The 57,671-nt window shown below is 33.1% G+C and carries 54 protein-coding genes and 3 pseudogenes (2 of these 57 running past the window's edge); 52 read left to right on the top strand and 5 right to left on the bottom strand.

Annotated elements, in window-relative coordinates:
• Window positions 1-593, bottom strand: partial view of a methyltransferase domain-containing protein gene (locus Q8X41_RS04490; RefSeq protein ID WP_397539061.1) — the 5' portion only. The gene continues 262 nt to the left of window position 1, outside the view; the window shows 593 of its 855 coding nt (coding positions 1-593); it begins with the start codon at window positions 591-593; its stop codon lies off the left edge, out of view.
• 643 nt (window positions 594-1,236) lie between these two features.
• Here Q8X41_RS04490 and Q8X41_RS04485 point away from each other — a divergent pair.
• The 27 genes and pseudogenes from Q8X41_RS04485 (at window position 1,237) to Q8X41_RS04355 (ending at window position 28,693) form a co-directional block, all read left to right on the top strand.
• Entirely contained in the window at window positions 1,237-1,815 is a 579-nt protein-coding gene (locus Q8X41_RS04485; RefSeq protein WP_397539060.1) for a MarR family winged helix-turn-helix transcriptional regulator, read from the top strand.
• A 48-nt stretch (window positions 1,816-1,863) separates the two neighbouring features.
• A complete protein-coding gene (locus Q8X41_RS04480) occupies window positions 1,864-2,061 on the top strand; it encodes a hypothetical protein (protein ID WP_397539059.1) in 198 nt (65 codons plus the stop codon).
• A 192-nt stretch (window positions 2,062-2,253) separates the two neighbouring features.
• Window positions 2,254-2,814 carry a serine hydrolase domain-containing protein gene (locus tag Q8X41_RS04475; protein ID WP_397539058.1) on the top strand — a complete coding sequence of 187 codons (561 nt, stop codon included), beginning with the start codon at window positions 2,254-2,256 and terminating at the stop codon, window positions 2,812-2,814.
• Between the two features lie 572 nt (window positions 2,815-3,386).
• Window positions 3,387-4,586: an MFS transporter gene (locus Q8X41_RS04470; protein ID WP_397539057.1), complete on the top strand. Its 1,200-nt coding sequence runs from the start codon at window positions 3,387-3,389 to the stop codon at window positions 4,584-4,586.
• 76 nt (window positions 4,587-4,662) lie between these two features.
• Window positions 4,663-4,863, top strand: a complete 201-nt coding sequence (locus Q8X41_RS04465; protein ID WP_397539056.1) for a hypothetical protein — start codon at window positions 4,663-4,665, stop codon at window positions 4,861-4,863.
• A gap of 223 nt (window positions 4,864-5,086) precedes the next feature.
• The gene (locus tag Q8X41_RS04460) at window positions 5,087-5,584 is read left to right on the top strand and encodes a CcdC protein domain-containing protein (protein ID WP_397539055.1); all 498 of its coding nucleotides are present in this window, start codon (window positions 5,087-5,089) and stop codon (window positions 5,582-5,584) included.
• Between the two features lie 602 nt (window positions 5,585-6,186).
• A complete protein-coding gene (locus tag Q8X41_RS04455) occupies window positions 6,187-7,044 on the top strand; it encodes a GRP family sugar transporter (RefSeq protein WP_397539054.1) in 858 nt (285 codons plus the stop codon).
• A gap of 15 nt (window positions 7,045-7,059) precedes the next feature.
• On the top strand, window positions 7,060-7,845 hold the full coding sequence (gene gdh, locus Q8X41_RS04450; protein ID WP_397539053.1) for a glucose 1-dehydrogenase: 786 nt from the start codon (window positions 7,060-7,062) through the stop codon (window positions 7,843-7,845).
• Between the two features lie 442 nt (window positions 7,846-8,287).
• Window positions 8,288-9,250 carry a tRNA dihydrouridine synthase gene (locus Q8X41_RS04445; RefSeq protein ID WP_397539052.1) on the top strand — a complete coding sequence of 321 codons (963 nt, stop codon included), beginning with the start codon at window positions 8,288-8,290 and terminating at the stop codon, window positions 9,248-9,250.
• Between the two features lie 393 nt (window positions 9,251-9,643).
• Window positions 9,644-10,027, top strand: coding sequence for a potassium channel family protein (locus Q8X41_RS04440; protein WP_397539051.1), 384 nt, complete (start codon window positions 9,644-9,646; stop codon window positions 10,025-10,027).
• Between the two features lie 404 nt (window positions 10,028-10,431).
• Window positions 10,432-11,082: a 2OG-Fe(II) oxygenase gene (locus Q8X41_RS04435; protein WP_397539050.1), complete on the top strand. Its 651-nt coding sequence runs from the start codon at window positions 10,432-10,434 to the stop codon at window positions 11,080-11,082.
• A 329-nt stretch (window positions 11,083-11,411) separates the two neighbouring features.
• Entirely contained in the window at window positions 11,412-12,374 is a 963-nt protein-coding gene (locus tag Q8X41_RS04430) for a helix-turn-helix transcriptional regulator (protein ID WP_397539049.1), read from the top strand.
• Between the two features lie 110 nt (window positions 12,375-12,484).
• The gene (locus tag Q8X41_RS04425) at window positions 12,485-13,111 is read left to right on the top strand and encodes a type 1 glutamine amidotransferase family protein (protein WP_397539048.1); all 627 of its coding nucleotides are present in this window, start codon (window positions 12,485-12,487) and stop codon (window positions 13,109-13,111) included.
• Between the two features lie 48 nt (window positions 13,112-13,159).
• The gene (locus tag Q8X41_RS04420; RefSeq protein WP_397539047.1) at window positions 13,160-13,684 is read left to right on the top strand and encodes a VOC family protein; all 525 of its coding nucleotides are present in this window, start codon (window positions 13,160-13,162) and stop codon (window positions 13,682-13,684) included.
• Window positions 13,685-14,334: 650 nt separating this feature from the next.
• Complete coding sequence (locus Q8X41_RS04415; protein ID WP_397540200.1) at window positions 14,335-14,658, top strand: ArsR/SmtB family transcription factor; 324 nt, start codon at window positions 14,335-14,337, stop codon at window positions 14,656-14,658.
• A 213-nt stretch (window positions 14,659-14,871) separates the two neighbouring features.
• The gene (locus Q8X41_RS04410) at window positions 14,872-16,311 is read left to right on the top strand and encodes a phenylacetate--CoA ligase family protein (protein ID WP_397539046.1); all 1,440 of its coding nucleotides are present in this window, start codon (window positions 14,872-14,874) and stop codon (window positions 16,309-16,311) included.
• Entirely contained in the window at window positions 16,308-16,796 is a 489-nt protein-coding gene (locus Q8X41_RS04405; protein ID WP_397539045.1) for a hypothetical protein, read from the top strand. The genes Q8X41_RS04410 and Q8X41_RS04405 overlap by 4 nt, the downstream gene beginning before the upstream one ends.
• Before the next feature lie 14 nt (window positions 16,797-16,810).
• Window positions 16,811-18,025: an MFS transporter gene (locus Q8X41_RS04400; RefSeq protein ID WP_397539044.1), complete on the top strand. Its 1,215-nt coding sequence runs from the start codon at window positions 16,811-16,813 to the stop codon at window positions 18,023-18,025.
• A gap of 346 nt (window positions 18,026-18,371) precedes the next feature.
• The gene (locus tag Q8X41_RS04395; RefSeq protein WP_397539043.1) at window positions 18,372-19,259 is read left to right on the top strand and encodes a PhzF family phenazine biosynthesis protein; all 888 of its coding nucleotides are present in this window, start codon (window positions 18,372-18,374) and stop codon (window positions 19,257-19,259) included.
• Between the two features lie 58 nt (window positions 19,260-19,317).
• Window positions 19,318-19,443, top strand: a pseudogene (locus Q8X41_RS04390) (DUF2179 domain-containing protein); the annotation flags it as partial.
• A 260-nt stretch (window positions 19,444-19,703) separates the two neighbouring features.
• Window positions 19,704-19,976 carry a DsrE family protein gene (locus tag Q8X41_RS04385; protein ID WP_397539042.1) on the top strand — a complete coding sequence of 91 codons (273 nt, stop codon included), beginning with the start codon at window positions 19,704-19,706 and terminating at the stop codon, window positions 19,974-19,976.
• 40 nt (window positions 19,977-20,016) lie between these two features.
• Window positions 20,017-21,297: an MFS transporter gene (locus Q8X41_RS04380; RefSeq protein ID WP_397539041.1), complete on the top strand. Its 1,281-nt coding sequence runs from the start codon at window positions 20,017-20,019 to the stop codon at window positions 21,295-21,297.
• A 692-nt stretch (window positions 21,298-21,989) separates the two neighbouring features.
• On the top strand, window positions 21,990-22,658 hold the full coding sequence (locus Q8X41_RS04375) for a response regulator transcription factor (protein WP_397539040.1): 669 nt from the start codon (window positions 21,990-21,992) through the stop codon (window positions 22,656-22,658).
• Window positions 22,648-23,691, top strand: a complete 1,044-nt coding sequence (locus Q8X41_RS04370; RefSeq protein ID WP_397539039.1) for a sensor histidine kinase — start codon at window positions 22,648-22,650, stop codon at window positions 23,689-23,691. The genes Q8X41_RS04375 and Q8X41_RS04370 overlap by 11 nt, the downstream gene beginning before the upstream one ends.
• A gap of 49 nt (window positions 23,692-23,740) precedes the next feature.
• Window positions 23,741-25,267, top strand: coding sequence for a multicopper oxidase family protein (locus Q8X41_RS04365; RefSeq protein ID WP_397539038.1), 1,527 nt, complete (start codon window positions 23,741-23,743; stop codon window positions 25,265-25,267).
• 709 nt (window positions 25,268-25,976) lie between these two features.
• Window positions 25,977-26,183 carry a copper chaperone CopZ gene (gene copZ, locus Q8X41_RS04360; protein WP_397539037.1) on the top strand — a complete coding sequence of 69 codons (207 nt, stop codon included), beginning with the start codon at window positions 25,977-25,979 and terminating at the stop codon, window positions 26,181-26,183.
• A gap of 92 nt (window positions 26,184-26,275) precedes the next feature.
• The gene (locus tag Q8X41_RS04355; RefSeq protein WP_397539036.1) at window positions 26,276-28,693 is read left to right on the top strand and encodes a heavy metal translocating P-type ATPase; all 2,418 of its coding nucleotides are present in this window, start codon (window positions 26,276-26,278) and stop codon (window positions 28,691-28,693) included.
• Between the two features lie 219 nt (window positions 28,694-28,912).
• Here Q8X41_RS04355 and Q8X41_RS04350 read toward each other — a convergent pair whose 3' ends face one another.
• Complete coding sequence (locus Q8X41_RS04350; protein ID WP_397539035.1) at window positions 28,913-29,824, bottom strand: DMT family transporter; 912 nt, start codon at window positions 29,822-29,824, stop codon at window positions 28,913-28,915.
• Window positions 29,825-30,345: 521 nt separating this feature from the next.
• Between Q8X41_RS04350 and Q8X41_RS04345 the strand changes: the two genes are divergently transcribed.
• The 5 genes from Q8X41_RS04345 to Q8X41_RS04325 all read left to right on the top strand — a co-directional run bounded on the left by Q8X41_RS04345 (window position 30,346) and on the right by Q8X41_RS04325 (window position 35,615).
• Window positions 30,346-31,113, top strand: a complete 768-nt coding sequence (locus Q8X41_RS04345; RefSeq protein ID WP_397539034.1) for an ABC transporter ATP-binding protein — start codon at window positions 30,346-30,348, stop codon at window positions 31,111-31,113.
• Window positions 31,100-33,034 (top strand): FtsX-like permease family protein, encoded by a 1,935-nt coding sequence (locus Q8X41_RS04340; protein WP_397539033.1) that lies wholly within the window; start codon window positions 31,100-31,102, stop codon window positions 33,032-33,034. Before Q8X41_RS04345 ends, Q8X41_RS04340 begins: the two co-directional genes overlap by 14 nt.
• Before the next feature lie 15 nt (window positions 33,035-33,049).
• Window positions 33,050-33,406 (top strand): YxeA family protein, encoded by a 357-nt coding sequence (locus tag Q8X41_RS04335; RefSeq protein ID WP_397539032.1) that lies wholly within the window; start codon window positions 33,050-33,052, stop codon window positions 33,404-33,406.
• Between the two features lie 82 nt (window positions 33,407-33,488).
• Entirely contained in the window at window positions 33,489-34,199 is a 711-nt protein-coding gene (locus tag Q8X41_RS04330) for a response regulator transcription factor (protein WP_397539031.1), read from the top strand.
• A 3-nt stretch (window positions 34,200-34,202) separates the two neighbouring features.
• Window positions 34,203-35,615: a sensor histidine kinase gene (locus Q8X41_RS04325; protein WP_397539030.1), complete on the top strand. Its 1,413-nt coding sequence runs from the start codon at window positions 34,203-34,205 to the stop codon at window positions 35,613-35,615.
• 401 nt (window positions 35,616-36,016) lie between these two features.
• Here the strand turns inward: Q8X41_RS04325 and Q8X41_RS04320 are convergent, their stop codons facing one another.
• Window positions 36,017-36,436 (bottom strand): MarR family winged helix-turn-helix transcriptional regulator, encoded by a 420-nt coding sequence (locus Q8X41_RS04320; RefSeq protein ID WP_397539029.1) that lies wholly within the window; start codon window positions 36,434-36,436, stop codon window positions 36,017-36,019.
• A gap of 104 nt (window positions 36,437-36,540) precedes the next feature.
• Here Q8X41_RS04320 and Q8X41_RS04315 point away from each other — a divergent pair, with 104 nt between their 5' ends.
• The 8 genes and pseudogenes from Q8X41_RS04315 to Q8X41_RS04280 all read left to right on the top strand — a co-directional run bounded on the left by Q8X41_RS04315 (window position 36,541) and on the right by Q8X41_RS04280 (window position 45,733).
• Window positions 36,541-37,527, top strand: coding sequence for a YhdH/YhfP family quinone oxidoreductase (locus tag Q8X41_RS04315; RefSeq protein ID WP_397539028.1), 987 nt, complete (start codon window positions 36,541-36,543; stop codon window positions 37,525-37,527).
• 247 nt (window positions 37,528-37,774) lie between these two features.
• Complete coding sequence (locus tag Q8X41_RS04310) at window positions 37,775-39,223, top strand: DEAD/DEAH box helicase (RefSeq protein ID WP_397539027.1); 1,449 nt, start codon at window positions 37,775-37,777, stop codon at window positions 39,221-39,223.
• 232 nt (window positions 39,224-39,455) lie between these two features.
• On the top strand, window positions 39,456-39,992 hold the full coding sequence (locus Q8X41_RS04305; RefSeq protein WP_397539026.1) for a dihydrofolate reductase family protein: 537 nt from the start codon (window positions 39,456-39,458) through the stop codon (window positions 39,990-39,992).
• Window positions 39,993-40,364: 372 nt separating this feature from the next.
• Window positions 40,365-41,036: a TerC family protein gene (locus Q8X41_RS04300; RefSeq protein ID WP_397540199.1), complete on the top strand. Its 672-nt coding sequence runs from the start codon at window positions 40,365-40,367 to the stop codon at window positions 41,034-41,036.
• A gap of 1,047 nt (window positions 41,037-42,083) precedes the next feature.
• Window positions 42,084-42,881, top strand: coding sequence for a hypothetical protein (locus tag Q8X41_RS04295; protein WP_397539025.1), 798 nt, complete (start codon window positions 42,084-42,086; stop codon window positions 42,879-42,881).
• A gap of 476 nt (window positions 42,882-43,357) precedes the next feature.
• Window positions 43,358-43,537 (top strand): annotated as a pseudogene (locus Q8X41_RS04290) (DUF255 domain-containing protein); the annotation flags it as partial.
• Window positions 43,538-44,342: 805 nt separating this feature from the next.
• Window positions 44,343-45,101, top strand: a complete 759-nt coding sequence (locus Q8X41_RS04285) for a YqcI/YcgG family protein (protein ID WP_397539024.1) — start codon at window positions 44,343-44,345, stop codon at window positions 45,099-45,101.
• On the top strand, window positions 45,098-45,733 hold the full coding sequence (locus Q8X41_RS04280; protein WP_397539023.1) for a LysE family translocator: 636 nt from the start codon (window positions 45,098-45,100) through the stop codon (window positions 45,731-45,733). The genes Q8X41_RS04285 and Q8X41_RS04280 overlap by 4 nt, the downstream gene beginning before the upstream one ends.
• A 170-nt stretch (window positions 45,734-45,903) precedes the next feature.
• Here Q8X41_RS04280 and Q8X41_RS04275 read toward each other — a convergent pair whose 3' ends face one another.
• Entirely contained in the window at window positions 45,904-46,668 is a 765-nt protein-coding gene (locus Q8X41_RS04275; RefSeq protein WP_397539022.1) for a GNAT family N-acetyltransferase, read from the bottom strand.
• Window positions 46,669-46,710: 42 nt separating this feature from the next.
• Complete coding sequence (locus Q8X41_RS04270; protein ID WP_397539021.1) at window positions 46,711-47,922, bottom strand: MFS transporter; 1,212 nt, start codon at window positions 47,920-47,922, stop codon at window positions 46,711-46,713.
• A gap of 85 nt (window positions 47,923-48,007) precedes the next feature.
• On the opposite strand from Q8X41_RS04270, the gene Q8X41_RS04265 reads away from it, so the two are divergent.
• The 12 genes and pseudogenes from Q8X41_RS04265 to Q8X41_RS04210 all read left to right on the top strand — a co-directional run.
• Window positions 48,008-48,919, top strand: a complete 912-nt coding sequence (locus Q8X41_RS04265) for an ornithine carbamoyltransferase (protein WP_397539020.1) — start codon at window positions 48,008-48,010, stop codon at window positions 48,917-48,919.
• 16 nt (window positions 48,920-48,935) lie between these two features.
• On the top strand, window positions 48,936-50,138 hold the full coding sequence (locus Q8X41_RS04260; RefSeq protein WP_397539019.1) for an ATP-grasp domain-containing protein: 1,203 nt from the start codon (window positions 48,936-48,938) through the stop codon (window positions 50,136-50,138).
• Complete coding sequence (locus Q8X41_RS04255) at window positions 50,126-50,617, top strand: hypothetical protein (RefSeq protein ID WP_397539018.1); 492 nt, start codon at window positions 50,126-50,128, stop codon at window positions 50,615-50,617. Before Q8X41_RS04260 ends, Q8X41_RS04255 begins: the two co-directional genes overlap by 13 nt.
• Window positions 50,610-51,188 (top strand): thiamine pyrophosphate-dependent enzyme, encoded by a 579-nt coding sequence (locus Q8X41_RS04250; protein ID WP_397539017.1) that lies wholly within the window; start codon window positions 50,610-50,612, stop codon window positions 51,186-51,188. Before Q8X41_RS04255 ends, Q8X41_RS04250 begins: the two co-directional genes overlap by 8 nt.
• Window positions 51,175-52,236 (top strand): hypothetical protein, encoded by a 1,062-nt coding sequence (locus Q8X41_RS04245; protein WP_397539016.1) that lies wholly within the window; start codon window positions 51,175-51,177, stop codon window positions 52,234-52,236. Before Q8X41_RS04250 ends, Q8X41_RS04245 begins: the two co-directional genes overlap by 14 nt.
• Before the next feature lie 14 nt (window positions 52,237-52,250).
• The gene (locus Q8X41_RS04240; RefSeq protein WP_397539015.1) at window positions 52,251-53,498 is read left to right on the top strand and encodes an ATP-grasp domain-containing protein; all 1,248 of its coding nucleotides are present in this window, start codon (window positions 52,251-52,253) and stop codon (window positions 53,496-53,498) included.
• Between the two features lie 147 nt (window positions 53,499-53,645).
• Window positions 53,646-53,990 (top strand): M20/M25/M40 family metallo-hydrolase, encoded by a 345-nt coding sequence (locus Q8X41_RS04235; RefSeq protein ID WP_397539014.1) that lies wholly within the window; start codon window positions 53,646-53,648, stop codon window positions 53,988-53,990.
• Window positions 53,991-54,222: 232 nt separating this feature from the next.
• Window positions 54,223-54,537, top strand: coding sequence for an LLM class flavin-dependent oxidoreductase (locus tag Q8X41_RS04230; RefSeq protein WP_397540198.1), 315 nt, complete (start codon window positions 54,223-54,225; stop codon window positions 54,535-54,537).
• A 162-nt stretch (window positions 54,538-54,699) separates the two neighbouring features.
• Window positions 54,700-55,029 (top strand): hypothetical protein, encoded by a 330-nt coding sequence (locus tag Q8X41_RS04225; RefSeq protein ID WP_397539013.1) that lies wholly within the window; start codon window positions 54,700-54,702, stop codon window positions 55,027-55,029.
• Window positions 55,030-55,063: 34 nt separating this feature from the next.
• Window positions 55,064-55,948 (top strand): isocitrate lyase/phosphoenolpyruvate mutase family protein, encoded by an 885-nt coding sequence (locus Q8X41_RS04220; RefSeq protein ID WP_397539012.1) that lies wholly within the window; start codon window positions 55,064-55,066, stop codon window positions 55,946-55,948.
• Window positions 55,949-56,298: 350 nt separating this feature from the next.
• Window positions 56,299-56,457: pseudogene (locus tag Q8X41_RS04215) on the top strand (DUF255 domain-containing protein); the annotation flags it as partial.
• A gap of 35 nt (window positions 56,458-56,492) precedes the next feature.
• Window positions 56,493-57,671, top strand: the 5' portion of a protein-coding gene (locus tag Q8X41_RS04210; protein ID WP_397539011.1) for a thioredoxin domain-containing protein. It continues 603 nt past the right edge of the window; the window shows 1,179 of its 1,782 coding nt (coding positions 1-1,179); the start codon lies at window positions 56,493-56,495; its stop codon lies off the right edge, out of view.

The raw sequence follows: 57,671 nt of genomic DNA, 5'->3' as shown, positions 1-57,671 counted from the left end.
TGAATATAATCTCTGCGTCTTAAATTGATGTTATATCCCATTTGATGTAGTTCCATGTAGTGAGGCTTTTCTGGACCTGTTGTCATTCCTGCAATAACTAGACGGTTTGCTGACTCATTCATTTTTAATAATGCTTTCCCTATATCATACATACGGTAGTAACAATTGAATCCAAACACTACATCATATTTTTTACTCGCTTTTTCGCTTTCCCACTTATCGTAAATCAGTTCTATGTTATCCAAACCTTTAACAACAGCCTGTGACTCCAAAAATTGCACAATACTTTTAGAACTGTCTATACATGTAAGCTTCTGAACCTTATCAGCGATTGAAAAGGTATAATTACCCCATCCAGGGCCGATTTCCAATACATGATCATCACTATTTAAAAGAGGGAGGAGTTCTCGTTGCACGTCTTGTGCATAAGGATCTGATATATACCGTGTTTTTCTCTCCAACATAGAAGACCAGAAGGCTTCCTCTGCCACATCATCTACTAATCTCTTCGGTATATTTCCATTATGATCGATCATGGATTCTTTCCATAGCTCAATATAGTCATAACCTTTATTTAATCCAACCTTCATCATTCTGTTCTCTCCCGAACTATAAAATAGTATTTTTTCAACATAATAGACATTATTAAAACTGCTTTAATTTAAATACAAGCACAGATAAAAGATTTAAGAGTCCTTGTTTACGTAATATGTGTTACAAGGTAAGTATATTATTATAATAAAAGAACTCAGACACTATAAAAATGTCAGAGCTATTTTAATTAATTTGTAGTATTTAATTCAACGTATCTTTGGCTTTTGGTGTGCAGTTATCAGGATGTAACTGAATTTTTAGTTTTTTGGTAATAATGATTGCACTAAAGAATGATAAGAGTACGAATACGAAAATAACAACCACACCAATTTCGAAGTTCACATCAATTTGTAGAAAGAGATGGTTTCAAGTCATACTTCATTATTTCAATAACTTTCAAGAAAGTGGTTATTTATGTATTAGAAAATAATTATAGCACATAACTCATAGACATTTGACATTGTATCTATGTTAATGCATAAAATAACAATTTACCGAATTAACTAATTAAGGCAGTCTTTTTCTTATTGAACTAAAGGAACGATTATCTCAAGATAAATTAAATTAGACAGTATATTGACTAAAATAGAAAACGTGATATTATAAATTTAGACAGTATATTGACTAAAGTGGAGGCTGAATATGGATATTTACAGAGAACTTTTTTTAATGCAGCAAACTTACGGTACCTTATTTTCTTTAGCAAATAAAATTCAGGTAAAAGGTGACAACTTTCTTGAACTTTTAACATCCAGACAGTATATGGCAATGGTGGCAATCGCGCATTTAGATGAAGATGAAACTACTTTGAATAATATTGCTAGAAAATTAGGTACCACAAAACAGAGTGTGAAGCAGTTGATTACAATTATGGAAAACAAGGGTTATGTTAACGTGGTTCCTAGTACGAAAGATAAACGTGCGATTAACGTAAAAATTACTGAAACCGGAAAAGAGGTATTACTTGTTGTTGCAGAAAAAGGAATCTTCTTTTTGGAAGAACTTTTTAACAAGTTATCTACTGAAGAATTGGAAACAATGTGGGGCCTTTTAAAGAAACTATATAGTTTTGACGGTCAAGAGCACGACGGATTTGAAGAAGAGGGTAACATAAAAATAGATGAAGATAACAATGAATTACAAGCGAGAGTAATGAAGGAGTTTGAGAGACGAAGAATTCAAGCAGTTAATAGGGAAAATAAATCGGATGGGCAAATTTAAATTAGAGAATATATATACATTATTTGAAATGTAGGGGGAGCGATCATTATGTTTGAGATCAGTGATGAAACATTACGATTAATTAAAAGGACTTGCAAAGGAAAAAAACATATAAAATTAACTGTTGGTTATTTAACAGACAATAATTCTGAAATAAAAATTTATAATGAAAACGGTGAAGTTGATTCATCAAAAAAATATCATTATGAAATTGGGTCTATTACAAAGACTTTTACTTTATCTTAGTATTATCCTACATTACTTCGCCTTGCTACTCACTCTTCTGGATATTCAGCAAGATTGCCATTAAACAAACGGGAATATTTTAACCTAATTTTAGGTTTGATTTCTGGTGGTGGTGATTTGAATAAGAATAATCCATTAAATATGGATCTTAACAAAATGAAAATGTTAATTAAAAACAATAAATTAAAATAAATGGATTACTCATGGAAATATTCAAATTTCGGTATATCACTTATTGGGTATGGGGTGGGGACTGTATCAGGTAGGGGATATTGGGACACAATGAATGACTTTCTTCATAATGAGCTTGGGCTAAGCGATACTTATTTAGGCACATCGAATAATAATTTACATGGTTATGACAGAAAAAACACTGATAGCGGAAACTGGGGATGGAATAAAGAAAATCTTATATCACCTGCAGGTGCAATAAGTACGACTGCTGATGACTTACTTAAATATGCGAAAATGAATATAGACGAAGATAAACCATACTTGTCTCTTTGTCATAAAAAACATGGAAATGGCACAAAGAAGTATGATATGGGTCTTGGATGGATGCTTTTAAAGAAAAATAATAATGTTATTTTGCATGGTGGTGGAACAGGATGCTTTAGTTCATTTTTAGGGATTGATAAAGAAAAGAAAGTTGCCGCAGTAGTATTAGCAAATTATCAATTAGGTAGAAATGATGATGAAAATATAGGGATTTCCTTATTAGAGAGTCTTCAAAAAATGGCAAGCCATTCTTAGAAAAAACGAAATAGAATTAGGATACATAGTAATATAAAGAAAACAGATTGATGGTTACTGTAGAATGCATTGATTTCATCAGACACAGTTAAGTGATGAAAAATAAATGATGTATTTTGCACAGAGAATAATAATTATAAGAATAATGCTAGCACTAATCGAGAGCCTGGTGAAACAATTCTCTTAAGTTTAAGTTTTATAGCATCCTCAATCTCTTTTGCAGGTTTGGGATGTTTTTTAATTTTTGAATTCAAGTATAAATAAATCTCCAGGTGCAAGCACTGAGTCAAAAATAAATGTAATCATACAAAATTAGGTCTTACCAAAATTTCCAAGAATAATAGTATACTTAGACTTGGAGGGATAATTATGTTGAACAACTGTAATGACTTTATTATTAGGCGTTTTTGCACTAATTATTGAATTTATCACTGGTTCGATGCCGTAAAAAGTTATCTTGACACTCCTTCTATTACTATCTACAGTATTCTACTTTAAATGAGCACGCAGGGGTTTAATTTTCTTAATAATTAGTAAAATCACATTATTTTGATTTATTTTAGGGGGATATTATGATTCAAGGTTCTTGGAGAGCATTGGTATGGATTGGATTATCAGAATTATTTGCTTTAAGCTTATGGTATAGTGCATCAGTGATTGCACCCGAACTCATTTCAATTTGGAACCTTAGCTCTAATTCGGAAGCTTGGCTTTCTGCTTCTGTTCCTATTGGATTTGTAATAGGTGCATTAGTTAGTTCATATTTTGGGGTTGCTGACCATTTTAATCCCCGAAAGGTTTTAGCAATTTCAGCATTTCTAGGTGCACTATTGAATGCCTTACTAATTCTAGTCGAATCTGGCTTTTTCGGTATTCTACTTAGGATCTTAACTGGAATAACCCTCGCCGGTGTATACCCAATAGCTGTAAAAATTTTATCACAATGGTTTCCTAAAAAACGTGGGTTAGCAATTGGAATCTTAATAGCAGCATTAACATTAGGATCATCATTACCACATTTTGTTGTTATGTTCTTTTCCTCGTTAAGTTGGAAATTTGTGATCATTTGTAGTTCAGTATTGGCTCTATTATCGGCTATTATAGTCACTTATATTTTAGAAGATGCTCCAGCAACATCACAAAATTTACCTTTCTCGTTCAAATTAATAAAAAAAGTAGTTATGAATAAACCAGTAATGCTTGCGAACTACGGCTATTTTGGCCATATGTGGGAATTGTACGGGATGTGGACATGGCTTCCTGCTTTTTTGACAGCTAGTTTCTTAATCCATTCATTAGAAACTCCTCAATGGTTCATTGCATTATCCTCATTTATTTCAATAGGAATTGCAGGGGGGATTGGTTGTGTGGTAGGTGGACTAATCTCAGATAAAATCGGAAGAGCCAATTTAACGATTATTTCTATGTTTATCAGTGCGATTTGTTCTATATTAATAGGTTTTACATTTGGACAATCTTTTTGGTTAACACTAATAATTTCTATAATTTGGGGGATGTCTGTCATATCCGATTCCGCTCAATTTTCTGCAGCTGTATCAGAAATAGCAGAAGTTGAATATGTAGGTACAGCCCTTACTTTTCAAATGTGTATTGGTTTCCTAGTTACTATATTTTCTATAAATCTCATCCCTATTATTCAGAGAATCATTGGTTGGGAGTGGGTTTTTACAATATTAGCAATTGGACCTGTACTTGGAATTGGCTTTATGATCAAATATAGACGTTACGAAATCAATAATGAGAAAGTGTAATAAAAAATAATAATGCCCTTTCTCGTTGGTTTGGTAAAAAGCTAATTTATAAGTGACACAGAAAGGAACATTTGGTATGAAAAAGTCACGAGACGCTAAGGATTTAATAGCTAGTTTAATACCTTTAGGAATGATTTTTGGTTGTGCTATCGGTGTGATTTTGGGCATGTTTTTCAAATCAAGCTATCTATTATTTTTTGTGAGTATGGGATCTGGAGTAGGCTCTTTATTTGGAGCTATCGCTTTTGGAATTTACAGTAAGAAAGAAAAATCATAGTTTAATTGACACTTTTGAAAGTAGGAAAAATAGCTATTTTATTTATAATTCTATATTTTGTTGTCGGTTATTTCCTTGCAATTCTAGCTTATTCGAAGTCCGTGTCTCTTGTAAATAAAGTGTTTGAATATAGTGTTAAGAAGAATTATATTTTTCAATTAAAACGAATACTACTACACACACACTTCTATACATTAAATATACTATGTATAGAGGTGACATTATGGATTCTTCTTCATTTTACGTTATTGTAATCATAGTTGCTGTGTTAGTCTTATGGCGTAGAACTAGGGCAATGTATCGCCCTGTTAAAGGAAATGGAACCCGCCTTCTCTTACCTATATTATTTCTGTTAGTTCCGTGCATGCCCATCATCTTAAATCCCAAAGCAAATGTTGATGGCTGGGAATTGATTTGTGCAGCTATCTTTGGGTTCCTTTTGTCAATTCCACTTATTTGGACCACTAACTATGAATTCCGGTCCGATCAGCATATTTATGCTGTAAGAAACAAGAGCTTTATGATTACCTTTCTTATGATATTTATTATCCGGTTTTTACTTCGTGATTATTTAAAATGGCTCGGTCCAGATGCAGAAGCAGCACTATTTATAACTGTAGCGCTGGGTTATATCTTACCTTGGAGAATTATCTCTTTCATCAAATTTCGTCAACTATACAAAAGTCGAATCCAAACTAACGATAACATTGACTTGCGATAACATTAATTAAGTAAATAGAAAGTCCCTTCAGTACATCTGGTTCGTCTATGTATGTAATCCCTCTTTCACTCACTGATTTCACATAAGAATTAGCAAATAATTAATAGTATTTTTACTAGAGTTAGGAATCCCTCATATTGAAGAACTCGATATGGGGGAGCGAAAATAGAATATATATAATATCGTCACCATCAATTCCAATTCCTTGTTCTTTTCAAGCCCCAAAACTAATCCCTTTATTTGTTGCAATAATGTAAAATTTTTGCGATTTCATTGCTCTATTAATTGCAATGTCTTTAATCTCTCCTTATATTCTTGAAACTTTTGATACCTCTCTATAAATCTCCCTTCACCCAGTTTGTAAGTCTCTCATGTATTTAATGAAACATAATCACTAAATTACATAAGTGATTAAATCGATAAAATTTAATGTTAACAAAGTGATATCTGCTCAGACTTGCCGTTGCTATGTTTTTAGTTTGGCTAAAAATCATAAAAAAGTGGATTTAGTTAGATACCAAAAAAGGTTTAAGTCTTTTTTGAAAGTATAAAAAATAAAACTGAATCCAAACTAAAAGCATCTTAAATAGGAAGGTCAAAAAATGGATATCTTGATAGCGGTTTTACCTGCTCTATTCTGGGGCAGTATTGTATTGTTTAATGTAAAACTTGGTGGTGGACCTTATAGTCAAATGCTCGGGACTACCTTTGGCGCTTTAATTTTTTCTATAGGTATTTTTATTTTTGTACAACCTGTTTTAACACCTATAGTTATAAGCATCGGAATTATTTCAGGTCTATTTTGGGCAGTAGGGCAAGTAAACCAATTGAAAAGTGTTGATTTAATGGGTGTTTCCAAAACAATGCCTATTTCAACAGGAATGCAATTAGTTTCAACTACTTTATTTGGAGTAATTGTATTTCATGAATGGTCGACAACAACGTCTGTCATATTAGGTGTTCTTGCACTAATATGCATCATTGTTGGAATCGTTCTTACATCTATCCAAAGTAAAGAAGAGAGAAATGAAGATCAATCAGGAGAGTTCAAGAAGGGAATTTGGATTTTATTAGTTTCAACTCTGGGTTACTTAGTGTATGTAGTAATAATACGCCTATTCAATATAGATGGATGGGCTGCCTTACTGCCCCAAGCAATTGGGATGGTGCTAGGTGGAATTTTATTGACATTTAGACATAAGCCCTTTAATAAATATGCAATTCGAAATATTATACCAGGTTTAATATGGGCAGCGGGAAATATGTTTTTATTTATTTCACAGCCACGCGTAGGGGTAGCCACAAGCTTTTCGCTTTCTCAAATGGGGATAATCATTTCAACTTTAGGCGGAATTTTTATATTGGGTGAAAAGAAAACAAGACAGCAGTTCATTGCGATTATCATTGGAATTATTTTTATTGTCGCAGCTGGAATTATGTTAGGGATTGCAAAAGGATAAAAGGAGACATAAGTTATGTATAATGATTTAAAAGGAAAAGTGGTTGTTATTACTGGTGCTGCAACTGGTCTTGGAAGAGCGATGGCAATTCGCTTTGGAGAAGAAAAAGCAAAAGTTGTGATTAACCATTATTCAAATGAAGCAGAAGCAAATGAAGTAGTAGAATCAGTTAAAAAAGCGGGTGGAGAAGCCATTGCTGTCCAAGGAGATGTCAGAGTGGAATCTGATGTGATTAATCTGATTCAATCAGCTATTAAAGAGTTTGGAACACTAGATGTCATGATAAATAATGCTGGTATTGAAAACCCGGTAGCTTCTCATGAAATGCCATTAAGTGATTGGAATAGAGTAATTGACACGAATTTAACAGGTGCTTTCCTAGGTAGTCGAGAAGCAATCAAATATTTTGTTGAACATGATATTAAAGGTTGCGTTATTAACATGTCTAGTGTTCACGAGATGATTCCGTGGCCATTATTTGTGCACTATGCAGCAAGTAAAGGCGGTATTAAGTTAATGACAGAAACATTAGCGCTAGAATATGCACCACGGGGAATTCGCGTAAACAATATTGGTCCTGGTGCTATCAATACGCCAATTAATGCTGAAAAATTTGCGGATCCAGAAAAACGTGCAGATGTTGAAAGTATGGTTCCGATGGGGAATATTGGAGAACCAGAAGAAATTTCTGCTGTAGCAGCTTGGCTTGCTTCATCACAAGCTAGCTATGTAACGGGAATTACACTGTTTGCGGATGGGGGAATGACTTTATATCCATCATTCCAAGCGGGCCGCGGCTAGTGGTACTTGATTAAGTTAAGGACTTGCTATAGAAACATGAATCACTTAGGTTGTGTATGTTGTTAGGAATAATGAGAATTTTTATATGACATCCTTTTTTATAACAAAGATGCTTATGCTATTATCGGACATAAGCATCTTTTATTGAAGTTAAGATTATAGAGTTTTTTCGTCTAATTATCATCACAGTTATATCCTTTATATTACATAGAATTCAAAATTAAAATCTATACCATCTGCTTTTTTTGTTTATAAAAATACCATTCAGGACAGATTTCCGTTAAAATAAACATTGCCGATTCATAAATTATAAATGTCCAAATGTACTTGTGTTTGATAATAAGTTATAAAGCCATGATAAGTGTAAAAGAAGCGGGATATTTGGCTTATACTTTGACCGAGAGTTTGAAGTTGTATCCATAAGAGAGGAATTGAGTTTGAAATGATAGATAATTTTTGGCGTGATTTACCACGACCATTTTTTGTACTTGCACCAATGGAAGATGTTACAGATGTTGTTTTTCGTCACGTAGTAAGTGAAGCCGGTCGACCGGATGTGTTTTTTACAGAGTTTACAAACTCGGATAGCTACTGTCATCCAGAGGGCATGAAAAGTGTGCGTGGCCGTTTGACTTTTACAGAAGATGAACAGCCAATGGTGGCACATATTTGGGGGGATAATCCCGAATATTTCCGTCAAATGAGTATTGGCATGGCAGAGCTCGGATTTAAAGGCATCGATATTAATATGGGTTGCCCTGTACCGAATGTGGCATCAAGAGGGAAAGGTAGTGGCCTTATTCTGCGTCCAGATGTTGCGGCAGAACTTATTCAAGCAGCAAAAGCGGGCGGACTGCCTGTCAGCGTGAAAACACGACTTGGCTTTAAGGAGGTAAATGAGTGGGAGGAATGGTTAACGCATATTTTAAAACAGGATATAGCGAACCTTTCTATTCATTTACGTACAAGAAAGGAAATGAGCCAAGTAGATGCGCATTGGGAGCTAATTCCGGAAATCAAAAAATTACGTGACCGTATCGCACCAAATACGCTACTAACAATCAATGGAGACATCCCTGACCGTCAAACTGGTCTACAGCTTGCTGAACAATATGGTATTGATGGCGTTATGATCGGGCGAGGTATTTTTAAAAATCCTTTTGCTTTTGAAAAAGAGCCAAAAGAGCATAGCAGTAAAGAATACCTTGATCTTCTAAGACTGCAGCTTGATCTTCAAGATCAATATGCGGAAGAACTTCCACGTTCAATTACAGGGCTTCATCGCTTTTTCAAAATTTATGTCAAAGGATTCCCTGGAGCTGCTGAATTAAGAAATCAATTGATGAACACGAAATCAACAGATGAAGTGCGTGCATTGCTTGATAACTTTGGAAAAGAATGCTGATGGGACTAGGACAGTAAAATGATGTAAACTATCAAAAACTAATTTTAAGAGAAATGGGAGGAATCCTGTTTCTCTTTTTTTGTAGAGGTTAGGGTTAGAAAAATATTAAGTCTAATCCAAATTCATATATCGAAAAAAGCTATTCTTTCTAGATAGATTGTGAAAGAATAGCTTTTTAATGACAATGGAATGAGTTACAAGTGAAGCGAATTAAAGTAGCTCCTTTTTTAATAAGCAGTAAAGTGATAGACTTACCATTGACTATTCCATAAAATAAGAGCTCTTTTCTATAAGATTGTTGTTTTTATAAAGGGTATTGTTAAATCAACTTATCAAATTCTTAAATACAACAAAGTTTACGAAAACAGCTTTAAATAAAGAAAGGAGCGTCAAATGATTGCATTTTTACTTACTTTAAGCCGAATGTTAAAAGCTTTTTTTATGGCGTGGAAAGATAAAGAATTCCAAGTGTTATTTGTATTAACAGCTTTAACGCTTACAATTGGAACTACTTTTTATAGTACGATAGAAGGAATGCGTGTTATAGATGCTTTATACTTTAGTGTTGTCACATTAACAACAGTTGGGTACGGAGATTTTAGTCCACAAACGGACTTTGGGAAGATTTTTACTATCTTTTATATTTTTATAGGAATTGGTTTAATAGCTGGTTTCATTCGTAAGATTGCACTAACTATTGCAGCATCAAATATCGTATCATCGGAAAGAAAGAATAAAAAAAACCATGATAATTCAGGAAATCAAAAAATTATGTGACCGTATCGCACCAAATACGCTAACAACAATCAATGGAGACATTCCTGACTGTAAAAACTGGGGAACAGATTGCTGAAGTTATGAAAAAGTTAGAGAAAAATGAATACATAAATGTAATAACCCCAACAGCACCTTTGTGTTGCCTCATACACTTACCTCATTGTGAGCGGTTGCTTGGTTGGAGTTATCGTAATTATATTAAAAGAACGAATTTCGATTGGTGGAATTCGTTCTTTTTTGCTAGAATATATCGCTCAGCTCATTATAGATAGAAGCTTATAAATGTGAAATGAGATGAAGAATAAAAAAATTTTTTTGCTCAGTGAAAAATTGAAAGGAAATAGTGACCTGTTTGTCGAAATAAATGAATATTTCGACAAAAAACAGGGGTTGGTGAATAGAAAATGATTTTTAAAGATGCACGTATAAAAGAAGCAACTATTTTTAGCCATATTGGAAATAAAATAAAAACAGAAGACAAAGAGATTAATATCATTGCTAGATTAGAAGAACCACTTGTCGTAGTTTTAGGCTCGGTATTGGATGATGAGGAATGCGATGTACTAATTCAGTTGGCAAAAGACCGCCTTCAGCGTTCAAAAATCGGAGGAACCCGAGAAGTCAGTGATATACGAACAAGCAGCGGTGCGTTTTTAACAGACATCAACAATGATATTCTTGTGAGGGTGGAAAAAAGGGTATCTGCCATTATGGGGATTCCTATAGAGCACGGGGAAGGTCTTCATATTCTGAACTACCAACCGGGTCAAGAGTACAAAGAACATTTAGATTATTTCGCTTCTACAAGCAAAGCGGCGAGTAACAATCGAATCGCAACGCTTGTGATTTACTTAAATGATGTGGAAGAGGGCGGGAGCACCTATTTCCCAAAACTAAACTTTTCTGCTAGTCCGCAAAAGGGCATGGCGGTGTACTTTGAATATTTTTATAACGATCAAATGTTAAACGAATTAACGTTGCACGGAGGAGCTCCAGTTGTAAAGGGAGAAAAGTGGATAGCTACTCAATGGATGCGAAGGCAGAATATAAACTAAATCGACCAATTAAACGAGTCGTTCGTCGAATCCTTTCAAATCAATAGTTACTTTGAAGTATAGAAAGCTACCACATACACTCCTCACATGTGGAGTGCTTAATATTGATGATCCTGAAAGAATAATTGAGATGTGACAGTTTCGCTCAAGGAAGTTGAAAAGATGGGCAGAAGAGTCACGTTAAATGCTATGTGATTGAAAGGCTGAAAGATTGATGAATAGAGGGATGCAGACGATTCGCAAAGCTAATAATTTAGTGCTATCCTTGAGAAGATAAAAAAAGATATTTATAAAATATTGAGATTTAATAAAAGATGAGGGTTCGTGTTATGTCAAAAAACGATAATATGCTGGCAATTCTATGGATGCTGAATTCAGGCATAAAAATGACTGCGAAACAAATATCTGAAAAGCTAGAAATAAATATAAGGACAGTTTATCGGTATATTGATGCACTATGTGCCAGTGGAGTGCCTATAATATCCGACACAGGTCATAATGGCGGGTATAGCTTGCTGAATAATTTTATCAGAGCACCTCTGCTATTTGATATTGAAGAAAAAAAGGCACTGCTTCATGCTGCAGTTTTTGCAAAAGAAGCCGGATACCCTTTGAGTGAGGCATTAGGCACTGCGACGTCAAAATTGAAAATGTATTCGAATCAGGAGCAGGAAAGTATACTTAGCCGTCATTTAGCCGGATTTGAAGTTATAAACCGCATGGGATACCCTTCAGTTCAGCCTGTATTAGCGGAATTGGAGCAGGCTGTAGCAAACGAATTCTCTGTAGAAATTGATTATCGCACAAGCCATGAAGAACAATCCAATAGGATGATAGACCCCTATGGAATGGTTTACTGGAACAATAAATGGTATACTGTTGCATTTTGCCACCTGAGGAGTGAGATGCTCAGCTTTCGTGCAGACCGGATTCTACAAATCAAGCGTACTCAAAAAATATTTAAGCGATCCGAAGCATTTTCAGCCCGTGAATTTTTTATGCAAAATCTGTTACCTGATTTAGTGGGCAAGGATGGGTTAATTTCTTTAATTATCAGAGGCAGGTCAGAGGCATTGGATGACTTATGCCTGCATTGGTTTTTGGGGCATCATCTGAAAGAGCGGACATCAAATCAAGCAATCTTTTTACTTGAGGAAAGATCAATTCATACATATGTCCCTAATTTTCTCCTACCATACGGGAAATCTATTCAAGTAATCGAACCACAGATTTTGAAAGAAAGACTTGTTGCTGTTGTGTCGGAGTTAATGGAATATTATAAAATAAAGTAACTTCACTGACAGCAGATGTCAGTGAAGTTGTTTTATTATGATGACAATCATTGATTACTGATGGATAGTTGGTATCACTTGATGAATTGTAAAATAAGGAGAACTTGTAAATGAATAATAAGGTATATCTTTATGTGTTTGACACAATGGCAGACTGGGAAATAGGTTACTTAACTGCCGAACTGAACTCGGGAAGATATTATAAAAAAGGGTTGGCACCATCAAAAATAGTTACCGTGGGAATTGAAAAGACTCCTGTAACTACAATGGGGGGAATGAAAATACTGCCTGACATCAAACTGGATGAGTGCAGCATTGAATGCACAGATACATTGATCTTACCCGGTGGAGATACATGGACAGAAACAATTCACCAACCCATCTTAAAAATCGTTGAGAGGTGTTTAAAGGAAGGTATATTGGTTGCAGCGATTTGTGGTGCTACAATGTGGCTTGCCCAGACAGGATTGCTGAATTCACGTTGGCATACAAGTAATGATCTGGAATACCTTAAAATGATCTGTCCCACTTACACGGGCGAAAAGTATTACAAAATGGAGTCTGCTGTAACTGATGGAAAACTGATCACTGCATCCGGAATAGCTCCGTTGGAATTTTCTGTACAAGTCTTGAAAGCTCTGGGTGTGTTTTCTTCAAAAACATTAGATGCCTGGTACGGTCTTAATAAGACTCATGAATCCAAATATTTCTATGAGTTGATGAATTCAATCCAATAAAGGTATAAGCATAAAATTGATATTATGATTATTTAAAGGAGGAGTAAAATGACTGAAAGCATCAAATATACGGCAGTGTCAGGTAAATATACAAAGAATGGAACACCCAACGGCTTTACATCTATTACCCCATTTATAACAGTGAAGAATCCTTCTGAAGCAATAGAGTTCTATAAAATTGTTTTCAATGCAAGGGTTAAGGATATTACAGAATATCCAGATGAAAATGGTAATAAAATAATTGTTCATGCGGAATTAGATTTTGGAAATGGTTTTTTGCAGCTGGGAGCAGCGAATCCGGCATATAAATTGACCTTGCCGCCAGATGAAGACAATGCGTGTTATTCTTTAGGAATTTACGTAATTAATGTTGATCAGGTATTTGAAAACGCGGTAGCAAGAGGAGCAAAAGTAAGGGAACCGGTTTCAAGCTTTGTTTCAGGTGATCGATTCGGAAGTATATTGGATCCTTTTGGAGTAAGATGGTCTATTATGACTAGGATTGAAGATTTGTCAGAAGAAGAAAGTAGTCGGAGGGTTGCTGAATGGGCCAAAAGATTTAGTGGAGAATAAATGCAATAACCGTTTTATAAAAAGTGTTAAAATTGACAATTTGCCGAAATGGTGTAATTGAAATGCTTGTGCCAAGTAGTTGGAAATAGAAAATTCGAAATTTTTAAGTTGGAAAAGAAATCTTTCGAAAATATACCGTGTCGCCAAAGGCCTAACAGCTTCATACGGCATCATTATCACCGCCGCAAGGCATGTTGAGTGTAGGAACAATAGAAGCTGATGAAACTATTCAACTGTATTACACATACAAATCTATTTCCGAAATTTTACACATCAATTTTACAAATGATTACAAGTTCTTTTCGGTCCTGACCTAGGTATCCTTATATAAATTTAGAATCAATAATGATAGTAATGAAGCTCATAAGCCTTATTATTTAAGGTTTATGAGCTTTTTCTATAGAAGCACTAGAGGGTCATAGTTTTCAAGGAATATTCACAAAGTATGAGAAACATACAGGGATTATTAAAAGGCTTAGTCTTTTTGTTCACCACATTCATAATGAGTTCATTCAGAAGGGGTATCCATATCGGAATAATCATTTCATTTTAACGATATTTATAAAGTAAATAAAATACAAATTCTTTACTAATATATATATAATGTATATTGACCTAATAAATGGAAGGTAGTAAGATTATATTTGTTGATGCTAGATATAAAAATATGTCATAATAATTTTATGAATATTATAGAAAAAAGCACAGATGAAGTTATAATTAAAATTCTAAAAGCATTGGCAGATCCTACTCGTTTAAAAATGATAAGGGCTTTATATTTAAATAAAAATGAGATGAGTTGTGGGGAGGTTGGTGAAATGGTATCAATATCTAAGCCAAATACTTCTTATCATTTTCGAATTTTTGACGAAGCAGGATTAATTAAGGCGCGTAAGATAGGACAAATTAGGTATATTTCACTTAATATAGAAACTTTTGATTCATATTTACCGGGTTTTTTAGATTCTTTGTAATTATTAAGTGTATTCCTTTAAATAATTGGTTAATTATTTATTTAACTATTTAAGTGATTTTTTATTTAAATAGTTACAATAAGGGTTTTTTCTCTGATTATAAACAGTTATTTAACCTATTTTATAATCAGTTTTTTTTTAGGCAGATAGTTAAATAGTTATTTAACTATTTAATATAGTTTTTAACCTAATAAATTTTACGGAGGGATTGTTTTGGATTTTATTAATAGTTCTCTTATAGAAAATGATTTTAGAGTATATGCTTATTCACATTTGGATGAGTTTCGAAGAGTTAGTAAAAAAGAAATTGATATTTATACATTGAAAAGAAACAAATTACTTAAATTGGTAAAGAATGCTTTAAAAGCACCAATGTATCAAGAAATTTATTCTGCAGATTTAAAAAAAGAAATTATTGAATGTAATGATCCTGTTTATTTTGAAAATTCTATATTCCCTAAACTATCAATTATAGATAAGAAGATAATACTGGATTATGGGATAAAGGGGTCTACTATTCCTATAAATGAATTCTATCATTATTATGAGTCTTCAGGTACAACAGGTAATCCAGTACCAGCCCCAAAAACCAAAGTAGATTATATTTGGAATACAACAAATATAGGAGAAATGTGGTCAGGATTTCTTAAAAAGGGTGATGTTGCTATTATTCTAATCAATAATCCTTTCGGTCCTGCTCCATATCAAATGGAAAAAATAATGGAGTACATAGGGATAATGTCTTATCGCCCATATGTAGATAATTTAACGGGCAGACATGACAGGATTTTGAGGTTAATGGAGGAAACAAAAACAAACGTTTATATTGGTCCACCATCAGGCTTAATGGAGTTATTTGAATATGCAAATAGGAATAATTTACCGAAACCAAGACTAGACAAATTTTTATTGCTTGGTGAACAATCGGGAATGAGTTTTTTGAATAGACTAGAACAATTAACAGGTGGCTGGGGATCAGTAGGGTCTTATGGTTCTTCTGAAACATCAACTATTACAGCAACATGTAAAGATAAAAAGTTACATGTTTTTGAAAATAGTCAGTATCTTGAATTACTTAAAGAAAATAATATTGTAAAACCTAAGGATGGGGGAAGCGGAGAACTAATTGTAACAACATTAGATTTTTTATCAAAACCGCTTATTAGATATAATACAGGGGATCTTGTTGATTTTGATTTTTCCAAATGTCCTTGTGGTTGTGAACTGCCAACTTTACAAACGTTAGGAAGATCAATCGATGTAATTAATTTTGGAAGAAAAGGTATCAATCAAGAGATGATTGAAGAAATACTTTGGTCCGATGATTTTATTGATCCAATTATATTTAATTATATAGTTCTTCTTAAAGATGATGATATTTTTATTTTCATAACAACAAGTGAATCTCCTTCTGAAGAATGGAGTAATAGATTAAATAATCGATTAAAGACTTTAATGAGAAGTGAAAATATCCTTGTTAAAGTTGTTGGAAAATTGCCTCCGTTAAATTCATTAGGAGGATATATCAGATGGAAGTTATCACGTGTATTAGATTTAAATGAGCAAAAGAATTGGTTAAAATTACCTGAACCTCTTAAGGAAATGGTTTATGCCTCTTTTGAACAGTTAAATAAGGAGCTGATTAAATTATGATTACTTTAACAGATAAAGAACAGGCTAATTTAATGTTGAACGTTTATTTTAAAACACAAGCAGCTATTGAAAAATATTTAGGTCCAGATAGATTAGAGGAATGGACTGTATATGTTGCTAAACAGTTCTCTGACAATATTAGAGAAACATCTAATTCTATGGAAGAGATTGAAGAAAAGGTAGTTAGAGAGTTGGCTGAGGTTCTGACTGTTTATGGTTCTGATTACGAGTATATAAAAGAAGATGGCCACATTTCTTTAGATGTAAAACGATGCGGGATTTTTAATTATAGAGGGAAGGCTCAGGAAAAGGGTGTTGAACTTACTCTTAAATTACCATGTGAATTTTGTACAGATTTTAGAAATAAGGTAGCGGAACAACTAAATGTGGAAGGTTTATCTTATTCATTACATGAATGTGGCTGCAAATGGACAAAAACTTTAAGTAGTAAAAATGAGAATGATCAACCATTATTTTATAAATAAAGGGGATAAAAAAATTGAAGTCTAAAAAGGCCAGTACATTTATTCTAACTAATTCATTAATTATAGGAATCTTTTTACTTGGTACAGATAATCTTGTTATTGGTCCTTTAGTTAACCAAATCTCAAAAGATATTAACTCATCACCCAATAATGTTACATTGGGAATTACTTTATATTCACTTGCTTATGGGTTCTTTGCTTTATTTTTAGCACCAATTTCAGATATTTATGGGCGAAAAATAATTATTGTAATTTCATCTTTATTTTTTGGAATAACTTGCTTTGGTATTTCAATGTTTCATGATAATACATCATTCCTGTTATTTAGATTCTTAAGTGGGGTAGCGGCAGCTGTCCTGGGTCCAAATCTATGGGCATATGTTAATGAAATTTTTGAAAAGGGAAAAAGAGAACTTGTTACAAGTTGGATGATGAGTGCTTTTAACTTAGCGACGGTGCTTGGTGTGCCAATTGGATTATTTGTTTCAGGAATCTTTGGTTGGTCAGATATGTTTATTATTATTGGTATTTTATCAATAGTAATATCGTTATTATTCGGAAGATATGGTGAAAAAAATACATCAAGCAATACAACTTTTACATTTAGAACTCATTTTGCAAATATAAAAGGAGCATTTAAATTAAATTGGAAATTGTCATTAAGTATACTTTTTGCTTCAGCTGCATACCTTATGGTTTATCCGTGTATTAATCTATGGTTAGATAAAAAAGGTGGTTGGACAATTTCAGAACAAACAGTTGTATTTTTTGTAATAGGTTTAACCGGATTTATAGGTAACATAATAAGCGGTTTTGTCTTACAAAAAAGTTCTCCAAGTAAAATTTCAAGAATATTCTGGGTTATGCAGAGCTGCATAATTATTATCCTATTTTTAACAACCTATTTAATAGGTAATGCCTATTTATTCATAGGTTTAACAGCAATTTGGACATTTCTTACTGGGGTTGGAAATACAGCGTTTATCACGAATGTTGCTTCTAGAGCCGGAAATATACGAGGAAGTGTTATGGCTTTAAATAATAGTTCTATATTTCTCGGATTTACTTTAGGTTCCTTTTTGGGAGGAGAAATCTGGGGACTAACAGAGAATATCGGGTTTAATCTACTATTAGCAATAGCAAGCTCATTATTTGCTGTTTACTTTCTTTTTATTAAAGAAAAGAAAATTTCATTATCATCTGAAATGGTTAATGAAAAAGGTGCTTAATTAAAGAGAAAAAATGTTAGTAAAAAGCGATTCACAAATGAATCGCTTTTTTTGTAAATATCGGTTATCGGAAAATACATCTACCATTGAGTTCATTTAGTGTCTTAGTTGTTTAATGCAATAACCTGTATAATAAAAGATAGTTCAGTAATCGGAATCAATTAAATAAAAAAGTTTCATCATAGTAAAGTTATTAAAAAATATGAGCCGATACTTCAAAATGAATAGTGTCGGCTCGTTTTATTTACGATACAATAAAAGTAAGGATTTTCATTCAATATTAGAATTGAATTATCTAATTGTTATTTTTATGGACTGATTTTTACGATTGAAGGAGGTAAGTATTTTGGCAAAAGTAAGTATAAAGCACATTGATGCGTTTAGTTCCATTCCAGAGAAAGGGAATCCAGCTGGTGTCGTATTGAATGGGGAAGATTATACAGAAAAACAAATGCTCGCTATTGCTACAGCAGTTGGATTTAATGAAACAGCTTTTGTTGTTCCTTCGAATGTTGCTGATTTTCGCATTCGTTACTTTACTCCTGGACATGAAATGAATTTATGTGGTCATGCAACTATGGGAACAGTTTATGCTCTAAGAATGAATGGATTATTAGAAAAATTAGCTTTTACAATTGAAACAAATGCAGGAGTATTGCCGATACAGATTCGTGAAGAAAATAATCAATTACTTATAACTATGCAACATGCGGAACCAAAGTTTCAATCATTTAACGGTTCAAAGGCTGATTTAGCAGCTTCCATTGGATTACGAGAAGAAGATTTACATTCAGAATATCCAATTGTCTATGGAAGTACCGGCATTTGGACCTTAATTATCCCAATTAAAGAGTTATCAAGCTTCTCAAAAATGACACCAAACACCGAAGAATTTCCGAAGGCTTTATTAGAGATGCCAAAAGCTTCTATACACCCCATCTGTTTTGAAGTGCGCGATCATGAAAATGATATGCATGCTCGTCATTTTTCATCTCCTTATTCGGGAACTATTGAAGATGCAATTACAGGAACAGCTTCAGGCGTGATGGGAGCGTATTATAAAAGGTATGTAAATAAAGATATTAGTTTACCTACGACACTTATTGTTGAGCAAGGACATGAAATCAATAAAGATGGACGAGTATATGTACATGTAAAAGAAGAAGAGCAACTAGACATCTCTATTTCAGGAACTGCTGTATTTGTTAAGAATATTGAGGTTGAAATAGAATAATTCTTTCCTCCTTTAACTTTAGGTGTAAATAAATTAATGAATGCAATTTCTAAGACGGGTAAGTAAGCAAGAAGTAATAAAGTTGAAACGGATTGTACAATCTACTGATTCGAATGATTTCATCGATGTACACGATTTTCGAGATGTGTTCGGAGAAGGATTTATTGATATTTCTAAAGCTTAATAAGAGGTTGTCTTATAAGAGTTAGAATTTCTTTTAATAAAGATCAATCTTAATACAACTATAAGAATCCATTTTGATCAATCTTTTTTCAAAATGGATTCTTTTTAATCATTGAATTTTACGTGTTATTAAGACGTTCTTGATCATAATTTATTCTTAAACTACGCGCTATTTGGATTTCAAATGGAAATAAATTAGGGGGGTAAAATAATCCGAGTTCCCATTAATACGAAGTAATCACTTTTTTCTGATGCAGGTATGTGGAAGAACAAGTAATAAATACGGCATTAAAGAGAGAACACAAAGTTAAAATTTTTTTAATGGGTGAGGCAGTTGAATGTGAAAATATTGAACATTCAAGGTTTAAAGTTAAGGAAGAAATGAATAAATTTCAGGAACTAACGGGGGAGCTTTTGGCTTGTGGAACATGCTTAAAATCGAGATTACTAGATGAGACATCTTCTTGTCCTATTTCTACAATGGATGATTGTGTGAAAGTTGTAGAATGGTCAGACAAAATGGTTACGTTTTAATAATCGAGATAAATAAATTAATAGAAGAAGGTGTTTATAAGTGTCTGATAAAGTAAACGATTCAATTGAGAGTTATATAGATTCACCGGAAAAGCTCAGGAGCTTATATAGACGCGTGTTGCTCGTTGTAAGTCTATCACAAATTTTTGGTGGGGCTGGTCTTGCAGCAGGCATTACTGTAGGTGCTCTTTTAGCACAGCAAATGCTTGGAACGGATGCTTATGCAGGAGTTCCGTCAGCTTTATTTACCCTAGGATCAGCTGGTGCAGCTTTAATTATAGGAAAAATTTCACAACGTTACGGACGTCGTACAGGTTTATCAACAGGTTTTATTGTAGGTGGACTTGGAGCAATTGGTGTTGTGATTGCTGCCATACTGAATAATGTATTTCTTTTATTTGCTTCCCTTCTAATTTATGGTGCAGGAACTGCGACAAATTTACAAGCTCGTTATGCAGGGACTGATTTAGCGAACAATAAACAACGTGCAACTGCAATTAGTACTACAATGGTTATGACAACATTTGGTGCTGTCGCAGGTCCGAATCTTGTAGAAATCATGGGTAAATTCGCTGTTTCCATAGGTATTCCAGCTTTAGCGGGACCATTTATTTTATCGGCAACAGCATTTATTTTAGCAGGTCTTGTGCTTTTTATTTTGTTGCGTCCAGATCCATTAGATATTGCAAAAAGAATAGCAGCATATAATCAGGAAAACGATCATGGAAATAAATCGGGTTCTGTGGATTCTGTTGGTATAACAATAAACAAAAGAGGTCTTACAGTAGGTGCAACAGTTATGGTGCTGACTCAAACTGTAATGGTTGCAATTATGACCATGACACCGGTACATATGAAACATCATGGTCATGGTCTAGCCGAAGTAGGTATTGTTATTGGTTTTCATATAGGGGCAATGTATCTTCCATCACTTATCACAGGTATCCTTGTAGATAAAGTGGGAAGAACAGCCATGAGTATAGCATCGGGTATTACATTGTTATTCGCTGGTTTATTAGCAGCATTCGCACCAAGTGATTCAATGATTTTGTTAGTAATTGCTCTTATTTTACTTGGATTGGGATGGAACTTCGGCTTAATTAGTGGTACTGCTCAAATAGTTGATTCTACAGAACCATCAACACGTGCAAAAACACAAGGAACAATTGATGTGTTTATTGCTTTAGCAGGAGCTTCTGGCGGTGCTCTTTCGGGGATGGTAGTTGCTAATACAAGTTTTGCTACTTTGTCTTTTAGTGGAGGACTTTTATCTTTAGTCCTCATACCTGTTGTGATTTGGGCCCATAAAGGTAGATCATAATTGTTGGAATTGTAATAGGTTTAATCATATTCTTAAAACCGAAAATAAGATTGTTCTGGAAAATTATCTCTTCTTTTATAGCTCTTTTTTGTGTATGTTTATTAAGTTTACTTTTAATTTCACTATGAATAACATCGATGTAGTCATAAAATAATTGCATTTGATAGGACTAATTTAAGTAATAACGAGGGTTGTAAGTACATGTTTAAAATACTAAATTACATACAAAATAAGATTCTGTATAAAGTATCATGTAGCTTTTAAACTCGATCCATTATTCATGGGTCGAGTTTTTTTATTATTTTCCTATTAAACAACTTGCTAAATTGTTCTTATTTATTAAAATCCTCAACGATCTCTACATTTCTAGAAATCATTTTACCGATAGAGTGAGATTCATCCTGTACAAAAAGTAGAGGTTTTTGTCATACCTTCATTAACTAGTTGAACAATTTCATCATGAATTTTTGAAGTTCGAGTTGAAAAAATGTATATTTCAGTTTGTCAAATATCTAATAATACAACAGTTAATTTATTTAGAGGACTAGCCTAGAACAAAAAAACAATTAGACGGTGTCTGCAAAAATGTTAAAGTTGTCAGTGGGTTCCGGCATAGCGACAAATATTGAAGTAAATAGAGTATATTTTAAATATAGGTGTTGAGATCCATAGAAAGTAGGTGGAAATTAAGCATGAAAGTATTAATCGTAGATGATGAAGAAAAAATTACAAATGTATTGGTATCTTATTTTGAAAAGAATGGAGATACCACTTATGTTGCACATACGGGCGAATCAGCAATTCAAATAGCGGATAAAGTACCTTTAGATATGATTATTTTGGATTTAATGTTACCAGATATGGCAGGGGAGGATATATGCCAATACGTAAAGTTGAATTATGAAATTCCAGTAATAATGCTAACAGCAAAAATCTCGATTGATGATAAATTAAAGGGATTTGAGATAGGTGCAGATGATTATGTAGTAAAACCATTTCACCCTAAGGAAATATTAGTGAGAGCTGAAAGGCTATTACCTAATTCACACAAAAAGCAAATAATTCAATTTGGACAGTTAAAAATTCACAAGAATGAAAGACGAATATTATTAAATCAAGAAAGTATTCAGTTAACACAGCATGAGTTTAGTATCTTACTGCTATTAGTCGAAAATCCTAAAAAAGTCTTTAGCCGAGATGACATTATTAAAAAAGTGTTTGGATTTCATACAGATATTAATCCTCGTGTTGTTGATCAACATATTAAAAATATCCGAAAAAAAATAAAGAATGAATATATTCAAACCGTTTTTGGCCTTGGATATAAGATGGATGAAAAGGTTGTGGAAAATGAAATTTAACATAAAAGTTGCATTCATCATAGCGATTTTCACTTTAAGCATGCTTTTAATTATCACGGGTATTTTGCTTTATAAAGGTCATGAACATTTAATGATGCTTCATCTTACTGATTCTCAAGAAGTCATACACCATTTTGATATGGCATTAAGGGAAACTGCATTTTGGTCTATAGCATTATTACTTATTGTCATCCTCATTTCTAGTTTATTAATTGCACGGGCATTAGCAAAGCCCATTCAAGAAATGAATAATTTCGCATTATTTCTTGTTCAAGGAAAACGTAACTTAAGAATAAAATACACAGTCGATGATCAAATTGGCCAATTAGGTCAATCATTATTAAAACTTGATGAAACATTAAGAACCTATGAAATTCGAAGAAAAGAAATGACACAGGATCTTGCCCATGAAATTCGAAACCCATTGGCATCGATTAAAAGTTATTTAAGTGCTTTTGAGGATGGTGTTTGGACAGCTACTCCAGATCGTTTGCATGCTTGTGTTGAGGAAATAGACCGACTAATAGCCCTCGTAGGTGAATTAGATACCTTAAATGATATTAATAATCCTACATTTAAAGTGGTGAAAAAAGAACAGGCAATAGCAAATCTAATTGAGAAATCTGTTATAGGGATAGCCAGTGAATTACTTGAAAAAAAAATTCAGCTAGAATTGGATTTAGATAAAACAATCTGTACTAAAGTTGACGAGCTCAGGTTAAATCAAATTCTTCATAATATCATAAAAAACGCTATGTACCATGTTCAAAAAGAAGGTCTTATCTCCATAAAATTATTAACAGAAGACAACTATTTTAAGATTCTAATACACGATAATGGAGTAGGAATGGATAAAGAAACAAGTCAAAAGATATTTGATCGAAATTATCGGGGGGAAAATCGCTATGCTGGCAGTGGAATTGGGATGACAATAACCAAAAAACTTGTTGAGGCACATGAAGGTACAATTTCAGTAAAAAGTCATATAAATGAAGGGACAACCTTTTATATAAAAATGCCTCTTTCTACATAATTTCTACACAACTGTTTTGTATGATAGGTGCGAAAGGACGTGTTGAAATATGAAGAAAGTGGCGCTTGCGAGCATTATTGTTAGTCTAGGGTTACTAGGAGCTTGTAGTCAAAGTAATGGAGATTCATTATCTAATAAGGAAATGAAGGGGATGGATCATTCATCTATGAACATGGGTGGCATGAATCATTCATCTAAGACTATGAGCGGAATGGATCACTCATCTATGAATATGGGCCACCAATCAATGACGGAATTAAAAAGTAGTCTTGGCAAAAATGAGTTAACTTTTCCAAAATTATTAAATCCAGATCAAAAAGATAACAATTCCATTTCCTATACAATTCGAGCTCAACAAGGTACTTCAGAAATATTTGATGGCATTAAAACAAATACGTATGGTTATAATGGGAATTTTCTAGGACCTGTGATTCGAGTGGAAAAAGGAATGAATGTCACAATTCATTTAGTAAACGATTTAAAAGAAGATACAACTTTTCATTGGCATGGACTTGAAATTCCGGGTAACGAAGACGGCGGCCCGCATAAAGTGTTAAAGCCAGGAGGAACAGAGACCATTCATTTTACAGTCAATCAAGATGCAGCAACACTTTGGTTCCACCCACATCCAATGCATGAAACTGGAAAACAAGTATTCATGGGCTTATCGGGATTACTTTATATTGATGATAAGAATAGCGAGACCTTGGATATTCCAAAAACTTATGGACAAGACGATCTGCCAATTATTCTTCAAGATAAAACATTTACAAAAGATAAACAACTGGATTATAACAAAGTATTGAATCAAGATGGAACGACAGGTGATACTCTTTTAATTAATGGGGTTGTAAATCCAAAATTAACAGTTGACCGTAAAAAAGTTCGTTTACGCATTTTAAACGGTTCTAATATGAGAACGTATACGCTGCATTTTAATAATGGTATGGAATTCCAACAAATTGCAAGTGATGGTGGTTTTTTAAATGAGCCGACTAAGACAAAAGAGATTGAACTTGCACCTGCAGAAAGAGCTGAAGTAATTGTAGACTTAGCAGATGTGAAGGAAAATGAAGTATCACTAGTAAATGAAGAGAACAAAACAATTTTGCCGATTCATTTAAAAGGAACAAGCGAAACATCCAACAAAACGATTTCACAATTAAATCACCTTAGAATTTCCGATGAAGTAAAGAATAAAAAAGTCACAAAAACCATCAAATTGGCCGGCATGGGGAAAAATGTGACCATCAATGATCAAAAGTTTGACCCGAATCGAATAGATTTTACACAAAAACAAAATGAAACAGAAATTTGGGAAATAGAAAATGTAAATGACGCTATGGGGGGAATGAACCATCCATTCCATATTCATGGCGCTCAATTCCAAGTGATATCAATTGATGGTAAAGAACCACCAGCTAATTTATCTGGTCTAAAGGATACAATATCATTAAAACCAGGACAAAAAGCAAAAATTGCTGTTAAGTTTACGCAAAAAGGAATTTATATGTTCCATTGTCATATTCTTGAACATGAAGATAATGGCATGATGGGACAAATTAAGGTGGACTAAATAAAACAAACAATATAGATTAAGGTAATAAGCCATTTTGAATTATTTATTTCAAAATGGCTTAATCTTATTTCCAAGAGATATTCTATGATGAATAACCTCTTTTTCTTTTTCTAATAAGTTTGGTTTCTAAAGCATAAGGGTATTTTACTTTTTAATCTATAATTCTTTACATAGGGTAGGGGGGTATGGTAATATTAAAATTGAAAGGAGGATATATCTGGAATCAGAAATGGAAAATGAAATAATTTCTGATGAAAATTTAAGTTTAAGTTTAAGAACTCAATCCTTATTCTGAGCTTATAAAGAAAATTGAAGGATAGGTTCGTGAAATAAAGAGATTAATTGAAAGAGATTCTTAGTGTGATGATGTTATCAACCAAATTCTGCAACTCAATTTGCGTTGAATAATGTTGAAAAAATCTTACTTGAAACAAAGAATGTGTTCGTTAAGAAGCGGAAGATGGCGACTCCTGCGGGAAAGCGAGACAGGTGAGACCCCGCAGGAGCGTAAGCGAACGAGGAGGCTCACCGCTCGCCCGCGGAAAGCGCCATCTGGAGCGGCATATTAAGCAAATATTATAGTTGAAGTATAATCTGAATTATATGATTGTATATTAAGATAACATTCGCGTTTATCAGTTAGAAAAGCATTTATGAAATTGATTCAAGCATTCAAAAATTAATGAAAAATAAAGGAGAAGATATTATGGAAAACATTACGTTAAGCGTAAAAGGTATGTCATGTGGTCATTGTGTAAATTCTGTCGAAGGTAGTGTAGAAAGTTTAGAAGGTGTTGAACAAGTTAAGGTGCATTTAGATACGGGTAAAGTTGATGTTTCATTTAATCAAGAAAAAGTAACAATTGATAAAATTAAAGAAACAATCGATGATCAAGGTTACGAAGTCGAATAATATAGTGAAATGATAAGTGAAGAGTGCTGAGAAAGCACTCTCCTTTTATAAAATATATATACCCCCTAATCGTATAGAAGAGGTGACATTAAATGAGCAGCGAAACAAAAGAAACAAGTTTACAAATTACCGGAATGACATGTGCTGCCTGTGCTACAAGAATTGAAAAAGGGCTGAAGAAAATGGAAGGTGTTGAAGAAGCAAGTGTTAACTTAGCTTTAGAAAAGTCATCCATAAAATATAACCCTGAAAAATTAAGTGAACTAGACTTTGAAAAGAAAATTCAAGATCTTGGATACGGAGTAGCAAAGGACAAAAAAGAATTTGCTATAACGGGAATGACATGTGCTGCCTGTGCTACAAGAATTGAAAAAGGACTAAATAAATTGGAAGGAGTATCTAGTGCTTCTGTCAATTTGGCTCTTGAAAATGCTACAGTGGAATACAATCCTTCTGAACTATCTGTCTCAGATATAATATCTCATGTAGAAAAGTTAGGCTATGGAGCAATCTCCAAAAATAGTGAAGAAGATGTAGTAGATCATCGTCAGCAAGCCATAGAAAAACAACAAAGAAAATTTATCTTTTCGGCTTTACTATCTCTTCCTCTACTATGGACAATGGTTGGGCATTTTTCGTTTACGTCCTTTATCTATACTCCTGAATTTCTAATGAATCCATGGGTACAGTTGATATTCGCAACCCCCGTCCAATTCATTATTGGAAAACAGTTTTATGTAAGTGCCTACAAAGCAATACGTAATAAAAGTGCTAACATGGATGTCTTAGTTGTACTTGGTACATCAGCTGCTTACTTTTATAGTCTATATCAAGCAATTATTACAATTGGGCAACATAATATGGCACAGCTTTACTTTGAAACAAGTGCTGTATTAATAACTCTTATTTTGCTCGGTAAACTTTTTGAGGCGAAAGCAAAGGGACGTTCCTCTGAGGCAATCAAAAAGCTTATGGGGCTACAGGCTAAAACAGCACTAGTATTAAGAGATGGAATCGAAAAGGAAATTCCACTTGAAGAAGTAGTTATTGGAGATACGATTTTAGTAAAACCAGGTGAAAAGATACCTGTTGATGGTGAAGTTATTGAGGGAAATACAGCTGTAGACGAATCAATGTTAACTGGTGAAAGTATTCCAGTAGATAAAGCAACTGGTGATTCACTATTTGGGTCTACTATTAATAAAAATGGTTTCATTAAAATGACAGCAACGAAAGTCGGAAGAGATACAGCACTATCTCAAATAATAAAAGTCGTGGAGGATGCGCAAGGTTCAAAAGCACCCATCCAAAGATTAGCAGATAAAATTTCGGGGATTTTTGTACCGATCGTCATAGGTATTGCGATTGTTACATTTTTAGTGTGGATTATTTGGGTAGATCCAGGAGAGTTTAAACCAGCATTGGAGGCTTTAATTGCAGTTTTAGTAATTGCTTGTCCATGTGCATTAGGTCTTGCAACGCCTACTTCGATTATGGCTGGGTCTGGTCGAGCAGCAGAATTGGGTGTCCTATTCAAAGGAGGAGAACACCTAGAAACTACTCACCATATTGATACCGTGGTAGTTGATAAAACAGGAACTGTAACAAACGGTAAACCAGAATTAACTGATGTATTTGTAGCTAATGGTATTGATGAAGATGAATTCTTAACTTTAGTCGGATCCGCAGAAAAACCATCTGAACATCCACTGGCAGAAGCAATTGTAGAAGGAATTCAACATCAAGGAATACAATTGCAACTTGGTCAAAACTTTGAAGCAATTCCTGGTCATGGTGTCAAAATAGTTGTTAACCAAAAAGAAATCCTTGTAGGAACTCGTAAGTTGATGGAAGAAAACAACGTTGATATTTCTATGGTTCAAACTAAAATGGAGGAATTAGAAGCTGAAGGAAAAACAGCCATGTTAGTAGGTGTAAATGGTGAATATTGGGGATTAATTGCAGTGGCAGATACAATTAAAGATACTTCTCAAAAGGCTATAAAACGATTGCAAAAGATGGGTATTGAAGTAATCATGATAACTGGTGATAACAAACGTACAGCAGAAACAATTGGTCAGCAAGTCAGTGTGGATCATATTATTGCAGAAGTACTTCCAGAAGGTAAAGCAGAGGAAGTAAAGAAACTTCAATCTCTTGGCAAAAAAGTAGCTATGGTAGGAGACGGTATCAATGATGCACCGGCATTAGCAGTCGCAGATATTGGTATGGCAATCGGAACAGGGACAGATATAGCAATGGAAGCTGCAGATATTACTCTAATTCGAGGCGATTTAAATAGTATTGCAGATGCAATAATTATGAGTCGAAAAACTATGAGAAATATTAAGCAAAATCTATTTTGGGCATTTGCCTATAATACACTTGGTATCCCAATTGCTGCTGCTGGACTCCTTGCACCTTGGGTGGCTGGTGCTGCTATGGCGTTTAGTTCCGTATCAGTTGTATTAAACGCTTTAAGATTGCAAAGAATCCGTTTAGAAAAATAGAGTAATTGATTGGAACTGAGTTCAAATCTAATTTAAATAAAATATCTAAACTCTATGTAAACAATTAAAGCAAAGGCATAGCCTTTGCTTTTTTGTTTTTATTTACATTCTAATGATTAGTACCAAGCTTTGTTTTCTTTTAAAAAGTGCTAACAACAGAATCTTTGACTTCTTGCAATATTAATAAAAGTAAAGTTGCCCAGCCAAAAGGCTGACCTTTTAGTGATATCTTAACTTTCTAAATAAGAATATTTTCAATTCTTTTGTTGCAAAGTATGAGAATAAATAACAACTTGTTACCACGATGGCACTACCGATTCCTTGTATCCAAGTCATTTGTTCACCTAAGAATAAACAAGCTAAAATCGCTGTAAATATTGGATTGAAATTTAGAAAAACGCCTGAAGTCGTAGAACCTAATTTTTGAACACAAATATTCCAAAGTATCATACAAACTACAGTTGAGATTACGCCTGTATAAAGAATAGCCCCTAAGAAAGAAGTATTTATATTTGAAACAGTAAAATTAGGAATGCTCATAGGTAGGAGAACAATCAATCCAAAAATGGCAGAGGACAAAGTAGATATCAAGACTGAAGTTTTGGTCATAGCCCATTTGGTGCATATCGTAAATAGGCCCCATACACATACAGCAGCGATCATCCATAAATCTCCTGCATTAAAATTCATTGAAAGCAAGTAGTGTATTTGCCCTTTTGAAAGTACAAGAAGGACACCAAATAGAGAAAAAATCATTGAAACAAATTGCAACAAATTAATTTTTTCTTTCAAAAATATAAATGAACAAACAGCGATGGAAATCATATTTAACGATGATATTAATCCAATATTTGTCGCGGTTGACTGCTTTAATGCTAAAAATTGCAAAAGGTTAAATAGAACAACACCTGTTAATCCCATTAAAAACAAAGGAAGCAGAGCACTTCGAGGTGGCAATATCTTTTTTTCCTTCCACCATACAAGAGGTACGAGGCAAACGACTGCAATCATATACCTTAGCGTCGTCAGGGTGATCGGTGAAGCATGTTCAACTAGAGATTTACTCACAACAAAATTTATTGCCCAAAATAAACAAGTTAAAAGCAACAAGACATAATACTTAATCAACATTTCTTCCATCCTCCCCTTCAAATATCATCGTTCTAAGTTCTATCCCTTTTCGTCTTATTTCAGTGATGTAAAACTTTTGTTTTAAATAATTTTAACATTTCTATCCGAAAACGGTATTTTTTTCTGTTTAATTGGATAAATTCAAAATAATATTAAGTTATTATATAGAATTACAAAATAAGATTTAGTTTTCGTTATTTTTTGGGGGGACATATGAAGAACTGTAAAGTATGAGGGTTAAGGACATTTGTTTACTATCTAATGGGTATAGAGAACCTAAACCTACAAAGCAAAAATCGAAAATAAAAAATAGATCAGTTCCTTATTTGGATACTGGTCTATTTTTTATTTTTGTCAATTAATTCTACTTTGAATAAGAAGCCTTCAGGTGTTATCTCTATGAGAGATAACACTAGAAATTCGGGGATTTGCTGTTTTTAAGGTTTATTTAAGGTTTAAATTAAAATGGTGTAAGGTTCAGGGGTTATTATCATCTTTGTAGTTTACAAGGAGGATCACTAATGAAAACAATCTTACAAGCCAAAAATGTTCAAAAGGTATTTGGAGATAAAGAAAATCGCTATATAGCACTTGAAGATATTAATTTAGAAATTCGAGAAGGTGAATTTGTTGGAATCATGGGGCCATCTGGTGCTGGTAAATCAACACTTCTCAATATTTTTTCGACAATCGATACACCTTCATCAGGAAAAGTTATTATTGATGGCCAAAACATTGTATCTATGAAGGAAGAGCAACTATCAGACTTTAGAAGAAATAAACTGGGCTTCATCTTTCAGGATTATAACTTACTTGACACATTAACTGTAAAGGAAAATATTTTACTGCCACTTGCTTTATCAAAAGTAGCAGTAAGTGAAATCAATCAGCGAGTTAATGAGATTGCTGATACGTTTGGAATCCGTGGAATTTTAAATAAATATCCCTATAATATCTCTGGTGGTCAAAAGCAACGAACAGCAGCATCTCGAGCGATTGTTACGAATCCAAGTTTGATTCTAGCCGATGAGCCTACTGGTGCGCTCGATTCAAAATCAGCAACAAGTTTACTTCAAAATTTAAGTACATTAAATGAGAAAAACAAATCAACGATTATGATGGTAACTCATGATGCATTTGCTGCCAGCTTTTGTAAACGAGTGATATTTATTAAGGATGGAAAACTCTTTACTGAGATTTATAAAGGAGAGCAATCCCGAAAAGAATTCTTCCAAAGAATTTTAAATATCCTCGCTTCACTTGGAGGTGAACAGGATGACCTTATTTAGTATCGCCAGAAAAAATATAAAAAACAACTTTACGAATTATTTCTTATATTTTGCTTCGATGATCTTTAGTATCGTTATCTACTTCACTTTTGTTTCATTAAAGTATGATGAAACGATTCAAGCGACTTCTGATAGTTCACCAAAAATCAGCTCAGCATTTAGTGGAGCAGCAATGGTATTAATGATTTTCGTAGCTATCTTTATATGGTACTCTAACGCTTTTTTTACTAGGAAACGCAAACAAGAAGTAGGACTGTATTCTTTACTAGGTGTGGGTAAAAAACAAATCGGTCGCATGCTATTTTATGAAAACTTTATTATGGGGATTTTGGCACTTATCGTCGGGATTGTGCTTGGAGCACTATTATCTTCGTTCTTTGTAGAGCTATTAATGAAAATCATGGGTTATGAAGTCATTCCAAATTTCACTATTTCTTATGATAGCATCATCAATACTGTCATCGTGTTCTTGATTATTACAATGCTTACTTCCTTCCAAGGATATCGCTTAATTTATCGTTTTAAATTAATAGAACTATTCAAAGCAGATAAAGAAGGGGAACAAGAACCAAAAGCATCAATCTTCATTGCATTACTATCCATCATTTTAATCGGTTTTGGTTATTGGCTTGCCTTACAAAACATAGCCACTTCAGATGCATGGAAAACATTAGGCTTCATGGTAACACCTTTAGTTATCATTGGTACGGTTATTTTAGGAACGTATTTGTTATTCAGTACTTTAACGGTTTATTTACTAAAAATAGCACAAAAAAATAAAAAAAATTACTGGAAAGGCATAAACTTAATCGGAACTTCCCAGCTTCTATATCGAATTAAAGGGAATGCTCGTACATTAACGATTATTGCCATTCTTATTGCCACAACTTTATCTGCGGTAGGGACAGCATACAGTTTTTATTACAATAATCGAAGCAATGCGGAAAAAGTAAATCCAAATAGCATGATGTTTATCGATAATGATGCGAACGTAACAAAACAAATAAAGAAGATCATTACTAACGATAAAAATCATAAAATCGAATATCATGAAACCATTTCAACACTTCGAGTAAATACAGACATAACAAATCTAGAAGCGCCATTCTCAAATAATATAATGCAATATACCGTTATTTCTAACAGCAACTTTAATAAATTAGCAAGGGATCAAAAAAGAAATGACTTAATGACATTACATGGGAATGAAGGAGCTGCTTTAGAACCGTTTTATATGGAAGGAATATCCCCAAAATATGTTGGTGAAACCATTACGTTTAATTTGGAAAGACATAATGTGGAAATGACTTTTAAACATGTAAAAAAATACAGTGTTTTAAATAGTTCTACTGCTTATTCTGTCCTTGTTGTCAGTGATGAATTATTCGCGAAAATGGAAAAAGAAGCAAAGTTAGAAAATATGGAAGTATATCATATTTCTAATCAAGATGAAGCGAAACAATTATCAAGTAGCCTTGAAAAGGTTGTAACGGATAAAGCTCAATTTTCAAGCTTTTATTCTGATTATACAGCTGGATTAGAATCATCAGGTTTAATGATTTTCATGGGGGGATTTTTAGGTCTTGTCTTCCTTGCAGCAACAGGTAGTATTATCTACTTTAAACAATTAACAGAAGCAAACTCAGACAAAGGGCGTTACGAGATACTTTACAAAATTGGTGTTAACAAAAAAGAGATTAAGAAATCGATCGCTAAACAAGTCATGTTTATCTTCGCTTTGCCTTTGGTAGCTGGTATCGTCCATTGTTCCATAGCATTAACCGCTTTATCAAAATTAATGCTGTCAAACTTAGTAGTTCCAGTAGCTATTTGCACGGGAATTTATACATGTATTTATATTGTTTATTATTTCTTGACAGTAAATGCTTATTACAAAATTGTAACTAAAACAAATAAATAGAAAAGGTTGATTCAAATGAAAAAATTATTTATTCCTGGTGCAATCCTAGTATTGATAGTAGGATTTATCATATTTATTCAAAATGTTAATATTAATAGACTTGGTTCAGATAGCTATTATGTTCAAATTCAAGGTCCTGGTGAAAAGATTGAAGGAAAATCAGATGATGGTCAAGACTATGTTGATTACAAATATGTATTATTTGGCTATGATAAAAAAGGAAATGAAAAAAAGCTTACATTTACAGCAATTAAGCAGCTGCGCCAGGATGCCTATCTAAACTTGTTTGTTAAAGAAGACAAAGGTGTCACATCCTATCAAGAAGTTCAATTAAATGAAATTCCTAAGAAAGCAAAAGAAAAATTAAAGTAAAAATGATTCCTAGAGAACCTGATTTTCAATTAGGTTCTCTCTTTTACATAATAAACGAAAGAAAGATAGTGAGGGAGATCAAATGTCGTTCATAAATAAAAAAATTTTAATTATAGATGACGAAGAAGATTTATTGAAATTACTTAAGACCGTTTTGCAAAAAGAAGGTCTAGAAAATATCTATACTGTTACAACAGCTAAAGGTGGATGGCATCAATTTCAAGAAATACAGCCTGATCTTGTTTTACTAGATATTATGTTACCTGATGGAGAAGGTTATGATGTGTGTAAACAAATAAGAAATATTTCAAAAGTACCCATACTTTTCTTATCAGCAAAATCAGAGGAAATTGATAAAATTGTTGGATTTGCGATAGGTGGAGATGATTATATTACGAAGCCCTTTAGCCCTAAAGAAGTTGCCTATCGTGTAAAAGCACAATTACGAAGATCGTCTTTTCTTCAAGTGGAGAAGGAAGAAAGTCCGATTATAAAGGCAGGTCCTTTTGAATTAAATGAACAACGAGCTGAATTGAAAAAGAATGGAGAAACGATTGAATTAAAACCTAAAGAGCTCGGAATAATAACCCATCTACTTAAAAACCCTAATCAAATTATGAGTAAAGAAAGTCTTGTCAACAAAGTATGGGGGGAGGACTTTATCGGCTTTGATAATACGGTTATGGTCCATATTAGAAGATTGCGTGAAAAAATTGAAGACCAGGCTTCAAATCCTCAATATTTAGTAACGGTAAAAGGGTTAGGTTATAAACTTGTTATAAAGGATGAATAATGCATGAAATGGAAATTAACAGGGAGATTTCTTTTCTCAGTTGTTTTAATTGTTATTTTAGTTATCATCATAAATATTGTTACCTTTTTGACATTGTTTATTGTCGAATCTGCTTTTCATATACCGGTCTTCCATGGAGAAAAAACTGAATCCGCTGAATCTTTTACAAGGGATTTTAAGAAATATATAACGATGTCCAATAATAACCCAGTCATTAGTGATAAAGGAAAAAGGGAACTTATTGATCGTAAAGCATGGATACAAATATTAGATGAAAATGGAAAAGAGCTATATGGCTATAGATTGCCTAAAGCGATAAAGAAAAAGTATACTCCTTTAGATATTGTCAATGCGTACAAATATGTAGAAGAGGATATATATGCTACGGTTTTTGTTAGTGGAAAAGAATTGAATCATCATAATAATAGTTATCTTATTGGGTTTGAGAGCCCTTATGTTAAAAAAATTACATGGACTTATGATTCCCGAGATCTGATGCACAATTTTAAAATAGGGAGTATTCTTTTATTACTGATTGATGGCCTCATTGCTTTATTGATTGGGTATTTTTTTAGCAAAAGACTAACCCAGCCACTCTATACATTAATTAATGGAATTCAACGACTAGCAAATAAGGAATATAATCTGAATTATGAACCTGAAGGGGTTTATAAAGACGTTTTTTATAATGTCAATCATTTATCTTATCAGTTGAAAGCGATTGAGAAGGAAAGGGAAAAATTAGACAAAATGAAAGAAGAATGGGTTGGGAACATTTCACATGATATTAAAACCCCCCTTGCCTCAATTCAAGGCTATGCTGAGATGATGAAGGATAAAGAATACGACTTTTCAATAAAAGAAATGAGAGAATATGCGGAAATAATTGAACGAAAGTCACTCTATTTAAAAGATGTCGTTGAAGATTTAAATTTATCAATAAGGCTGAAAAACGAAAAGCTATCTTTAAATAAAACGAAAACGAATCTTGTTGAATTATTAAGAAGTATCGTAATCGATATTTTAAATGATGCAAAGTACTCAACAAGGCATATCGACTTTCAATATACAGAAGAAAAAATTGATATGGAGGTTGACGAATTACTCATTCGCCGAGCCATCAATAATTTGATTTATAACGCCATTGTCCATAACGATGAAAATATCCAAATAACTGTATCTATCGAGAAAAAAGAACGAGTTCACATCATCATAAAAGATAATGGGAGAGGTATTAAGAAAAAAGAACTCGATTACATTTTTGACCGATACTACCGTGGAACAAATACTGGTGAGTCACATAAAGGTTCTGGGCTGGGAATGGCTATTGCCAATGATATTATTCGAACCCATAATGGAGAGATTACAATTGATAGTATGGTTGACTATGGGACAACGATTGAAATTCAATTATAATTAAAGGAAGTTAAAATTAAAGCTTTGCTCATTATAAGAAAAATGAAGTTTCAGGAATTCAGTAGAATTCTAAGAGAAAATAGTTTCAGGAATATTCATATTTCGAGTTTTATAAAACGAGTGGCGAGAGTGTAATTTAATTTCTAATAGGTCCGTTTATTTCCAAATATGTTTTTCAATTAAAGGTGCATTATATATAAAAGCTCAATTTCTTAATTTTAATGTTAAGAAAATGAGCTTTTTATAATTATTAATAGTGCAAAATAGTACTTAAGGGGGCTGCTTTAATCTTTTTCTATATAGAGCTAATCCGTAAATTTACAATCCATCCAAGTATTGTTCCACCCGTAGGTTAAGAGAATATAGCGTTATTATATTGGCTATTTCATTAAAAAAAGTAATTAAAAATCAGACTTTATTATTGTTTCTAATGATTTTTGTAGTACTACTTTATCGCTATCTGACAAATTTTCAAGTACCTTATTATTCAACTCAATAGTTGCAGCTATTACTTCATCTCTAATTTCGTTAGATTTTTGAGTAGCCATGACTAAAACATTTCTACGATTGTTTGGATCTACCGAACGTTCTATAAATTCAGCTTTTTGCAATTTATCTAATATCCCAGAGACAGTAGGGGCTTCTATATATAGCATTTCTCCAATTTGTTTAGGAGATAATTGTCCTTCTCTCCACAAACAATTCAATACACCATATTGACCCGGTGTTACTCCACATTCCTCTAAACGCTTGCTAAAAAACTTGAAAACTTTATTCTGACTAGCACTTAGTAAAAAGTTTATGCAATCTTTTAATTCCATTTTATCTCCTCCATATTGACATTATCCATAATAACATGTTAATTTCTGTTATGAAATAGTTTTGTATCGAAAATGTTTCGTAGCAAAAATAGGGGGAGATAATTATGAATACATTCAAAGCAATTATTGTAAAAGAAAAAGAGGATCAAGTAATTTATGGGTTGGAAGATGTCAATCTTGACAGTCTTTCTGACGGCGAAGTTTTAATTAAGGTAGCATATTCTTCAATAAACTATAAGGATATGTTGGCTGTTCAAAAAAATGCAGGAGTTATTCAGAATTACCCAATGATCCCCGGAATTGATTTAAGTGGAACCATTGTTCATTCAACAGATAATCGTTACACAGAGGGACAGAAAGTTGTTGTTACAGGTTTTGCTATGGGGATGAGCCATACAGGAGGATTTGCAGAATATGCTAGAGTCCCTGCAGATTGGATTGTTCCAATGCCAGTCAACTTAACCTTAAGAGATGCTATGGTTTTTGGAACAGCAGGGTTTACGGCTGCACTTTCCATTATGGCTTTAGAGGAGAAAGGCATGGATGTAAATAACAATCCTAGGATTCTAGTCACTGGTTCAACTGGTGGGGTAGGTAGTATTGCTTTACAAATTTTATCTAAAATTGGTTACAAAAATATTTCTGCTTTAGTTCGAAAAGAGCACCAAGCAGAGGTAGCAAAATCTTTAGGAGCAACCAATGTTATTTTTGTAAATGAGTTAGGAGAGCAAAATAAACCTTTGAAGAAGCAAAAGTTTGACTATGTCCTAGATACTGTTGGTGGGGAAGTTGCTTCTGTATTAATTCCTCAAATTTCTTATGGCGGGAGTATGAGTATGTGTGGGAATGCAGGTGGTATAAAACTAACATCAACAGTATTGCCGTTTATACTCAGAGGAATTAACCTTTTGGGAATTGATTCTGTAAATGTACCAATTAATAACCGCGGTTATGTTTGGGGGAAAATAGCAAATGAATGGAATATTTCTCAAACTACTCTAATAAGTGAGATATCACTTGAAGAAGTGCCTCATACGATTGAAGCGATTAAAAACGGTCACCATTTAGGAAGAACCATTATTAAATATTAAAAAATATGGGCAATGATTAGCTTATATATATTGTTATTTGAAATGGATAACAACATAACTTAAATTTTCACTTTATTACAGATAAAATACCAAGCACTTGACTTGCCAAAATAGGCAGGTCATTTTTTATTAATTCACATTCTAACTTATTTACAAAGCGAAATTCGAGTATAATGGTAGTTTGAATAAGGTAACAACCTTCAAGGAAATAATAAGGTAAATAATCCAAAATAAAAGAGGCTTAATTATGTGCAAAGAACGTTTTAAAGATTATAAATTAAGTAATGAAATAGTAAACGCGCTGGATAGCTTAGAATACGTAAATCCAACAGAAGTTCAAAGTAAGGTTATACCTCTTGTGTTAGAGAAAAAGGATCTTGTCGTGAAATCACAAACAGGAAGTGGGAAGACTGCTTCATACGGGATTCCAATTTGTGAATTAATTGATTGGAAAGAAAATAAACCTCAAGCGTTAATTTTGACACCTACGAGAGAACTTGCTGTGCAAGTGAAAGAGGATTTCATAAACATTGGTAGATTTAAACGGATAAAAGCAGCAGCTATTTATGGAAAACAACCTTTTGCTATCCAAAAAACAGAATTAAAGCAAAAAACACATGTTGTAGTTGGTACTCCGGGTCGTGTGTTAGATCATATTGAAAGAGGTACTCTGGCCTTAGATCGGATTCAATATCTTGTTATTGATGAAGCTGATGAGATGTTAAACATGGGGTTTATTGAACAAGTAGAAGCCATCATCAAGGAGTTACCTCGAGAACGAGTGACAATGCTATTTTCAGCTACTTTACCAGAGGAGATCAAAAGCCTCTCACTTAACTATATGAAAACGCCTATCGATATTGAAATTAAGGCGACGGGACTCACAACTGATAAAATTGATCATTCTCTTTTTGAGGTGGCCGATGACGATAAATTTTCTATGCTTAAAGATATAACGATTGTTGAAAATCCAGATAGTTGCATAATCTTCTGTCGAACAAAAGATCGAGTAGATACAGTGTGTGATCAGTTAATGGATTTAGGTTATACCTGTGATAAAATCCACGGCGGAATGATACAAGATGATCGGCTTGGCGTGATGAATGACTTTAGAAGAGGAGAATTTCGCTATTTGATTGCTACGGATGTAGCTGCCAGAGGGATTGATATTGATAATATAACACATGTCATCAACTTTGACCTGCCAAATGAGAAAGAGAGCTATGTCCATCGTACGGGTAGAACAGGACGAGCAGGTCAAAAAGGGAAAGCTATCACTTTTGTTACACCTTTTGAAGATCGGTTTTTAAGTGAAATTGAAGAATACATTGGTTTTGAGATTCCAAAAATGATCGCTCCTTCAAAAGAGGAAGTTACAGATAAGAAACCTGCCTTTGAAGAAAAAATGAATGTTGAACCTGCGATTAAACAAGCAAAAAGTGAAAAATTAAACGAGCAAATCATGAAGTTATACTTTAATGGTGGTAAGAAAAAGAAGCTTAGAGCAGTAGATTTTGTTGGAACGATTGCAAAAATTGATGGAGTGTCAGTGGAGGATATTGGTATCATTACAATATTAGATACTTTTTCTTATGTTGAAATATTAAATGATAAAGGTCCGATTGTGTTGAATAGAATGAAGAACACAACAATAAAAGGTAAGTTATTGAAAGTATATGAAGCTAATAAGAAGTGAAACGTTAGTGTTTGCAGAACGATGGGAAATAAGACATAACTGGACTTTTTTCTTGTAAGTAACATTAGGAGATATCAAACTAAAAACCTCATTTAGTTACAATACGGTGAACCGTATCATAAGTAAATGAGGTTATTTTTGGTTATTTTAAAAGAGTAGCCTTTATCAATGACAGGTTTTGAAGTAGAGGTATGCTTAATTTATCTTCAGAAACAAAGAAATGGAGATTTATATGAAAAGAAGGCGTAACGTTATTCTGTATATTGGTACTTCAATTGATGGCTATATTGCAAATGATGATGGTACATTAGAGTGGTTGGAGTCCACGGAAGTAGAAGGAGATTCCGGTTACAATTCCCTTCTAGAAAGAATTGATACTGTTGTTATGGGAATGGGAACATATGAAATCATTCGTGGATTTGAAATGGACTATCCTTATAGTGATTATAAAAACTATGTATTTTCTAAATCTGTTAGCGGTTCAGATGAATATGCTTCATTTATTAATGAAGATGTCCAAACTTTCATTAAGAATATAAAACAAAGGCCTGGTAAAGATATATGGTTAATTGGTGGAGGAAACTTAGCCCGAGAGTTTTTTAAAGAAAATTTAATTGATGAATTCCAACTAGCTATTGCACCTATTATTTTGGGGAAGGGAATCTCCCTTTATAACGGGGATGATATTACTCAAAAATATAGGTTAATCAAAGCTGAAAAGTTAGGTCAACTTGCTATGCTTCATTATATAAAAAAACTGAATAAGTAACAAAAACTCGCCAATTACTGTGGCGAGTTTTGTCTTTCTATAAACCAAAAGCTATGTCAAAACGAATTCCATTTATATATAATTTTTTTGAGAAGCACCCTAAAATGGAACAGCTTACTCCTGCTTATCCCCACTCAATATGAGTTGCTACCTTGAGGTAGCTTTCTCTATTTTTTGTTGAGAAAAATGAAACACTTCAACTTCTTTATCTGCTTTTTTTGTTTAAAAGTGTAGTTTTTTGGCTCATTTTTTGTGTTGAAATTTCCTCAATACTGTTAATGAATGGAATAACTAAATCCAAAAAAGTAATAGTGTTATAGCTTGGAATAAAGGCATATGAATATAAGATAAGGATAAGCTGAGGTGAAACGATTGGAATATTATTCAGTTGAATTTTTTACAGCTCTAGTATCTATTCTCATCATTGATTTAGTTATGGCTGGTGATAACGCCATCGTAATTGGCCTAATTGCAAGGACATTACCAAAAAAACAACAAAAAAAAGCGATTTTCTGGGGGACAATTGGGGCTGTAACGTTTCGTAGTTTTGCTACTTTTATAGCGGTATGGTTACTTAAAATCCCTGGACTTCTGTTAGTTGGAGGATTACTACTAATTTGGATTGCCTATAAACTTCTAACATTAAAAGAAGAGCAAGAAGAGAATATAGTGTCAAAGACTACTTTAGGGGCAGTAATTCGTTCCATTATCATAGCAGATATGGTTTTAAGTATAGACAATGTATTAGCTGTAGCAGGTGCCTCGCACGAAAGTTTTTTATTGGTATGTTTAGGACTAATGTTTAGCATTCCTATTGTGATTTGGGGAAGTAGATTATTTATTGCATTTGTTGATCACATCGTTATTTTTCTCTACATTGGAGGTGGTGTAATTGCATGGACTGCGGTCAAGATGATCGTAAAGGAACCACTTTTAAAAGAGTACTTTCTCAATCTTTTTCTATATTGGGGACTAGTTATTTTGATAGTGGGAGGTGTGTTACTTGCTGGAAGCTTAACCAATAAAATCAGCAACAGAATGTAAAAAAACAGTACATATTTTAGTGACTGTCCTCGATGCTTTAAAACGCTAACATCGGGGGCAGTCACTATTTTAATAAATAGTTATATATGTGGAGTTATTGAAGTATTGTGCGACGTGGATAATGTTCATCAAAAGTGATGCTTTTTCACTAACGGAAGATTAGTATAAGAAGGATTTAACTTACTAAGCAGAAGCGAAAGTAGTTTACCTGAAAGAAGGAATACATATGGTTTGGATAAAGATTTATCGTAACGGTCAATTTTTAAAAGAATGCAAATCTATTCAAGAGGCTGGAAGGAAATAACGGAGGATGATACAAACGTTTTAATTCTATTCAAAACGGATATTGTTATGGAGAACCATGGGATTTTAGAAATTAGGGTGCATAGAAAATCGGAGTTAGATAAAAAAAGTATATAGAAAAACGTAAAAATTGAGTACCAATTAAATTAGTAACTTCTAAAGCAATCAACTATTTATAGTTTGATTGTTTTTTTCCTTTTTGCAGTCCATTTGAAAATGGGTATTTCTCAATAATAAAATGTATTAGGAATAGTCATAACTTAAAAATATTGAAGGGGTGCGATAAAAATAGTGTATAAGGGTGGTGGTTACTAAAAGTCGAAATAGGAGCTGTGTAGATTAGAAACTAAAGAAAAAGGCTATTTACAAAAAAAGTAAATATCCTTTAGAAAAATAAACATCTTACTATCAAAACAAAAGCTTCGTTTAGATAGTAGAAAAGATCATGGCTGAAAAAGGAAAAGACAGATTTCTACTTCACAAATCCTTATTCGTCCTGTATTTCACCGTTGCGAATGAAACCATTTCACATGTATATCGTTCTTTTTTTTGATGACTTTTAGCCACACCATCACGGATTCCTTCTCAATACGTGTAAGGAAATTCTTCCGCAAAGTTTGTGTAAATTAAGTAAATAGAATTTAGATGATAGTATTAGCTGAAGGAATGTTTGGCTATTATCAATAGGGGAGAATTTGCAGTTGGATTAAGCTTTTGTCATTAATGGTTATTTGGAGGCAAATCGTGCATATAAACAAATCTTTATCAGTCAACATGAATCAAACAAAAGAAATTTTTGCTAAGGTTCCGGAAATTACATTCTACTTTTGGATTACTAAGCTACTGACTACTGGAATGGGTGAAGTGGCTTCCGATTATTTATTCGAGAATCTAAATCCATTTATTTCGGTACCTTTAAGTCTTCTTATTTTTATAACCGCCATGATCTTGCAGTTCAAAGTACGCCGATATATACCAAAGATTTACTGGCTAGTTGTCGTTATGGTCAGCATATTTGGCACAATGGCTGCAGATGTCGTTCGTGTCGGACTAGGCATTCCCTACATCGTTTCAACCATTTTCTTAATGGTGGCACTTGCTGTTGTCCTCATAACTTGGTATTCAAAAGAGAAAACTCTGTCCGTACACAGCATCTTCACCCGTCGCCGTGAGATCTTTTACTGGCTCACCGTGTTGGTAACATTCGCACTTGGTACCGCCGCAGGAGATATGACCGCGACAAGCATGCACTTGGGTTACTTCTCTTCAGGCGTATTATTTACCGTCTTGCTTGCTATCCCAGCTTTGGGTTACAAATTATTTGGTCTAAATGAAACTTTTGCTTTTTGGTTCGCTTATATCATGACGCGTCCAGTAGGTGCCTCGTTCTCGGATTGGTTAGGGGCGGCTCATAGCTATGGAGGTCTGGGGCTAGGCAAAGGTTGGGTTACCCTTGTTTTAACAATCTTTATTATTCTCCTTGTCATCTTTCAGGGAGGCTCACCTGCGAAAAGCATGGAAGATGAGGATAATGTGGCATAACGATGCTACAAAGGGGCTATCTAATTAGTCCCTAAAAATAAAATGCGGAAAGAAAAACAGCTTGTTTTTCTTTCCGCATTTTGCGTTTTCGTCATAATTCTTCCTTTAAATAATCGAGTTACCTAGATTACTTTTCTAAAAAACCATTAACCATCTGTTTTTAAAAGTACACAAAATAATGTACTCCTTTAAATCTTATAATCTAATAATTCAAGATTTGTTGAGGGTGTTTTTTTTACGCATAACAGATTCTGTTTTTTTATTTGGATCGTCCATTTTTTTATCACCTCTGAATATTTTCAAAAATGATAACAGCAGATTTTCTATATTCTAAGTACCTTTAATAAAGTTCTAATTTTCAGATAAATAATTCTACTTGAACCTTTTTGTGTATCTTATTAAGTAATAAAATATATAAATAAAATTGAATATGGTTAAAATAAATAGGTAGAAAAAAGATGAAAGAGGGTGATTCATTGACTAATAAAAGTGAGCCCAATAAACTCATTCACGAAACTTCACCATATCTATTACAACACGCATATAACCCAGTCAATTGGTACCCATGGGGTGAAGAAGCTTTCAAAATTGCAAAGCAAGAAGACAAACCTGTTCTTGTGAGCATTGGATATTCAACATGTCATTGGTGTCATGTAGGTAAAATCATTCATATAAGTTCATAATAGGCAAAACTCCTGCTTTTTAATCCTTAATAAATAATCCTTTTAAATATAATAAATTTTATTTCAGAAATTAAAAGCAGTTAATATTTTCATGGCATGTGTGAGCAATAGGGAAAGAAAGTAACTCCACAAAATGGCATAGTTCACCCGAGTTGAATTTGATACACAAAACACAAATCGGTGATATTAAAGATCCGGACGCGTGTCAGAGTCCCACCGTCTCCATGTAACTTAAGGAGAGAAACTAACTCATATAAATGTGACGTAAAGCATAAAATCTCCATTTGGAAACTTTATGCTTTATTTTATTTGGGAGAACGAACACATGAAGAGAAGGAATGGAGGAAGTATCGCTACATTAAAATTTTTACAGAATTTTATATAGCAAAATAACGTTCAGGAATAGAAACAGTACTTTAATGAAAAAAAACATTCGATACAGGGAATTATTGATAAAATTGAAATTGTTTAGGAGAATTCTTCGTTTACTTTATTTAGAACTAGGGACTTATAAATCATTTAAGAAAACGTCCTTAGTCCTAAAATTTACTTTTAAGCATCGAGACGAAACCTCCTGGAATTCAGTAAATAATACTAAACAACAAATATTAATGGGGTGATATTGAAAAACTTAGTTAGGGTAATATACTTTTCTGTAGCTGGTAGTTTAATCTATTACAAAATATTTTATCCAAGGTTTTGTATGAAGCGATAGTATCTGAAGGAAATATCAATTATATAACTGTATGGGAATTAAATCACACTGGAGGGGAAATTAATGATTAAAATAAGTTCGCTTTTGGACCAAAATGATATAAACGAAAGTATTGAAAAAGGCATTCTAAAAGAATGGATGATTTCTACATATCTTGATTTTCGAAATTCATTGTTAGATGATTCGGCCCCATATCCTTGCTACTTTGCGGTAGATGCAGAAAAAAGGGGGCAAATACGTTATATATTTGCCGATTCAGCTTATGAACAAGGTGAGCTATTAAATATTAGAGACGGGGTTTATGAATATATTAAAAGCTATGAATCTATAGCAAAACGTACAACATTAGTAATCTTTTTTAAACCTTCGGAAAATGAAATTGTAGCCGAGGAATATAAAAAGCAATTTTGGAATGTCGTTAAATTCTTAAACGAAAATGATCCGGAACCATGGCCTAGTAATGTACCTGAGGATCAAAATCATCCAGAATGGGAATTTTGCTTTGGAGGGGAACCTATTTTTCTAGTTTGTCGTGCTCCTTTTTATTCGGATAGAAAAAGTAGATTTACGGCTCATGGATTGGAAATTACAATGCAGCCGCGCGGGACACTTGATGATATTACCGCAGACACAAAAAAGGGACAACAAATAAGAAAAGTGATAAGAGAGCGATTGAAAAATTATGATAATATTGATTCTCATCCTGATATTAGGGATTATGGAGACCTAACTAACAGAGAATGGAAACAATACTTGCTACCCGAAACAAATGAAGAAAGCGTAGTAAGATGTCCAATTACAGGGAGTTTGGTTAAATCATGACTGTTTTAAGCTATATCGTTTTGGGCCTCTCACTTTCTATTCCAGTAGGGCCGATTAATATAGAAATGATAAAGAGAGGAATCAAAAATGGATTTTTGAATTCTTGGTTAGTTGGCTTAGGTGGAATGTCAGCCGACGTAGTTTTAATGTTTCTCATCTATTTTGGGGTATCTACTTATTTGACTACACCAATAGCTCAATTAATTATGTGGATTTTTGGTTTTCTAATATTAGTCTACTTAGGATATGAAAGCATAAGAGATGCTTTTAAGGAAGTAAAGATTTCGAATGAAGTTCAAAAAGCGACTAATTCTAAATCATATTTATCTGGATTTTTAATTGCTATATCCAACCCGTTAAATATTATTTTTTGGATTGGTATTTATGGATCAGTTCTTACAACAACTTTAAACAGCATTGGTACAGGACAAGCTTTACTTTATAGTAGCGCCATTTTTATTGGAATTGCTGTATGGGATTTAACTGTTGCAACATTATCTAACTTAGGTAGGAAAATTTCTAATCAGGGATTTTTAAAATGGTTATCGGTTATTGCTGGCCTTGTTTTAATAGGATTTGGTATAAGTTTTGGATATAAGGCGGTTAAAAGCTTGTATATTCTTATGGGTTAACTATTTTTCAACCATTTTAAAGGAAAATCTCGATTTCCTTCTGGTTCCTAAACAGCTAAAACGAGGAACACTTATATATAATTAATGACTTATAAAACCAAAAGACTGCTATTGCAGTCTTTTTCGATATTTTCTATTAAAGTTTAATACAATTCTTAAAGTGTTTACATTTATTCGTTACTTAACATACGATAATGATTCTTAAAGATAGAGATAAAACCAAGCTTAGTGTAAAAGCCTATAGCGGGTTTATTTTCTTTTAAAACCTGTAGGTAGACATTAAATGCTTTATTTTCATAAGCCCATTCGGTAAGGTACCTTATAAGTTGAACCGCTATACCCTTACGCCGATGGTTTTGATTAACAACAATATTACTAATGCAGCCCCAACCTTGTTCTACCACTATTGAACCAACACCGACTATTTTTTCATCTTCATAGATAGATACAAAATTTTTCTTCGGTTTAATAGCTGAAAAGATGCAGGAGTAAGCTTGATATCGTTCTGTTGGAAATCCTTCTAAACAAATAAAGTCATAAATCCATTTATCGACTATTTCAGAGGAAAAATTAAATGTAAATCGATTTTCCTTATCTATTCTTTTTAATATATCAGAACAAGGTGCAGTCATGACTAAAAACTCATCTATTTTCTTATATCCTTTCGCTTCTAATAAACCATCTAATTTCATGGGAGAAATTTCACTTATGTAGAAACATGGAGTTATTGATTTTTCTTTGTAAAATTGTTCTATTTTTTGAAGCCAATTTTTATTTTGAGGTATTGAGCCAATTGCATGTACACTATTTGCCCTTTTTTTAACACCAAAGGTTGCCGTAACTTTCCATTCCCCAACTAACTGTTGAACATGGGGTGGCCAAGCATTTACACTTAAGTTTTCAATAAAGGACACAAATTTAGGATCCGTTTTCATAATTATTCACCTTCTAAGTTCCTGAAAATTTTGTGACAGTTTTCAATTACTTATTTCTTCAATATTTTTGTATTTTAATGAAGGTAAGAATAACGCAATTAAACATGGAATAACAATTGCAAATCCTATTAGGAGAAATACATAGCTTATTCCAATATGACTTACTAAATGTCCGCTTAAAAGCGCCCCCAAAGGAACCCCAGCATTTGATAGGAGACCTCTTACTGTAAATACTCTTCCTCGTAAGTAGTCGGGAACTGTTCTTTGATAAAGAATAGTATTATTAATATTAAATATAGATGCACATAATCCATAAATGGTAATTAGAGTAATTGAAATGAAAATATTGAATGTAACACCCATTAAACTTAAAGATAAGCCTGAAATTATAATTGAGGAGAACATGGTTAATTTAAGATTTTTACTTTCTTTAGCAAAAGTCATAAAAATTGCACCAATTAACATTCCAAATGCAGTACCAGAATTTATTAGACCATATTGAAAGGATGTACCTTTAAGGTAATCAAAAATATAAGGCAATAACATTGGCTGAACTGCTCCTGCACTGAAATTGATTATAAATAATAAAATTCCTAATGTAAGAAAAAACGGATTCTTTTTATAGAACATTATCCCTTCAATAAATTCTTTTCCCCAAGGAGCTTTATTGCTTTTTACAGAATTTAATTTGGGGAGAAATGACAAGTTGAATGCAGAAAATACTAAAATAATTATCAAAAAAATTATGATATATAAGGGATGCATTATAGTTACTATTACTCCTGCTAACAAAGGACCTAACATCCGTGTCATTTGCTTAGTAGTTTGAAGTAAAGAATTTGCTTTTTGTAAATAACTTTTATGAATACTCTCAGCTATATATGAATTGCTGGATGGGCTAAATAGAGGCTCTACTAGACCTACCACAATAGCCAAAATATAAATCGTATTTATTGTAATGTGGTCTTTATACATTAGCAAAGCAAAAATGAAATATGCAATTGCTCTTACAAGTTCTGAAAAAATCATTACTTTTTTCTTAGATATTCGATCGATGTAAGGTCCGGATATAATTTGACTGATAATACTAGATAACAAATAAAAAAACCACAAATAGCCTACCATTACAGCAGAACTTGTTAATTTATATGCAATCCACCCCAGGACAAATATCGAAAAGGTACTTCCTAATCCAGATGTAATATAAGCTATCCATATGAAAATGAAAGACTTATTTTTTAATAACACGCCCATAAAATAACCCTCCAATTTTTTCTTTATTGTATTTATATTAATAATAATGTATAATTATAAAAAAAGCAAAGGTGGTCGATGAATTATGCATTTATTAACTCTGAAAGAATTAGACGGTAAAGATATTACAGAGATAATACAAGAGGCAATTAAAATGAAGGAAAATAAAGAGGATTATTACGATATATGTAAAAATAAAGGGCTTTTATTGATGTTTCAAAAGACATCAACTAGAACTAATTTGTCTTTTCAATCTGCAATTAATCAGCTTGGTGGATACTCAGTTAACTTAGATTGGAACAGTAGTAACTTTACAATTTCACCTATTCAATATGAAACACGATATGTTTCAAGAAATTGTGATTTAATTATGGCCCGACTAAAAAAACATAAGGATTTAGAGGAATTGGCGAAATATTCAAGTGTCCCTGTTATTAATGGGTGTTGTGAAAAATATCATCCAACGCAAACTCTAGCAGATGTAATGACAATTTATGAATATAAACAAACTTTTGAAGGTGTAACTGTAACTTTCGTAGGTGTCCATAATAATGTAGTCAATACTTTAATAATTGCAGCGCTAAAATTAGGATTTAAACTAAATCTAATTACTCCAATAATCAATGATGCTGCATGGGATGATGAATTAATGGAAGAAGTAAAACAAAGCGATTTAGTAAAATCTTTTGATAGCATTGAGGAAGTTATTCAAGAAACAGATTTTATTTACACTGACACTTGGATTGATATGGAGAATTTCAATAATGAGGAGTATGCTCAGGAGAAAGATGCAAGAATTAATAAAATGATGAAGTTTCAAATTAATAAAAAGATGTTAAAAAATCATAACCCTCTAATAATGCATGATATGCCTATACATCCAGGGTTTGAAATTTCAGAAAATATTGTAGAATCGGAAAATTCTATTATATATCAGCAAGCTGAAAATCGTATGCATGTAGAAAAAGCATTAATTAATTTTCTATTAAATAGTTAAGCGAGGGATGGTTGTTTTGGAAAATGTTCTAGTTGTTATTGGTAGTAATACCAGTGTGCTTGAAAGAGCAAAAGATTTAGGATTTTATATAGTATGCGTTCAAGAGAAAAATAAGATAAAAGAGAAAGACATTTTACTTTCTGACGTAATATTCGGATTAGACTATACAAATATCTCTTTACTAGAAGAAACATTGGTCAGTTTTTCTAAACAGTATTCTATAAAAAGTGTGATTACATTCTCAGAAAAAGCATTAATACCAACTGCCTATGTAGCAGAAAAATTAGGATTAACATTAAATTCTTTAAGTACTACCGAATTACTTAAAGATAAATTTAAAATGCGTAAGTATCTGTCTGAAAAAAATTTTAGTAGCATTAAAGCCAGAATTATTAATAATGCAACGGATATCATAGAATTCACTGAAAATTTTAGTTTCCCTACAATAGTTAAACCGAAAAATGGAAGCGCAAGTGAAAATATCTTTAAAATAACGGATAAAAAAGACTTTGAACGAATTATGAAAAATAATGAGATTCGCCTGAATTCCATGTTAATAGAAGAGTACTTGGTTGGAGAAGAATATAGTGTTGAAGCTTTAAGTTTTAATGGAAACCATCAAGTATTAGGTATTACTGATAAAGTTGTAGATCATAATTTTGTTGAGCATGCTCACAGTGTGCCTACTAATTTATCAAAAAATGACCAAAAAATCATAGAAGATTATGTTAAAGACTTTTTAGATGTTGTAGGGTTGAATTTCGGTCCTAGTCATACAGAGATTATCTTAACTGAAGAAGGACCTAAAATTATCGAGTCACACAATCGACCTGGAGGAGGGGGAATTGTTCATTTAACAAAATTAGTTTCTGGAATAGATGTTGTTAAAGCCACATTAGAGTATATCAAAAAAGAAACTTTCACAATCAATTCAGAAGTATTTGGTGGAGCAGCAGTTAAGTTTTTAACCCTTGATCCCGGTGAAATCGTGTCAATGAAAACAGATACTGAAAATAATAAAAATGTTTACCGTAGCGAAATATTTGTTCAAAAGGGAGATTTAATAAAAGATCTAGAATCATCACATGATTACTCAGGATATGTTATTTGTACAGGAAGCAATCCAAATGAGGCGATTCTAAAATGTACTAATTATATAAATGAATTGGAAATAAAAATTAAAGACAAAAAAGGTGAAGTGAAAAGATGGGGGATTTAAGTTTACAGCTTTCTAATGTTATAAAAGAACATGAAATAAATTATGTCTTAACGGTACCTTGTACAATCTTAAGTAAATATTATGACGAGTCAATAACCAATACAATTTACTTAAGTAGAGAAGAAGAGGGAGTGGGACTAGCTTCTGGACTAACGGTATCAAATCAAAATGCTATTCTAATGATGCAGAACTCTGGACTTGGTAATTGTATCAATGCATTTGCTTCGCTAACGATACCTTACAAGATCGGGTTTTTAGTAATAGTCTCAATGCGGGGGGATGAGTTAGAAGATAATCCTGTTCAGATACCTATGGGTAACGCAACAAAAGCACTCATTAATTCTATTGGCTGTAAATACTACGAAATTAATAGAACGAATGATTTAACAACTACAATCAATAAGGCTTTTGAAGAAGTTAATTCAAGTGAAAAACCTATTTTTGTTTTGTTGCCAAGAAAGGAGCATCTATGTGAATAGATATGAATTATTAAACGAATTATCGAAAAAAATTGTAGACGATAGGGATATTGTAATCAGCCCATTAGGCTATACATCAAGAGAATGGTATGGAATAAATGATAGAAAAGAAAATTTTTACTTTTTAGGTTCCATGGGAATGCCCATTCCATTTGGATTAGGTGTAGCTTTATCAACAAATAAGAATGTAATTGTATTAGAGGGAGATGGCTCATGTCTAATGAATTTGGGGGCTCTTTCTACGATTGGAACGCTGCTGCCAAAAAATTTAAAGATACTAATCATGGATAATGAGAGTTACAGTTCTACAGGAGGACAGCTTTCTGCTACAGCTGCTAATACTAGTTTATTTCTAGTAGCCAAAGGATGTGGCGTTGATGATTCTATGGAAGTTAAAAATTATAGCAATCTAGATTCTATACTTGATAATTTATTTTTGGAAGGAACTAAATTTCGCTCCTTTAAGATTAGTAATAAAAAAGGAAATGCTCCTAGGATAAATATGAATGCTGATAACATAAAAGATAGATTTCAGAATTTTATGAAGGAGAGTAACTATGTTAAATATTAAGAATTTTATGCCAATAAAGTGTGCATCTTCAGATACTAGGTTGTCTGAGAACGATTTAATGGATGTATTTATTGATGAAGGAATTGGTAAAGAGGGAGATTTAATTTTAGTAGAAGCTTTAGAAGATACAGGGGCATATTCTGAGATAGAGGATTTGAACGGGAGATCGATGAAAATATTTAAAGGCCAGCGTTTTATTGGTGTATTAGGAAATAGGGAATCAAGTAAAAATATAGTAGGTGGCGTAGATAATAATGGTATTGAAATAAATGAGACTGTTATTCTAAACCTCCTAACTAACGGAGGGATAGTTGGAATTTGTTATGATTCTCCATCATATATGGGGGATGCTATGAAATTGAAATGTCTTGGATTATTAAAAAAAGAAAATAAAAAGTTGAATACATTGAGCAAACTTAAGGATGCACCAGAGAAAATAGAAAATGTACCTCCTATTATTTTAGTAGCAGGTACAGCAACAGATGCAGGTAAAACAACAATAGCTTCTAAAATAATTTCATATTTAGCAAATCATGGATTTACAGTCGCGGGTACTAAATTAGCTGGCACAGGTTGTTTAGAAGATGTTTTAGTACATAAAGATGCAGGTGCTAAATTTGTAATGGATTTTCCAGATGTCGGGTTACCATCGACATATACTTCAGAATCGAATTATCAAAAAGGTATTAGGCAATTGCTCCAGAAATTGGCTGATAAAAAAACAGATTTTATTGTTGCAGAGTTAGGGGGAGATCTAATTTGGGCAAACATCCCTACCTTATTCAAGATGGATGACGTTTTAGAATACACATCAGGTTTAGTATTAGTTTCGAGTGACGCAATTAGTACAATCGGTGCTTACAAGCTATTAGAAGAATGGGATGTTAACAAGGATATCTATGTATTTAATTCTCCATTTAAAAATAACTTAGCTAGTCAAAAGAGACTACAAAAATACCTAAATATAAATTCTTATGACTCAACAAATATTAATGATATTCATAGTGTCATAAATACATTAATCGATTCGAACAGAGTTTTGATTTAAAAGGGGAGAGAAGTATGAAAAAAAACGTAATTGCTATTATAGAAGCGGGTCAAGGAAGGGAAAATGCTTTTTTATCATTACAGAAAGCAGGATACTACATACTCTTTGTAACTCGGACTAAAACAAAAGTATCTAACTATATCGATGAAGTATTACACGTCGATACAAATTCGACTGAAGATTTGTTAAATGCTTTAATACAATATAATGAACAAAAACAGCGTATTGATTCTGTAATAACTTTGTTGGAATGGTATGTTCCAGCAACTGCAGAAGTTTGTGAAAAAATGGGGCTATTAGGAATCTCAAGAAAAACCGCTGACAATTGTAGAAATAAGCATTCTATGAGAGTGGCTTTAGATAAGCAACAGGTTCCTATCCCTCAATTCAAATTATGTACTAATAAAACGGAAGTGGAATTAGCCGTTCATGAGGTAGGTGGTTACCCTTGTATTATTAAACCTGTCGATGGCACGGGTAGTTCAAATGTTGTAAAGGTTAATAATACGGCCGAAGCCCATAAGGCTTTGGAAACTATTCAAGCAGCAAAGTATAACTCGAGAGATCAAGAATTAAAGGGAATTGTTTTAGTAGAAGAATTTGTTGATGGTAATGAATTTAGTGTAGATTCTATAACTAAAAATGGAGAGACAGAAGTCTTAGCCATTTGTGATTATCGGACAACAAATGGTCCTCACTTTGTTGAAATGGGCTATACTACCCCATCTCAATTACCAACAGAATTACAAGATAAAATAAAGCAAACTGTAAAGAGTGCAATTAAAGCTGTGGGAATAATGAATGGTGTTTCTCATTGTGAAATAAAATTAACATCTACCGGTCCTAAAGTAATCGAAATTGCTGCAAGACATGGTGGAGGTCATATTCCGGAATTAATTGAACTTACTAAAGGGATAAACTATTATGTTGAAGCAGTAAAATTATTTTGTGGCCAACAAATAGATATCTTACCAAAAAGAAAGTGTTCAGGGGCTATGCGTTTATTATTTGCAGAAAAAACAGGAACAATTAGTGAAATATCAAATTTAGATAAAGCCAGAGAAGTTACAGGTATTAAAGAAATTGTCATTTCTAAAAAAGTAGGTGATCAAGTGTCTGAAGAAATAAAAGACTATAGAGCACCGTTAGGCTATATAATTGCTACTGGCCAGACTCAAAAAGAAGCTTTAAACCAGGCTAAAACAGCAAATGAAATTTTAAATATAACATATAACCATTTTGGCTATTCAAACAGTAATTAGCCGTATGATTGACCCGCTGGAACAGGGAGTTATTACTATTGGTACTATTAATGGAAGTTCCAAAAGGAACGTGATTGCCGAAGAAGTAACATTAGGAGGCACCATACGAGCTTTAGTCCTAATACTAGAAGTGAGATTCATCAGAATGTGACAAGAATAATTAAAAATATTAGCGGTGCCTATGGAATAACACATCAATTAGATTATGAATTTGGTTATGATCCACTAATAAATAATAAATATGCGGTAGATATTCTTAAACAAACTGTTTCTGATTTGAAGAAGATACAAAAGTTAGAAATATTAAAGCCTGTTATGAGTTCTGAGGGCTTTTCATATTATCTATCTAAGTTTAGAGGATGTCTTTGGTGGATTGGAGCAAAACCAAATAAACCATATCCATTACACAGCCCTTATTTTGATATTAATGAAGATGTACTTCCTAGAGGGGTTGAAATGATGGTTAAAATTACAATCAAGTGGGAGATATAATAAACCATAAGGGGGAGGGAAATTGAAAGAAGTATTATTTCATTTTTATGCTCCTACACATGGAGATAGTATCGAAATATTGGACAATCAAAACCTGTGATTGAAGGAAGACCTGAACATATTGTGAAAATAGCTAAAAGTGCTGAGGAAAGTAGCCTTAACGGAATTCTGATACCAACAGGTCCAAGGTGTGCGGATGCTTTATTACCGCTACTAATAGTGTAGTTAATACATACGACCTGGTTTTATATCTCCTACCGATGCATCAAAAATGGCTTCTTCATTAGATGTTTTAAGCAATGGCAGAGTTTCACTAAACATCGTTTCAGGCGGATCTCCAAAAGAGCTAGGTATGGATGGAGATTTTATTGAACACGATAAGAGGTATGAAAGAACAAAAGAATTTACTGAAATCTTAAAAGGTGTGTGGAATGCCAGTAGTACCTATGATTATGAAGGACAATTTTACAAAATAATAGGTGCTAACTTCAAACCAAATCCAATTCAAAAACCCTATCCTAAACTTTACTTAGGGGGAACCATTTGAAGATGTGAAAATTCAAATCCAAAAAGTAAGGGAAAAGGCTAAAAGAAATGGCAGAAAAATAAAGTGTGGAATAAGAATAAATATTATAACAGCTTCAAGTGAGGACCTGCATGGAAGAAGGCAAAGGAATTAATTAGTCAAGTAAATGAAGAGAAAGTATCTATGTTAAAAGACTATATAACTGTCAGTGATTCAGTTTCATTGAAAAAAATTCAAAGTTTAAAAGAAAAGAAATTTGAAGATCCATGTTTCTGGACTGGAATGACTAAATATAGATCTGGTAATTCAACTGCGCTTGTTGGGTCATATGAACAGATATCTGAAAGCTTAATTAAATATATAAAGGTAGGAATTACAGAATTTATTTTTTCTTCTTCCCCACATTTAGAAACCGTTTCGGGAATTGGTAAAGAGATACTACCTTTGGTTAGAGAGAAAATCAATAATAAACAATTTTGCGCTGAAAATTGCCAATATTCAGTGTTTAAATAATTTAAGATGTATTAAATTAAGGGGGAGTATTTAAATGGGAAAATCAATAATACTTAGAAAATTACTTCAAGGTGACAATGTTTTAAAAGTTGCTGGTGCTCATGATGGTTTAAGCGCTAAAATTGCAGAGAATAAAGGGTTTGATGCGATTTGGGCAAGTGGATTAGGTATCTCCGCTGTAGAAACCGTTCCGGATGCAAGTATTTTATCAATGCAAGAGTTTTTAAATGCTGCTATTTCTATGAATCAGGCAACTGATATACCAGTTATTGCTGATTGCGATTCGGGATTTGGAAATATACCTAATGTAGTCCATATGGTCAAAAAGTATGAATCTGCAGGCATCGCGGGGGTGTGTATAGAAGATAAGGTGTTTCCAAAGTTAAATAGTTTCTTGGGCGGCAATCAACAGCGTCTTATTAGCGTAGAAGAATTTACTAGCAAAATCAGAGCTGCAAAGGGTACTCAAATTGATCCCAACTTTGTTGTAATAGCAAGGGTAGAATCACTTATTGCTGGAGAAAGTATGGAAGATGCTTTATATCGTGCTAGTTGTTATTTGGATGCAGGTGCAGATGCAATATTAATTCATTCTAAATCTAAGACTTCAGATGAAATAGAAGAATTCTCAAAAAAATGGTCAGGTGAAGTGCCTTTATTTATCGTTCCAACAATGTATCCTCATATAAGTATTAAAAATGTAGAAAAAATGGGGATAAAAGCCGTAGTTTATGCTAATCAAGCAATACGTGCTTCAGTGAAAATGATGGATTACGTATTAGGCAATATAATTGAAAAAGGTACAAGTTTAGAAATAGAGGGGGAAATAAGTAATGTAGAAGAAATATTTTCTCTTCAAAATGTAAATCAAATGAAATTAGATGAAGAGAAATTTAGTAAGTCTACTGTTCGCTCTTAATATACAACAGTTCTTGTCAGCTTTACTTCACTGCACTCAAGAATGAGAGGTTCCACATCATCTTTGAGTGCTATTTTAAAGGTTATTAGCTAAATCATATTTTACTAAGAGAAAAACCCGTCTTTATTACATACTGTTCTGTATATTGAATAGACAGTGACTTTTTATTTAGATCATCCATTTTTCTATCACCTCTGAATAATTTCAAACATGATACCAGCGGATTTTCTATATTTTAAGTCCCTGTAGAAAGTTTTAATTTTCAAAAATCTCGAATGTGCATAATTAAATAAAATTTATTATGGTTACAATTAATTTGAAGTAATTAATAAATGAAAGAGGGTGATCCAATGCCTAATACAAATAAACCCAATAGACTCATTGCGGAGACTTCGCCTTATCTATTGCAGCACGCATATAATCCTGTGAAATGGTTCCCATGGGGGGAAGAAGCCTTTATGATAGCAAGAGAAGAAGACAAACCGGTCTTCGTTTCTATTGGGTATAGTTAGGTTATTTATGTACATGTCACTGGTGTCATGTTATGGCGCATGAATCCTTTGAAGACGAAGAAGTTGCAGCGTTAATAAATGAACATTTTATCTGCATTAAAGTAGATAGAGAAGAAAGACCAGATATCGATTCGATCTATATGAATGTCTGTCAAATGATGACGGGGTCAGGTGGCTGGCCATTGAATGTCTTTTTAACACCGGATCAAATACCGTTTTATGCTGGGACTTATTTTTCAAAACATAGTAAGTATGGAAGACCTGGGATGATGGAGGTTATTCCGAATTTGGCTAAGGTTTACCATGAAGATAAGCAACAAATAGAGACAATTGGAAAGAGAGTTGTTACTGCGTTAACAGATATGGTACAGCAAGAGATATCCTCAATTCCGTCTATCAGAACAAAAGAAGCTTTCCAAAACCTACAATCTCATTTTGACGGTATATATGGAGGCTTTGGTACTGCACCGAAATTTCCAACAGCCGGTCAGATTTTATACTTACTTCGCTATTACAAAGTAACAGGAAAAGAAAATGCATTACTGATGGCTACCAAAACATTAGAGCAAATTTATCGTGGTGGAATTTATGATCATATTGGCTTTGGTTTCGCACGATATTCAACAGACCAAATTTGGTTAGTTCCTCATTTTGAAAAAATGTTGTATGATCAAGCACTGCTATTACATTGCTACACTGAAGCTTATCAAATAACAAAAAGTGAGACATTTAAGCATGTAGTTTACGATACGATTCGTTTTTTACAACGAGAAATGCACCATCCAGAAGGTGGGTTTTATAGTGCCATTGATGCTGATAGTGAAGGTGTAGAGGGAAAATATTATTTGTGGGATTACGAAGAAATTCTAGAGATTCTAGGGGATAAGCAAGGTAAAATCTATGCTGCAACCTATGATATTACACCAGAAGGGAATTTCGAAGGGAAAAACATTCCGAATTTAATTGAAACGGATTTTCAAGTATTGTCCGAGGATGAAATTGAACAATGCCGAAAAAAATTACTGCAGTATCGAGAGAAAAGAGTATATCCTCATGTAGATGATAAAATACTAACAGCTTGGAATGCATTACTGATGAGTGCTTTAGCAAAAGCAGGCGCAGTATTTGAAGAGGAATCTTTTATAAACATAGCTAAAGAGATTGATGAATTTATGCAAAAGAATTTAGTTAATGAAGAAGGTAAACTTCTT

Source organism: Rummeliibacillus pycnus, assembly GCF_044359855.1.
Lineage (GTDB): Bacteria > Bacillota > Bacilli > Bacillales_A > Planococcaceae > Rummeliibacillus > Rummeliibacillus pycnus_A.
Note: the sequence above shows the minus strand (reverse complement) of the source record. Positions and strands in the feature narration are given on the sequence as shown.

Excerpts from the sequence above, each read along its gene's own strand:
- Q8X41_RS04485 (WP_397539060.1), top strand. The coding sequence starts at position 1,237 with ATGGATATTTACAGAGAACTTTTTTTAATGCAGCAAACTTACGGTACC.
- Q8X41_RS04480 (WP_397539059.1), top strand. The coding sequence starts at position 1,864 with ATGTTTGAGATCAGTGATGAAACATTACGATTAATTAAAAGGACTTGC.
- Q8X41_RS04475 (WP_397539058.1), top strand. The coding sequence starts at position 2,254 with ATGGATTACTCATGGAAATATTCAAATTTCGGTATATCACTTATTGGG.
- Q8X41_RS04470 (WP_397539057.1), top strand. The coding sequence starts at position 3,387 with ATGATTCAAGGTTCTTGGAGAGCATTGGTATGGATTGGATTATCAGAA.
- Q8X41_RS04465 (WP_397539056.1), top strand. The coding sequence starts at position 4,663 with ATGAAAAAGTCACGAGACGCTAAGGATTTAATAGCTAGTTTAATACCT.
- Q8X41_RS04460 (WP_397539055.1), top strand. The coding sequence starts at position 5,087 with ATGGATTCTTCTTCATTTTACGTTATTGTAATCATAGTTGCTGTGTTA.
- Q8X41_RS04455 (WP_397539054.1), top strand. The coding sequence starts at position 6,187 with ATGGATATCTTGATAGCGGTTTTACCTGCTCTATTCTGGGGCAGTATT.
- gdh (WP_397539053.1), top strand. The coding sequence starts at position 7,060 with ATGTATAATGATTTAAAAGGAAAAGTGGTTGTTATTACTGGTGCTGCA.
- Q8X41_RS04445 (WP_397539052.1), top strand. The coding sequence starts at position 8,288 with ATGATAGATAATTTTTGGCGTGATTTACCACGACCATTTTTTGTACTT.
- Q8X41_RS04440 (WP_397539051.1), top strand. The coding sequence starts at position 9,644 with ATGATTGCATTTTTACTTACTTTAAGCCGAATGTTAAAAGCTTTTTTT.
- Q8X41_RS04435 (WP_397539050.1), top strand. The coding sequence starts at position 10,432 with ATGATTTTTAAAGATGCACGTATAAAAGAAGCAACTATTTTTAGCCAT.
- Q8X41_RS04430 (WP_397539049.1), top strand. The coding sequence starts at position 11,412 with ATGTCAAAAAACGATAATATGCTGGCAATTCTATGGATGCTGAATTCA.
- Q8X41_RS04425 (WP_397539048.1), top strand. The coding sequence starts at position 12,485 with ATGAATAATAAGGTATATCTTTATGTGTTTGACACAATGGCAGACTGG.
- Q8X41_RS04420 (WP_397539047.1), top strand. The coding sequence starts at position 13,160 with ATGACTGAAAGCATCAAATATACGGCAGTGTCAGGTAAATATACAAAG.
- Q8X41_RS04415 (WP_397540200.1), top strand. The coding sequence starts at position 14,335 with ATGCTAGATATAAAAATATGTCATAATAATTTTATGAATATTATAGAA.
- Q8X41_RS04405 (WP_397539045.1), top strand. The coding sequence starts at position 16,308 with ATGATTACTTTAACAGATAAAGAACAGGCTAATTTAATGTTGAACGTT.
- Q8X41_RS04375 (WP_397539040.1), top strand. The coding sequence starts at position 21,990 with ATGAAAGTATTAATCGTAGATGATGAAGAAAAAATTACAAATGTATTG.
- Q8X41_RS04370 (WP_397539039.1), top strand. The coding sequence starts at position 22,648 with ATGAAATTTAACATAAAAGTTGCATTCATCATAGCGATTTTCACTTTA.
- Q8X41_RS04365 (WP_397539038.1), top strand. The coding sequence starts at position 23,741 with ATGAAGAAAGTGGCGCTTGCGAGCATTATTGTTAGTCTAGGGTTACTA.
- copZ (WP_397539037.1), top strand. The coding sequence starts at position 25,977 with ATGGAAAACATTACGTTAAGCGTAAAAGGTATGTCATGTGGTCATTGT.
- Q8X41_RS04355 (WP_397539036.1), top strand. The coding sequence starts at position 26,276 with ATGAGCAGCGAAACAAAAGAAACAAGTTTACAAATTACCGGAATGACA.
- Q8X41_RS04350 (WP_397539035.1), bottom strand. The coding sequence starts at position 29,824 with ATGTTGATTAAGTATTATGTCTTGTTGCTTTTAACTTGTTTATTTTGG.
- Q8X41_RS04345 (WP_397539034.1), top strand. The coding sequence starts at position 30,346 with ATGAAAACAATCTTACAAGCCAAAAATGTTCAAAAGGTATTTGGAGAT.
- Q8X41_RS04340 (WP_397539033.1), top strand. The coding sequence starts at position 31,100 with ATGACCTTATTTAGTATCGCCAGAAAAAATATAAAAAACAACTTTACG.
- Q8X41_RS04335 (WP_397539032.1), top strand. The coding sequence starts at position 33,050 with ATGAAAAAATTATTTATTCCTGGTGCAATCCTAGTATTGATAGTAGGA.
- Q8X41_RS04330 (WP_397539031.1), top strand. The coding sequence starts at position 33,489 with ATGTCGTTCATAAATAAAAAAATTTTAATTATAGATGACGAAGAAGAT.
- Q8X41_RS04325 (WP_397539030.1), top strand. The coding sequence starts at position 34,203 with ATGAAATGGAAATTAACAGGGAGATTTCTTTTCTCAGTTGTTTTAATT.
- Q8X41_RS04320 (WP_397539029.1), bottom strand. The coding sequence starts at position 36,436 with ATGGAATTAAAAGATTGCATAAACTTTTTACTAAGTGCTAGTCAGAAT.
- Q8X41_RS04315 (WP_397539028.1), top strand. The coding sequence starts at position 36,541 with ATGAATACATTCAAAGCAATTATTGTAAAAGAAAAAGAGGATCAAGTA.
- Q8X41_RS04310 (WP_397539027.1), top strand. The coding sequence starts at position 37,775 with ATGTGCAAAGAACGTTTTAAAGATTATAAATTAAGTAATGAAATAGTA.
- Q8X41_RS04305 (WP_397539026.1), top strand. The coding sequence starts at position 39,456 with ATGAAAAGAAGGCGTAACGTTATTCTGTATATTGGTACTTCAATTGAT.
- Q8X41_RS04285 (WP_397539024.1), top strand. The coding sequence starts at position 44,343 with ATGATTAAAATAAGTTCGCTTTTGGACCAAAATGATATAAACGAAAGT.
- Q8X41_RS04280 (WP_397539023.1), top strand. The coding sequence starts at position 45,098 with ATGACTGTTTTAAGCTATATCGTTTTGGGCCTCTCACTTTCTATTCCA.
- Q8X41_RS04275 (WP_397539022.1), bottom strand. The coding sequence starts at position 46,668 with ATGAAAACGGATCCTAAATTTGTGTCCTTTATTGAAAACTTAAGTGTA.
- Q8X41_RS04270 (WP_397539021.1), bottom strand. The coding sequence starts at position 47,922 with ATGGGCGTGTTATTAAAAAATAAGTCTTTCATTTTCATATGGATAGCT.
- Q8X41_RS04265 (WP_397539020.1), top strand. The coding sequence starts at position 48,008 with ATGCATTTATTAACTCTGAAAGAATTAGACGGTAAAGATATTACAGAG.
- Q8X41_RS04255 (WP_397539018.1), top strand. The coding sequence starts at position 50,126 with ATGGGGGATTTAAGTTTACAGCTTTCTAATGTTATAAAAGAACATGAA.
- Q8X41_RS04245 (WP_397539016.1), top strand. The coding sequence starts at position 51,175 with ATGTTAAATATTAAGAATTTTATGCCAATAAAGTGTGCATCTTCAGAT.
- Q8X41_RS04240 (WP_397539015.1), top strand. The coding sequence starts at position 52,251 with ATGAAAAAAAACGTAATTGCTATTATAGAAGCGGGTCAAGGAAGGGAA.
- Q8X41_RS04225 (WP_397539013.1), top strand. The coding sequence starts at position 54,700 with ATGTTAAAAGACTATATAACTGTCAGTGATTCAGTTTCATTGAAAAAA.
- Q8X41_RS04220 (WP_397539012.1), top strand. The coding sequence starts at position 55,064 with ATGGGAAAATCAATAATACTTAGAAAATTACTTCAAGGTGACAATGTT.